The organism is Blastococcus sp. TF02A-30 (assembly GCF_003319185.1).
Lineage (GTDB): Bacteria > Actinomycetota > Actinomycetes > Mycobacteriales > Geodermatophilaceae > Blastococcus.
This window is the reverse complement of record NZ_QOHJ01000001.1, coordinates 341,732-396,643: the sequence shown is the minus strand read 5'-3', so window position 1 is coordinate 396,643 and position 54,912 is coordinate 341,732. Positions and strand designations below refer to the sequence as shown.

The 54,912-nt window shown below is 74.7% G+C and carries 59 protein-coding genes, 2 pseudogenes and 1 riboswitch (2 of these 62 only partly in view); of the genes and pseudogenes, 25 read left to right on the top strand and 36 right to left on the bottom strand.

What is annotated here, in order from left to right:
* Window positions 1–14, top strand: the end of a protein-coding gene (locus tag DQ241_RS01860; protein WP_113828449.1) for an ABC transporter substrate-binding protein. 994 nt of this gene lie to the left of the window's left edge; only the last 14 of its 1,008 coding nucleotides appear in the window; its start codon lies off the left edge, out of view; it ends in the stop codon at window positions 12–14.
* A gap of 21 nt (window positions 15–35) precedes the next feature.
* Here the strand turns inward: DQ241_RS01860 and DQ241_RS01855 are convergent, their stop codons facing one another.
* Window positions 36–995, bottom strand: a complete 960-nt coding sequence (locus DQ241_RS01855; protein ID WP_113828448.1) for a DMT family transporter — start codon at window positions 993–995, stop codon at window positions 36–38.
* A 65-nt stretch (window positions 996–1,060) separates the two neighbouring features.
* Here DQ241_RS01855 and DQ241_RS01850 point away from each other — a divergent pair, with 65 nt between their 5' ends.
* The 8 genes and pseudogenes from DQ241_RS01850 to DQ241_RS01815 all read left to right on the top strand — a co-directional run bounded on the left by DQ241_RS01850 (window position 1,061) and on the right by DQ241_RS01815 (window position 8,834).
* The gene (locus DQ241_RS01850) at window positions 1,061–1,852 is read left to right on the top strand and encodes a thioesterase family protein (RefSeq protein ID WP_113828447.1); all 792 of its coding nucleotides are present in this window, start codon (window positions 1,061–1,063) and stop codon (window positions 1,850–1,852) included.
* 67 nt (window positions 1,853–1,919) lie between these two features.
* Window positions 1,920–2,819, top strand: a complete 900-nt coding sequence (locus tag DQ241_RS01845) for a mechanosensitive ion channel family protein (protein ID WP_113828446.1) — start codon at window positions 1,920–1,922, stop codon at window positions 2,817–2,819.
* Window positions 2,816–3,310 carry a hypothetical protein gene (locus tag DQ241_RS01840; protein ID WP_113828445.1) on the top strand — a complete coding sequence of 165 codons (495 nt, stop codon included), beginning with the start codon at window positions 2,816–2,818 and terminating at the stop codon, window positions 3,308–3,310. Before DQ241_RS01845 ends, DQ241_RS01840 begins: the two co-directional genes overlap by 4 nt.
* Before the next feature lie 121 nt (window positions 3,311–3,431).
* Complete coding sequence (locus tag DQ241_RS01835) at window positions 3,432–4,382, top strand: ABC transporter substrate-binding protein (protein WP_113828444.1); 951 nt, start codon at window positions 3,432–3,434, stop codon at window positions 4,380–4,382.
* 13 nt (window positions 4,383–4,395) lie between these two features.
* Complete coding sequence (locus DQ241_RS01830) at window positions 4,396–5,352, top strand: amino acid ABC transporter permease (protein WP_113828443.1); 957 nt, start codon at window positions 4,396–4,398, stop codon at window positions 5,350–5,352.
* Window positions 5,353–5,375: 23 nt separating this feature from the next.
* Window positions 5,376–6,128, top strand: coding sequence for an amino acid ABC transporter ATP-binding protein (locus tag DQ241_RS01825; protein ID WP_113828905.1), 753 nt, complete (start codon window positions 5,376–5,378; stop codon window positions 6,126–6,128).
* Window positions 6,129–6,247: 119 nt separating this feature from the next.
* Window positions 6,248–6,365, top strand: a riboswitch (SAM riboswitch).
* A gap of 44 nt (window positions 6,366–6,409) precedes the next feature.
* Window positions 6,410–7,701 (top strand): annotated as a pseudogene (locus DQ241_RS01820) (bifunctional o-acetylhomoserine/o-acetylserine sulfhydrylase).
* 2 nt (window positions 7,702–7,703) lie between these two features.
* A complete protein-coding gene (locus DQ241_RS01815; RefSeq protein WP_233492151.1) occupies window positions 7,704–8,834 on the top strand; it encodes a homoserine O-acetyltransferase in 1,131 nt (376 codons plus the stop codon).
* A 67-nt stretch (window positions 8,835–8,901) separates the two neighbouring features.
* On the opposite strand, the gene DQ241_RS01810 is transcribed toward DQ241_RS01815, so the two are convergent.
* Entirely contained in the window at window positions 8,902–9,480 is a 579-nt protein-coding gene (locus DQ241_RS01810; RefSeq protein WP_113828442.1) for a gamma carbonic anhydrase family protein, read from the bottom strand.
* A 25-nt stretch (window positions 9,481–9,505) separates the two neighbouring features.
* On the opposite strand from DQ241_RS01810, the gene DQ241_RS01805 reads away from it, so the two are divergent.
* Window positions 9,506–10,540, top strand: coding sequence for a cobalamin-independent methionine synthase II family protein (locus tag DQ241_RS01805; RefSeq protein WP_113828441.1), 1,035 nt, complete (start codon window positions 9,506–9,508; stop codon window positions 10,538–10,540).
* Here DQ241_RS01805 and gdhA read toward each other — a convergent pair.
* Genes gdhA through DQ241_RS01790 form a run of 3 tightly spaced genes read right to left on the bottom strand, consistent with a single transcriptional unit; the run spans window position 10,440 to window position 13,577 of the window.
* Entirely contained in the window at window positions 10,440–11,891 is a 1,452-nt protein-coding gene (gene gdhA, locus DQ241_RS01800) for an NADP-specific glutamate dehydrogenase (protein WP_113828440.1), read from the bottom strand. The two genes, DQ241_RS01805 and gdhA, sit on opposite strands and share 101 nt — an antisense overlap.
* A gap of 59 nt (window positions 11,892–11,950) precedes the next feature.
* Window positions 11,951–12,856, bottom strand: coding sequence for an NAD(P)H-hydrate dehydratase (locus tag DQ241_RS01795; RefSeq protein WP_113828439.1), 906 nt, complete (start codon window positions 12,854–12,856; stop codon window positions 11,951–11,953).
* Window positions 12,837–13,577: a histidine phosphatase family protein gene (locus DQ241_RS01790; protein WP_113828438.1), complete on the bottom strand. Its 741-nt coding sequence runs from the start codon at window positions 13,575–13,577 to the stop codon at window positions 12,837–12,839. Before DQ241_RS01790 ends, DQ241_RS01795 begins: the two co-directional genes overlap by 20 nt.
* Before the next feature lie 64 nt (window positions 13,578–13,641).
* Here DQ241_RS01790 and DQ241_RS01785 point away from each other — a divergent pair, with 64 nt between their 5' ends.
* Window positions 13,642–14,220, top strand: a complete 579-nt coding sequence (locus DQ241_RS01785) for a YdeI family protein (protein ID WP_113828437.1) — start codon at window positions 13,642–13,644, stop codon at window positions 14,218–14,220.
* A gap of 3 nt (window positions 14,221–14,223) precedes the next feature.
* On the opposite strand, the gene DQ241_RS01780 is transcribed toward DQ241_RS01785, so the two are convergent.
* The 6 genes from DQ241_RS01780 to DQ241_RS01755 form a co-directional block, all read right to left on the bottom strand.
* Window positions 14,224–15,690 (bottom strand): APC family permease, encoded by a 1,467-nt coding sequence (locus tag DQ241_RS01780; RefSeq protein ID WP_113828436.1) that lies wholly within the window; start codon window positions 15,688–15,690, stop codon window positions 14,224–14,226.
* A 70-nt stretch (window positions 15,691–15,760) separates the two neighbouring features.
* A complete protein-coding gene (locus DQ241_RS01775; protein WP_113828435.1) occupies window positions 15,761–16,780 on the bottom strand; it encodes a C40 family peptidase in 1,020 nt (339 codons plus the stop codon).
* Between the two features lie 249 nt (window positions 16,781–17,029).
* Window positions 17,030–17,332 (bottom strand): hypothetical protein, encoded by a 303-nt coding sequence (locus tag DQ241_RS01770; protein WP_113828434.1) that lies wholly within the window; start codon window positions 17,330–17,332, stop codon window positions 17,030–17,032.
* A gap of 235 nt (window positions 17,333–17,567) precedes the next feature.
* Window positions 17,568–18,956 carry a metallopeptidase TldD-related protein gene (locus DQ241_RS01765; RefSeq protein WP_113828433.1) on the bottom strand — a complete coding sequence of 463 codons (1,389 nt, stop codon included), beginning with the start codon at window positions 18,954–18,956 and terminating at the stop codon, window positions 17,568–17,570.
* Window positions 18,953–20,467 (bottom strand): TldD/PmbA family protein, encoded by a 1,515-nt coding sequence (locus DQ241_RS01760; protein WP_113828432.1) that lies wholly within the window; start codon window positions 20,465–20,467, stop codon window positions 18,953–18,955. Before DQ241_RS01760 ends, DQ241_RS01765 begins: the two co-directional genes overlap by 4 nt.
* A 73-nt stretch (window positions 20,468–20,540) precedes the next feature.
* The gene (locus tag DQ241_RS01755; RefSeq protein WP_113828431.1) at window positions 20,541–21,020 is read right to left on the bottom strand and encodes a MarR family winged helix-turn-helix transcriptional regulator; all 480 of its coding nucleotides are present in this window, start codon (window positions 21,018–21,020) and stop codon (window positions 20,541–20,543) included.
* 84 nt (window positions 21,021–21,104) lie between these two features.
* On the opposite strand from DQ241_RS01755, the gene DQ241_RS01750 reads away from it, so the two are divergent.
* Window positions 21,105–21,980 (top strand): alpha/beta fold hydrolase, encoded by an 876-nt coding sequence (locus tag DQ241_RS01750; protein WP_113828430.1) that lies wholly within the window; start codon window positions 21,105–21,107, stop codon window positions 21,978–21,980.
* 75 nt (window positions 21,981–22,055) lie between these two features.
* Window positions 22,056–22,859: an MBL fold metallo-hydrolase gene (locus DQ241_RS01745; protein ID WP_113828429.1), complete on the top strand. Its 804-nt coding sequence runs from the start codon at window positions 22,056–22,058 to the stop codon at window positions 22,857–22,859.
* Window positions 22,860–23,091: 232 nt separating this feature from the next.
* Here DQ241_RS01745 and DQ241_RS01740 read toward each other — a convergent pair whose 3' ends face one another.
* From DQ241_RS01740 to DQ241_RS01725, 4 genes are all read right to left on the bottom strand, one after another.
* A complete protein-coding gene (locus DQ241_RS01740; protein WP_113828428.1) occupies window positions 23,092–23,574 on the bottom strand; it encodes an SRPBCC family protein in 483 nt (160 codons plus the stop codon).
* Between the two features lie 31 nt (window positions 23,575–23,605).
* Window positions 23,606–24,106, bottom strand: a complete 501-nt coding sequence (locus DQ241_RS01735) for an SRPBCC family protein (RefSeq protein WP_113828427.1) — start codon at window positions 24,104–24,106, stop codon at window positions 23,606–23,608.
* Entirely contained in the window at window positions 24,103–24,456 is a 354-nt protein-coding gene (locus DQ241_RS01730; RefSeq protein ID WP_113828426.1) for a helix-turn-helix transcriptional regulator, read from the bottom strand. Before DQ241_RS01730 ends, DQ241_RS01735 begins: the two co-directional genes overlap by 4 nt.
* A gap of 85 nt (window positions 24,457–24,541) precedes the next feature.
* Window positions 24,542–25,840, bottom strand: a complete 1,299-nt coding sequence (locus tag DQ241_RS01725) for an amidohydrolase family protein (protein ID WP_113828425.1) — start codon at window positions 25,838–25,840, stop codon at window positions 24,542–24,544.
* Window positions 25,841–25,912: 72 nt separating this feature from the next.
* Between DQ241_RS01725 and DQ241_RS01720 the strand changes: the two genes are divergently transcribed.
* From DQ241_RS01720 to DQ241_RS01710, 3 genes are read left to right on the top strand one after another with little or no spacing between them, the layout of a single operon-like run.
* Window positions 25,913–26,590: a DedA family protein gene (locus DQ241_RS01720; RefSeq protein WP_113828424.1), complete on the top strand. Its 678-nt coding sequence runs from the start codon at window positions 25,913–25,915 to the stop codon at window positions 26,588–26,590.
* Entirely contained in the window at window positions 26,587–27,255 is a 669-nt protein-coding gene (locus DQ241_RS01715; RefSeq protein WP_113828423.1) for an HAD-IA family hydrolase, read from the top strand. The genes DQ241_RS01720 and DQ241_RS01715 overlap by 4 nt, the downstream gene beginning before the upstream one ends.
* A complete protein-coding gene (locus DQ241_RS01710) occupies window positions 27,252–27,872 on the top strand; it encodes an alpha/beta family hydrolase (protein WP_113828422.1) in 621 nt (206 codons plus the stop codon). The genes DQ241_RS01715 and DQ241_RS01710 overlap by 4 nt, the downstream gene beginning before the upstream one ends.
* Here DQ241_RS01710 and DQ241_RS01705 read toward each other — a convergent pair.
* From DQ241_RS01705 to DQ241_RS01660, 10 genes are all read right to left on the bottom strand, one after another.
* Window positions 27,869–29,398, bottom strand: coding sequence for an HNH endonuclease signature motif containing protein (locus tag DQ241_RS01705; RefSeq protein WP_158545852.1), 1,530 nt, complete (start codon window positions 29,396–29,398; stop codon window positions 27,869–27,871). The two genes, DQ241_RS01710 and DQ241_RS01705, sit on opposite strands and share 4 nt — an antisense overlap.
* Window positions 29,399–29,466: 68 nt before the next feature.
* Complete coding sequence (locus DQ241_RS01700; protein WP_113828420.1) at window positions 29,467–30,519, bottom strand: SRPBCC family protein; 1,053 nt, start codon at window positions 30,517–30,519, stop codon at window positions 29,467–29,469.
* A 93-nt stretch (window positions 30,520–30,612) separates the two neighbouring features.
* Window positions 30,613–31,470: a xanthine dehydrogenase family protein subunit M gene (locus DQ241_RS01695; protein WP_113828419.1), complete on the bottom strand. Its 858-nt coding sequence runs from the start codon at window positions 31,468–31,470 to the stop codon at window positions 30,613–30,615.
* Window positions 31,467–33,944 carry a xanthine dehydrogenase family protein molybdopterin-binding subunit gene (locus DQ241_RS01690; protein WP_113828418.1) on the bottom strand — a complete coding sequence of 826 codons (2,478 nt, stop codon included), beginning with the start codon at window positions 33,942–33,944 and terminating at the stop codon, window positions 31,467–31,469. Before DQ241_RS01690 ends, DQ241_RS01695 begins: the two co-directional genes overlap by 4 nt.
* Window positions 33,941–34,435 (bottom strand): (2Fe-2S)-binding protein, encoded by a 495-nt coding sequence (locus DQ241_RS01685; protein ID WP_113828417.1) that lies wholly within the window; start codon window positions 34,433–34,435, stop codon window positions 33,941–33,943. Before DQ241_RS01685 ends, DQ241_RS01690 begins: the two co-directional genes overlap by 4 nt.
* A 213-nt stretch (window positions 34,436–34,648) precedes the next feature.
* Window positions 34,649–35,890, bottom strand: coding sequence for an MFS transporter (locus tag DQ241_RS01680; protein WP_113828416.1), 1,242 nt, complete (start codon window positions 35,888–35,890; stop codon window positions 34,649–34,651).
* Complete coding sequence (locus DQ241_RS01675) at window positions 35,871–37,088, bottom strand: phytochrome sensor protein (RefSeq protein ID WP_233492150.1); 1,218 nt, start codon at window positions 37,086–37,088, stop codon at window positions 35,871–35,873. The genes DQ241_RS01680 and DQ241_RS01675 overlap by 20 nt, the downstream gene beginning before the upstream one ends.
* Before the next feature lie 192 nt (window positions 37,089–37,280).
* Window positions 37,281–38,552 carry a multidrug effflux MFS transporter gene (locus DQ241_RS01670; protein WP_233492149.1) on the bottom strand — a complete coding sequence of 424 codons (1,272 nt, stop codon included), beginning with the start codon at window positions 38,550–38,552 and terminating at the stop codon, window positions 37,281–37,283.
* A 49-nt stretch (window positions 38,553–38,601) separates the two neighbouring features.
* Entirely contained in the window at window positions 38,602–39,990 is a 1,389-nt protein-coding gene (mftF, locus tag DQ241_RS01665) for a mycofactocin biosynthesis glycosyltransferase MftF (protein ID WP_113828413.1), read from the bottom strand.
* Complete coding sequence (locus DQ241_RS01660) at window positions 39,987–40,535, bottom strand: cysteine hydrolase family protein (protein WP_113828412.1); 549 nt, start codon at window positions 40,533–40,535, stop codon at window positions 39,987–39,989. Before DQ241_RS01660 ends, mftF begins: the two co-directional genes overlap by 4 nt.
* A gap of 110 nt (window positions 40,536–40,645) precedes the next feature.
* Here DQ241_RS01660 and DQ241_RS01655 point away from each other — a divergent pair, with 110 nt between their 5' ends.
* The gene (locus DQ241_RS01655) at window positions 40,646–41,644 is read left to right on the top strand and encodes an iron-siderophore ABC transporter substrate-binding protein (protein ID WP_113828411.1); all 999 of its coding nucleotides are present in this window, start codon (window positions 40,646–40,648) and stop codon (window positions 41,642–41,644) included.
* A gap of 22 nt (window positions 41,645–41,666) precedes the next feature.
* Here DQ241_RS01655 and mftE read toward each other — a convergent pair whose 3' ends face one another.
* Entirely contained in the window at window positions 41,667–42,362 is a 696-nt protein-coding gene (gene mftE, locus DQ241_RS01650) for a mycofactocin biosynthesis peptidyl-dipeptidase MftE (RefSeq protein WP_113828410.1), read from the bottom strand.
* Window positions 42,363–42,395: 33 nt separating this feature from the next.
* Here mftE and DQ241_RS21415 point away from each other — a divergent pair.
* The 3 genes and pseudogenes from DQ241_RS21415 to DQ241_RS01640 form a co-directional block, all read left to right on the top strand.
* Window positions 42,396–42,527: pseudogene (locus tag DQ241_RS21415) on the top strand (SEC-C metal-binding domain-containing protein); the annotation flags it as partial.
* A gap of 116 nt (window positions 42,528–42,643) precedes the next feature.
* The gene (locus tag DQ241_RS21250; RefSeq protein WP_255410955.1) at window positions 42,644–42,772 is read left to right on the top strand and encodes a YchJ family metal-binding protein; all 129 of its coding nucleotides are present in this window, start codon (window positions 42,644–42,646) and stop codon (window positions 42,770–42,772) included.
* A 37-nt stretch (window positions 42,773–42,809) separates the two neighbouring features.
* Window positions 42,810–43,289, top strand: a complete 480-nt coding sequence (locus DQ241_RS01640) for a pyridoxamine 5'-phosphate oxidase family protein (RefSeq protein WP_113828409.1) — start codon at window positions 42,810–42,812, stop codon at window positions 43,287–43,289.
* On the opposite strand, the gene mftC is transcribed toward DQ241_RS01640, so the two are convergent.
* From mftC to mftA, 3 genes are read right to left on the bottom strand one after another with little or no spacing between them, the layout of a single operon-like run.
* On the bottom strand, window positions 43,286–44,500 hold the full coding sequence (gene mftC, locus DQ241_RS01635) for a mycofactocin radical SAM maturase (RefSeq protein ID WP_113828408.1): 1,215 nt from the start codon (window positions 44,498–44,500) through the stop codon (window positions 43,286–43,288). The genes DQ241_RS01640 and mftC overlap by 4 nt on opposite strands.
* Window positions 44,497–44,784 (bottom strand): mycofactocin biosynthesis chaperone MftB, encoded by a 288-nt coding sequence (gene mftB / locus DQ241_RS01630; RefSeq protein ID WP_113828407.1) that lies wholly within the window; start codon window positions 44,782–44,784, stop codon window positions 44,497–44,499. The genes mftC and mftB overlap by 4 nt, the downstream gene beginning before the upstream one ends.
* A 7-nt stretch (window positions 44,785–44,791) precedes the next feature.
* Entirely contained in the window at window positions 44,792–44,911 is a 120-nt protein-coding gene (mftA, locus tag DQ241_RS01625; protein ID WP_113828903.1) for a mycofactocin precursor MftA, read from the bottom strand.
* A 141-nt stretch (window positions 44,912–45,052) separates the two neighbouring features.
* On the opposite strand from mftA, the gene DQ241_RS01620 reads away from it, so the two are divergent.
* Complete coding sequence (locus tag DQ241_RS01620) at window positions 45,053–45,676, top strand: TetR family transcriptional regulator (protein WP_233492148.1); 624 nt, start codon at window positions 45,053–45,055, stop codon at window positions 45,674–45,676.
* On the opposite strand, the gene DQ241_RS01615 is transcribed toward DQ241_RS01620, so the two are convergent.
* The gene (locus DQ241_RS01615; RefSeq protein ID WP_113828406.1) at window positions 45,630–46,451 is read right to left on the bottom strand and encodes a mycofactocin-coupled SDR family oxidoreductase; all 822 of its coding nucleotides are present in this window, start codon (window positions 46,449–46,451) and stop codon (window positions 45,630–45,632) included. The genes DQ241_RS01620 and DQ241_RS01615 overlap by 47 nt on opposite strands.
* Window positions 46,452–46,584: 133 nt before the next feature.
* Between DQ241_RS01615 and mftD the strand changes: the two genes are divergently transcribed.
* The gene (mftD, locus tag DQ241_RS01610) at window positions 46,585–47,790 is read left to right on the top strand and encodes a pre-mycofactocin synthase MftD (protein ID WP_113828405.1); all 1,206 of its coding nucleotides are present in this window, start codon (window positions 46,585–46,587) and stop codon (window positions 47,788–47,790) included.
* A 24-nt stretch (window positions 47,791–47,814) separates the two neighbouring features.
* On the opposite strand, the gene DQ241_RS01605 is transcribed toward mftD, so the two are convergent.
* From DQ241_RS01605 to DQ241_RS01595, 3 genes are read right to left on the bottom strand one after another with little or no spacing between them, the layout of a single operon-like run.
* Window positions 47,815–48,021 carry a hypothetical protein gene (locus DQ241_RS01605; RefSeq protein WP_113828404.1) on the bottom strand — a complete coding sequence of 69 codons (207 nt, stop codon included), beginning with the start codon at window positions 48,019–48,021 and terminating at the stop codon, window positions 47,815–47,817.
* Window positions 48,022–48,051: 30 nt separating this feature from the next.
* Window positions 48,052–48,378, bottom strand: a complete 327-nt coding sequence (locus DQ241_RS01600; protein WP_147252310.1) for a DUF6204 family protein — start codon at window positions 48,376–48,378, stop codon at window positions 48,052–48,054.
* An 11-nt stretch (window positions 48,379–48,389) separates the two neighbouring features.
* Complete coding sequence (locus tag DQ241_RS01595) at window positions 48,390–49,856, bottom strand: bifunctional 3-(3-hydroxy-phenyl)propionate/3-hydroxycinnamic acid hydroxylase (protein ID WP_113828402.1); 1,467 nt, start codon at window positions 49,854–49,856, stop codon at window positions 48,390–48,392.
* Window positions 49,857–50,029: 173 nt separating this feature from the next.
* Between DQ241_RS01595 and DQ241_RS01590 the strand changes: the two genes are divergently transcribed.
* From DQ241_RS01590 to DQ241_RS01580, 3 genes are read left to right on the top strand one after another with little or no spacing between them, the layout of a single operon-like run.
* Entirely contained in the window at window positions 50,030–51,157 is a 1,128-nt protein-coding gene (locus DQ241_RS01590; protein WP_113828401.1) for an NDMA-dependent alcohol dehydrogenase, read from the top strand.
* Window positions 51,158–51,176: 19 nt separating this feature from the next.
* Window positions 51,177–52,061, top strand: a complete 885-nt coding sequence (locus DQ241_RS01585) for a MoxR family ATPase (protein WP_233492147.1) — start codon at window positions 51,177–51,179, stop codon at window positions 52,059–52,061.
* Window positions 52,058–53,065 (top strand): VWA domain-containing protein, encoded by a 1,008-nt coding sequence (locus DQ241_RS01580; RefSeq protein ID WP_233492146.1) that lies wholly within the window; start codon window positions 52,058–52,060, stop codon window positions 53,063–53,065. The genes DQ241_RS01585 and DQ241_RS01580 overlap by 4 nt, the downstream gene beginning before the upstream one ends.
* Window positions 53,066–53,130: 65 nt before the next feature.
* Here DQ241_RS01580 and DQ241_RS01575 read toward each other — a convergent pair whose 3' ends face one another.
* The 3 genes from DQ241_RS01575 to DQ241_RS01565 form a co-directional block, all read right to left on the bottom strand.
* Entirely contained in the window at window positions 53,131–53,802 is a 672-nt protein-coding gene (locus tag DQ241_RS01575; protein ID WP_113828400.1) for a hypothetical protein, read from the bottom strand.
* Between the two features lie 78 nt (window positions 53,803–53,880).
* Window positions 53,881–54,528, bottom strand: coding sequence for a molybdenum cofactor biosysynthesis protein (locus tag DQ241_RS01570; RefSeq protein WP_233492145.1), 648 nt, complete (start codon window positions 54,526–54,528; stop codon window positions 53,881–53,883).
* Window positions 54,462–54,912, bottom strand: the 3' portion of a protein-coding gene (locus DQ241_RS01565; RefSeq protein ID WP_113828399.1) for an XdhC/CoxI family protein. It continues 671 nt past the right edge of the window; only the last 451 of its 1,122 coding nucleotides appear in the window; its start codon lies beyond the right edge, outside the window — the gene reads right to left on this strand; it ends in the stop codon at window positions 54,462–54,464. The genes DQ241_RS01570 and DQ241_RS01565 overlap by 67 nt, the downstream gene beginning before the upstream one ends.

The following is a 54,912-nucleotide window of genomic DNA, read 5'->3' as shown; positions in this document are numbered from 1 at the left end:
GGAAGGTCAGCTGACCGGGGCCCCGGCGGCGCTGGTCACGACGACAGCGCCGCCGGCGTCTCCGGCACCGGCACGGCCGCGGTCCGCGCCGTCTGCGCCAGCGCGATCCCGGTGAGGACGACGGCGCCGCCGGCCACCTGCCAGCCGGTGAGCACCTGCTCGAGCCACAGCCAGGCCACGATCGAGGCGAACACCGGCTCCACCGTGGCCACCAGCCCCGCCGTCGTCGGCGAGAGGTGCGGCAGGGCGGCGATCGACAGCCAGAAGGGCACGATCGCGCCGAGCACCACGATCCACCCCACGAGCAGCCACAGCGGCAGCCGCAGCTCGCCCAGCGAGACGGGCACCCGCTCCCCCAGGACGGCGGCGTCGAACCGCCACCAGGGCGCGGCCACGGCCCAGAACACCGCCGCGGCCACGAAGCTCCAGCAGGCCAGCGTCACCGGGTCGCGCGCGACGGTGCCCCGCTCGCCCATCAGGTAGTAGGTCGCCAGGCACAGCGCCGCCGCCAGCGCCGCCAGCACGCCGGTGAGCTGCAGCGAGCCGCCGCCCTCCCACACCTGCGCGACCAGCACGAGCCCGCCGAGCGACAGCAGCAGCGCCACCCACAGCCGGCTGCGGACCCGCTCGCCGCGGACCAGCCACACGTAGAGGGCGATGAACACCGGCGCCGTCATCTCGAAGACCAGCGCGATGCCGACCGGCATCCGCCCGATCGCCACGTAGTAGAGGAACTGGGTGAGGGCCACCCCGACCACGCCGAACACGGCGAGGAAGGGCACCTCCCGCCAGGTCACCCGCAGCCGCCGCGGCGAGGCGACCGCGAGCACCAGCAGCAGGCCGACCGCCGCCCCGGTGCAGCGCAGCGCCGTCAGGCGGGTGGCCGGGATGCCGGCCTGCAGGGCGAGCGTCGAGACGGTCCCGTTGACCGCGAAGAAGCCGGCGGCGGCGAGCGTGAAGGCGTAGCCGAGCACCGGGCGGGCGAGGCGGGGCACGGGCGCACCGTAGTCCTCCAAACCCCGCGAGCCGCCTACCAGCCGGGTGGGCGAGACTGTCGGTCATGGAGCTGCCCACCGCCCTCTACGTCCCCGACGGCGACGGCTTCACGGCCACGGCGCTCACCATCGGGCCCTGGGACACCGGTCTCCAGCACGCCGGTCCGCCGGCCGCCCTGCTCGCCCGTGCAGCGGAGCGCGCCGGCGGCATCGAGGGCGGGCAGGCGGTGCGGCTGTCCTACGACATCTTCGCCCCGGTGCCGGTCGGGGCGGTGCGGATCACCACCTCCGTCGTCCGGCCGGGCCGGCGGATCGAGCTGGTCGAGGCGGTCCTGGACGCCGGCGACGGACGGCCGCTCATGCGCCTGTCCGCCTGGCGGATGCGGGTGCGCCCCGACGGCCTGGCACCCGCCGAGCCCCCGCCGCACCCGGCTCCGGCCGGCGTCGAGGCCAGCACCCCGGAGCAGGCGGCCTTCTTCACCGCCGACGTCGCCTACCACCGGGCGCTGGACTGGCGGTTCGCGGCCGGCAGCTTCAACTCCCCCGGCCCCGCGGCGGCCTGGACCCGGCCGAACTGCGACCTGGTCGACGGCGAGCCGATGACGCCGCTGGAGCACCTGCTGGTCATGACCGACGCCGCCAGCGGCATCTCCGCGGTCCTGGACTGGACGACGGCGACCTTCGCCAACGTCGACCTGACCGTCGCCCTCCACCGGCCGCCGCGCGGCACCTGGCTGGGCATGGACGCGGCCACCGTGCTCGGCGGCAGCGGCGCGGCCCAGTGCTCCGCCGTCCTCTTCGACGCCGAGGGGGCCGTCGGGCGCTCCACGCAGTCGCTGTTCGTCGAGCCGCGGTGAGCGTGCCGCGCTGGCAGGGCGCACCGGGATCGGCGAGGGTGGGGACGATGACGAGGGGGAGCAACCGGTGAGCGGCGCGTTCGGGGATCTGGTCGACTGGCTGTCCGGCCGCGGCCTCGAGGTGGTGCTGATCGTCCTCGGCTCGGTGCTGCTGGCCCGCTTCGTCAGCTGGGCGGGCGACCGGGTCACCACCCGCATCGACGCGCAGGCCACCGGCGGCGACGCGCTGGTCCGCTCCGAGGCCGCCAAGCACCGCCACTCGCTCACCCAGGTCATCACCTGGACGGCGATCGTGCTGATCTACGCCGTCGCCGTCTTCTTCGTGCTCGACCGGCTCGGCGTCCCGGTGACCGGCCTGGTCGCGCCCGCGACGGTCCTCGGCGTGGGCCTGGGCTTCGGCGCCCAGCGGATCGTCGGCGACGTCCTGGCCGGGTTCTTCATCATCACCGAGCGCCAGTACGGCTTCGGCGACGTCGTGTCCATCCAGGTCGTCGGCGGCGGCGACCCGGCCACCGGCACCGTGGAGGACGTGACCCTGCGGGTGACGCGGGTGCGCTCGCCGAACGGCGAGGTCGTCACCGTGCCCAACGGCCAGATCGTCAAGGTGGTGAACCTGTCCCGCGACTGGGCGCGGGCGGTGGTCGACGTCCCGGTGCCGAGCGACGCCGACGTCAACCGGGTGAACGAGATCCTGCGCGAGGTGGGCCGCGAGGCGTTCCGCGACCCGGCCATGCGGCCGCTGCTGCTCGACCCGCCCACCGTCATGGGCGTGGAGAGCCTCGGTCTGGACGAGGTGAGCGTGCGGATGGTGGCGCGGACGCTGCCCGGCAAGCAGTTCGAGGTCGGCCGCGACCTGCGGGTGCGGGTGGTGCTCGCCTTCCGCGCGCAGGGCCTGCAGGTGGTGCCGCCGCCGGCGGCCGACGACCAGCCGACGGCGCAGTTCGCACGGGACGGGGAGGACGCGTGAGCGAGACGCCGCGGGAGGAGACCCCCGACCAGGTCGCCAGCCCGTCGGTCAGCACCGCGCCGGCCGGGGCCGCCCCGCCGTCGCCGCGGTCGCGCTGGCACTGGTCGTCGGTCCCCGACCACCTCGGCCGGGCGCGCACCTCGACGGTGGTCCTCTGCGTCCTGTTCCTGCTGATCGGGGCGCTGTACCTGTACGTCCGCCCGGAGGAGCGGCAGGAGCGGGCGAGCCGCAGCACCGAGACCGGGCAGGTGACGACGCCGGCGACCACGCCGCCGCCCACGACCACGGCACCGGAGACGACGACCGCCCCCGAGGAGCCGACCGAGGAACCGACGGAGATGGCTCCGTCCACCCCGACCGGGACGACGACGGGGACGCCGGGCACGACGACGCCCGGGACGACGACGCCCACCACGGGGCGGACGACCCCCACCGACGAGGCCCCGACCGAGGGGACGGGGCCCGCCCCGACGGCGCCGACGACGCCCTGACCGGTCGCCGGTGCGCCCGTCCGGGGGACATCGTGACCGAGCCGGGACACGGCCGACTCCCCACCGGAACACGGCGCAGGGCAAGATCGATGCTCCGCACCGTGCTGAAGGAGAGCCTGACGTGTCGTCCCGAACCCTGACCCGCCGCGCGGCCACCGCCGCCGCCGCGCTCACCAGCGCCGTCCTCGTGCTCACCGCCTGCGGCGACGACGACTCCGGCAGCTCCGGCGACGGGGGCGGTGGCGGTGGCGGCGACACCGGCGCGAGCAGCTCGGAGCTGCCCACGGTCGAGGAGGACGCCGAACTGGCGGCGCTGGTCCCCGCCGAGATCGCCGAGGACGGCGTGATCAGCGTGGGCAGCGACACCACCTACGCGCCGAGCGAGTTCCTCGACGAGGACGGCGAGACGATCATCGGCTTCGACGTCGACCTGTTCACGCTGGTGGGCCAGAAGCTCGGCCTCGAGGTCGAGTTCGAGACCGCCCCGTTCGACAACATCATCGCCGGCGTCGGCTCCGGCCGGTACGAGGCTGGCGTCTCCTCGTTCACGATCAACCCCGAGCGCCTGGCCGAGGCGAACATGGTCAGCTACTTCTCGGCCGGCACCCAGTGGTCCACGCGCACGGGCAACCCGGACGACGTGAACCCGGACGAGGCCTGCGGTCTCGCCGTGGCCGTGCAGGTCGGCACCGTGCAGGTCGACGACCTGACCGCCCGCTCGGCGGAGTGCGAGGCGGCCGGCGAGGAGCCGATCGACATCCAGCAGTTCGAGTCGCAGGCCGACGCCACCGCGGCGATCGCCTCCGGCCGGGTCGCCGCCGGGCTCGCCGACTCCCCGGTCATGGCATACGCGGTGACGCAGACCAACGGCCAGCTGGAGCTGCTCGGCGACATCTACGACTCGGCCCCCTACGGCTACGTCGTGCCGCTCGAGCAGACCCAGTTCGCCGAGGCCCTGCAGCGCGCGCTGCAGGCGCTGATCGACGAGGGCGCCTACGAGGAGGTCCTCGCCAACTGGGGCGTGGAGGACGGCGCCATCGACGACCCGACCGTGAACCCGGCCGTCGGCTGACCCTTCGCGCAGCATGACCTCCGAGACACCGGCGCGGCCGGCACCGCCCGAGCAGATCGAGGCGGTGCCGGTCCGCCACCCCGGCCGCTGGATCGCGGCGGCCGTCATCGCCGTCCTCGCGGCGATGTTCGTCCACATGCTGGTCACCAACCCGGTGTTCCAGTGGGACTTCATGGTCGAGAACATGTTCAGCGAGCCCGTGCTCAGGGGCGCGCGCACGACGCTGATCATGACCGTGCTGGCCATGGTCCTCGGCGTGCTGCTCGGCATCGTCGTGGCCGTCATGCGGCTGTCGGCCAACCCGGTCGTCTCCGGCGCGGCCTGGGCCTACATCTGGTTCTTCCGCGCCATCCCGCGGATCGTGCTGCTGTTCTTCGCCGCCAACCTCGGCACGCTGTACGCGCGGTACGAGTTCGGCTTCCCGTTCGACCAGCAGCTGATGGACCTGTTCGGCTTCGAGGGCGACTGGCGGCTGTTCGGCTTCGACGGCAACGAGATCTTCGTCGGCTTCACCGCCGGCCTGCTGGGGCTGTTCCTCTCCGAGGCGGCCTACATGGCCGAGATCGTGCGGGCCGGCATCCAGTCGGTGGACCCGGGCCAGGCCGAGGCCGCCAGCGCCCTGGGCATGAGCCGCGCCAAGGTCATGCGCCGGATCGTGCTGCCGCAGGCGATGCGGGTGATCATCCCGCCGACCGGCAACGAGACGATCGCCATGCTCAAGGACACCGCGCTGCTCATCGCCGTCCCGGTGACCATCGAGCTGAACTTCCAGCTGCGGGCCATCGGCAGCCGCACCTTCCAGGTCATCCCGATGGCCGTGGCCTCGCTGCTCTGGTACCTGGCGCTGTCGAGCGTGCTCATGGTCGGCCAGTACTTCCTCGAGCGGCGGTTCAGCCGCGGGTTCGGCACGCGGGAGACCCGGGCGCAGCGGGCCGCCCGGCGGGCCGCCGAGGTGGGGAGCACCAAGTGAGCAGCGCCGTCAGCACCGCCCCGATGGTCAAGGCCGAGGCGGTGCACAAGTCCTTCGGCCACGTCGAGGTGCTCAAGGGCATCGACCTGGAGGTCGCCCCCCGCGAGGTCATGTGCATCATCGGGCCCTCGGGCTCGGGCAAGAGCACCTTCCTGCGCTGCATCAACCACCTGGAGCAGATCAACGCCGGCCGGCTGTGGGTCGACGGGCACCTGGTCGGCTACCGCGAGAAGGGCGGCAAGCTCTACGAGCTGCGCGACCGCGAGGTGGCCGCCCAGCGCCGCGACATCGGGATGGTCTTCCAGCGGTTCAACCTGTTCCCGCACATGACGGCGCTGGAGAACGTCGCCGAGGCGCCGGTGCAGGTCAAGGGCGTGGGCAAGGCCGCCGCCCGCGAGCGGGCCGCCGAGCTGCTGGAGCGGGTGGGCCTCGGCGACCGGGTGCACAACTACCCGGCGCAGCTCTCCGGCGGCCAGCAGCAGCGGGTGGCGATCGCCCGCGCGCTGGCGATGGAGCCCAAGCTGATGCTCTTCGACGAGCCGACCTCGGCGCTGGACCCCGAGCTGGTCGGCGAGGTCCTCGACGTCATGCGCGGGCTGGCCGCCGACGGCATGACGATGGTCGTGGTGACCCACGAGATGGGCTTCGCCCGCGAGGTCGGCGACACCCTGGTCTTCATGGACGACGGCGTCGTCGTCGAGGCCGGCGACCCGCGCCAGGTGCTGACCGACCCGCGGCACCAGCGCACACAGGCGTTCCTCTCCAAGGTGCTCTGAAGGATCCCGCTCCCCCCACGCCTCGCGCGCTCGGCGTAAGCCCCTGCACCGGGGCCGCATCCCGCGTCGTGGGACCCGTGTTTCACGTGGGACATCGGTACCGCCTACCATCGGCGGTGGCTCACGAGAGGCAGCGACAAGCACCTGGCTGGCTGCCCGGCAACCTCAACTCCGTCTGAGGTGCTCCCAGGGGAAGAGCCGGTCGGGACGGCGTCCGCCGTCCGGCAAGGACGGAGCTCCTGCGCGCCGCGGGATCTCCCGCGAGCGATTGGAGACGGCGCATGACCGACCCGCAGGCCTGGAGCTTCGAGACCCGGCAGATCCACGCAGGGGCCAGCCCCGACCCCACCACCGGGGCGCGCGCCCTGCCCATCTACGCCACCACGAGCTACCAGTTCCGCGACAGCCAGCACGCCGCGGACCTGTTCGCGCTGGCCGAGATGGGCAACATCTACACGCGGATCATGAACCCGACGCAGGACGCGCTGGAGCAGCGCGTCGCATCGCTGGAGGGCGGCGTCGCGGCGCTCGCGGTCTCCTCCGGCCAGGCCGCCGAGACCCTGGCGATCCTCAACCTGGCCGAGGCCGGCGACCACGTCGTCGCCTCCGCCTCGCTCTACGGCGGCACGTACAACCTGCTGCACCACTCGCTGCCCAAGCTCGGCATCACCGTCTCCTTCGTGGAGAACCCGGACGACCCGGAGGCGTGGCAGGCGCTGGTGCAGGACAACACCCGCGCCTTCTACGCCGAGACCATCGGCAACCCGAAGGGCGACATCCTCGACATCGAGGCCGTCTCCGCCGTGGCGCACCGCAACGGCGTCCCGCTGATCGTGGACAACACGATCGCCACGCCGTACCTGATCCGGCCGTTGGAGTTCGGTGCCGACATCGTCGTCCACTCGGCCACCAAGTACCTCGGCGGGCACGGCACCGCCATCGCCGGCCTGATCGTCGACGGCGGCACGTTCGACTGGCGCGGCGGCCGGCACCCGATGTTCACCACGGCCGACCCCACCTACCACGGCGTCGTCTACGCCGACCTCGGTGCGCCGGCCTACGCGCTCAAGGCCCGCGTGCAGCTGCTGCGCGACCTCGGCCCGGCCATCTCGCCGTTCAACGCGTTCCTGGTCGTGCAGGGCATCGAGACGCTGTCGCTGCGCATGGAGCGGCACGTGGCCAACGCCCAGCGGGTGGCGGAGTTCCTCAAGCCCACGACGCGGTCGACCGGGTCAACTACGCCGGCCTGCCCACCAACCAGTGGCACGCCGCGCAGCAGAAGTACGCGCCCAAGGGCGCCGGCGCCGTCCTGACCTTCGAGTTGCACGGCGGCAAGGAGGCCGGGCAGCGGTTCGTCGAGGCGCTGGAGCTGCACAGCCACGTGGCCAACATCGGCGACGTGCGCAGCCTGGTCATCCACCCCGCCTCGACGACTCACTCCCAGCTGACCGCCGAGGAGCAGCTGACCACCGGCGTCACCCCGGGCCTGGTGCGCCTCGCCGTCGGCCTGGAGGGCATCGAGGACATCCTCGCCGACCTCGAGGCCGGGTTCCGCGCCGCCAAGGGCGCCTGACGGTGACCGGGGTCCGGGAGGTGGCGGACCGGGGTCCGTCGTCCCGGACCCCGGCCCGCCCGGGCGGCTGGCGGGAGGGCGACCCGGTGGGCGACCGCCGGTTCCTCGACCTGCCGGGACCGTTCGAGCTGGAGCGCGGCGGGCGGCTGCCCGGGGTGCGGGTCGCCTACGAGACGTGGGGCACCCTGGCCCCGGACGGCGGCAACGCCGTCCTCGTCGAGCACGCCCTGACCGGCGACAGCCACGTCGTCGGCGCGGCCGGTCCGGGGCACGCCACCCCGGGCTGGTGGGCGGGCCTGGTCGGTCCCGGCGCGGCGCTGGACACCGACCGGTTCTTCGTCGTCTGCGCCAACGTCCTCGGCGGATGCCAGGGCACGACCGGCCCGTCGTCCACCGCCCCGGACGGCGCGCCGTGGGGTGCGCGCTTCCCCGAGGTGACCGTCGCCGACCAGGTGCGGGTCGAGGCCGCGCTGGCCGACGCGCTCGGCGTCGACCGCTGGGCCTGCGTGGTGGGCGGCTCGATGGGCGGCATGCGGGCGCTGGAGTGGGCGGTCGCGCTGCCCGGCCGGGTGGACGCGCTCTTCTTCCTCGCCTCGGGCGCCGCGGCGAGCGCCGACCAGATCGGCACCCAGACCACCCAGCAGGCCGCCGTCCGCGCCGATCCGCGCTGGCGGGACGGGGACTACCCGCTCGACGACCCGCCGGTCGACGGCCTGGGCATCGCCCGGCGGATCGCGCACCTCACCTACCGCAGCGCGCTGGAGCTGGACACCCGGTTCGGCTCCCTCGTGCAGGAGGACGGCCGCTTCGCGGTCGCCTCCTACCTGGAGCACCACGCCGGCAAGCTGGCCGGCCGGTTCGACGCCGGCAGCTACGTGCTGCTCACCGAGGTCATGAACACCTGGGACGTCGGTCGCGGTCGCGGCGGGGTGGCCGCCGCGCTGGACCGCGTGACGGCCCGGGCGGTCGTGGCCGGCATCGACAGCGACCGGCTGTACCCGCCGGCGCTGCAGCAGGAGGTGGCCGACGGACTCGGCGTCCCGCTGCGGCTGATCCCCTCCCCCTACGGCCACGACGGCTTCCTCATCGAGACCCAGGCGGTCGGCGCGCTGCTGCGCGAGCTGCTGGGCTGACCCGGTGGACGCCGACCTCCGCGCCCTGCGCGCCCTGCGCTGACCCCTCCCGGCGGACGGGGGCCGCTCAGGCCATGTCGTCGCCGGGCTGGTGCCCGGCCGGCGGCAGCTTGCCGCGCACCACCGGGCGCACCCGACGGGCGGAGTCCAGCCGCTCGGTGTAGCTGAGCGCGTTGCCCCGGATGTGCAGCCGGTCGTCCTCCGTGGCCTCGCGCACGACCTTGGCCGGGACGCCGGCGATCACCGACCCCGGCGGGAACTCCTTGCCCTGGGTGACCACGGCGCCGGCGGCGACGATCGAGCCCGAGGCGATGTGCGCGCCGTTCATGACGATGCTGCCCATGCCGACGAGCACGTCGTCGTCGATGCGGGCGCCGTGCAGCACCACCCGGTGCCCCACCGACACCCGCTCCCCCACGACCAGCGGGAAGCCGGCGTCGGAGTGGAGGGTGCAGCCGTCCTGGATGTTGGAGTCCGCGCCGATCTCGATCGTCTCGGTGTCGGCCCGGGCGACCGCGCCGTACCAGATGCTGGCGCGCGGGCCCAGGGTCACCGCGCCCACGACGACCGCCGTGGGCGCGACGAAGGCGTCGTCGTCGATCTTCGGGGCGCCGAAGGGCAGCTCGGCGATGTAGTTGTCGGCCACGGCCCCACCCCAGCACACTCGCGGCGTGCCCGCGACGCTGCCACCTCTGCCCACCTCGATCGTCGGCAGCCTGCCGCAGCCGGACTGGCTGATCGACCGCGCCCGCCTGGCCCACCAGTTCCCGCCGCGGGTGCGTGCGGCGGAGCTGTGGCGGGTCGCGCCGGAGCTGCTCGAGGAGGCGCAGGACGACGCGACGCTGCTCGCCGTCCGGGCCCAGGAGCTGGCCGGGCTGGACATCCTGACCGACGGGGAGCAGCGCCGGGAGTCCTACTCCAACCACTTCGCCACCGCCCTGGACGGGGTCGACGTCGACACCCCCGGCAGCGTGCTCAACCGGTCGGGGAAGCCGATCCCGGTGCCCCGCGTGGTGGGCGAGGTCGGCCGCCCCCGGCCGATCCAGGTGCGCGACGTCGAGTTCCTGCGAGCCGCCACCGACCGGACGGTGAAGATGACGCTGCCCGGTCCGTTCACCATGGCGCAGCAGGCCCAGGACGAGCACTACCGGGACGACCGGGCGCTGGCGCTGGCCTACGCCGACGTGGTGCGCGCCGAGATCGCCGACCTGTTCGCCGCCGGCGCCGACGTCGTCCAGCTCGACGAGCCGTGGCTGCAGGCCCGCCCGGAGGTGGCCCGCCGGTACGGCGCGGAGGCCGTGACCCGGGCCGTCGAGGGTGCGGTGGGCCCGGTGCACGTGCACGTGTGCTTCGGCTACGCGGCGATGGTGGCCGACCGGCCGGAGGGCTACTCGTTCCTCCCCGAGCTCGCCGACACCCCGGTGCACACCGTGTCGGTCGAGACGGCGCAGTCGCACCTCGACCCGGCGACGCTGCGGCCGCTGCGCGGGAAGGGCATCGCGCTGGGCGTGCTCGACCTGTCCACACCCGAGGTGGAGACGCCGGAGGTGGTCGCCGACCGGGTGCGCCGGGCGCTGGACCACGTCGACGTGGACCGGCTGGTGCTCACCAGCGACTGCGGGCTGAAGTACCTGCCCCGGGAGTCGGCCGCGGGCAAGATGCGCAGCCTGGCGCTGGCCGCGGAGCTGCTCCGCGCCGAGCTCTGACCTTCAGATGCCCGTGCGCGTGCACGGCCTCCGCGACCTCGAGGAAGCCCGCCACGTTCGCCCCGAGCACCAGGTCGCCGGGGGAGCCGTACTCCTCGGCGGTCTGGTGGCAGCGGGCGTGGATGTCGCGCATGATCTCGGCCAGCCGCGCCTCGGAGTGCTCGAAGGTCCAGCGGTCCCGCGAGGCGTTCTGCTGCATCTCCAGCGCCGAGGTTGCCACCCCGCCGGCGTTGGCCGCCTTGCCGGGGGCGAAGGCGACGCCCGCCTCGCGCAGCACCCGCACGGCGTCCGGGGTGGTGGGCATGTTCGCGCCCTCGACGACGTAGCGGCAGCCGTTGCGCACGAGCGCCGTCGCCGCGTCGTCGTCCAGCTCGTTCTGCGTGGCGCTGGGCATGGCGACGTCGCAGGGCACGTCCCAGACGCTGCCGCCCTCGACGAACGACGCCGTGGCCACCCGCTCGGCGTAGTCGCTGACCCGGCCGCGCTCGCCCTCCTTGACCTGCTTGAGGACGTCGAGGTCGATGCCCTTCTCGTCGACGACGTAGCCGCTGGAGTCCGAGCAGGCCACGACGGTGCCGCCGAGCTGGTGCACCTTCTCGATGCCGTACACCGCGACGTTGCCCGAGCCGCTGACGGTGACCCGCTTGCCGTCGAAGGAGTCGCCGCGCACCTCCATCATCGCCTCGGCGAAGAAGGCCGCCCCGTAGCCGGTGGCCTCGGTGCGCACCAGGGCGCCGCCCCAGCCCAGGCCCTTGCCGGTGATGACGCCGGACTCGTAGCGGTTGGTGATCCGCTTGTACTGGCCGAACAGGTAGCCGATCTCGCGGGCGCCCACGCCGATGTCGCCGGCCGGGACGTCGGTGTACTCGCCCAGGTGCCGGTAGAGCTCGGTCATGAACGATTGGCAGAAGCGCATCACCTCGGCGTCCGACCGGCCCTTGGGGTCGAAGTCGGAGCCGCCCTTGCCACCGCCGATCGGCATGCCGGTGAGCGCGTTCTTGAACACCTGCTCGAAGCCCAGGAACTTGACGATGCCCAGGTTGACCGAGGGGTGGAAGCGCAGCCCGCCCTTGTACGGGCCCAGCGCCGAGTTGAACTCGACCCGGAAGCCGCGGTTGATCTGCACCTCGCCGCGGTCGTCCTGCCACGGCACGCGGAAGATGATCTGCCGCTCGGGCTCGCAGATCCGCTCGATGGTCTTCATCTCGGCGTACTCGCTGTGCCGCCCGAGGACGACGGCCAGCGACTCCAGCACCTCGTGGACCGCCTGGTGGAACTCCTGCTCACCGGGGTTGCGGCGCAGCACCTCGGCGTAGATCTCCTGCACCTTCGCCGGAACGTCGACGTGCACGCTGGCCTCCCTGACGGACGATCCTGGTCCGGATCAACGTACGCGGGCCGCCGGGGCGCTCACGGGGCGACCTCCTGCAGCGCCCGGGGCACCTCCGCCGGCAGCTCCCGGGCCAGGAAGCCCAGCCGGCCAACCGACGACGCCAGCCGCTCCCCCGTCCGGCCGTGCAGCCAGGCGGCCCAGACCGCGGCCTGGGCCGGGTCGGCGCCGCGCGCCAGCAGCCCGCCGGTGATCCCGGCCCGGACGTCGCCCGAGCCGGAGACGCCCAGCCCGGCGTTGCCGCTGTCGTCCTGCCACATCCGGCCGTCCGGGGTGGCGATCCACGACGTCGCCCCGCCCAGCCCCACCACCACGCGGGCGCGCTCGGCCAGGTCCGCCGTCGCCCGTGCGGGAGCGGCCTCGACCTCGTCGTCCTCGACGTGCAGGGCGAACGCCATCTCGGTCGGGTTCGGCGTGAGCACCGCCCGGCCCTCGAGGTGGTGCAGGCAGGTGGTGTCGGCGGTGACCGCGGCCAGGCCCAGGGCGTCGAGCGCCACCGGGCCGCGCAGGTGCGGCAGCAGCCGCTCGCCGAGGACGCGGGTCGCCTCCTCGTCGGCCATCCCCGGCCCGATCAGCACCGCACCGGCGTTCTCGGCCAGGTCGCGGACGTCGGCGGCAGCGTCGGGGCTGATCGCGCCGTCGCCGGTCTCGGGCAGCGCGCGGACGAGCGCCTCGGGGAGCGCCGCGGCCGCGACGGCGGCCCGGGAGGCCACGGTGGCGACCTGCAGCTTCCCGGCGCCGGCCCGCATGGCGGCCTCCGCGGCGAGCAGCACCGCCCCCAGGGTCTCGGTGCTCCCGCCGATCACGAGGATCGAGCCGCGGGAGTTCTTGTCCCCGGCGGGCTCGGGCAGCGCCCACCCGCGGAGGAGGTCGGGCGTGACCGGCGTCGGGTCGGGGCGCCGCTGGTCAGGGGCGTGGTGCGGCATCGGGCTCCTCGGTGACGTCCTCGTCGGCGGCGACCAGGTGGTCGACGACGTTGAACTCCGCGAGCCGCAGGTCGCCGGCGTCGTCCATCTCGTACCGGGTGAACGAGGCGTTCGCGACCCGCTCGTCCCGGTCGACGGCCAGGAGCTCCTGCTCGGTCAGCTCCTCCAGGACGTAGCGGAAGACCATGATCACCGCCTGGTGGGCGACCACCACCAGCCGCTCGCAGTCGTGCCGCAGCCCCTCGGTGGCCAGCAGGCTGCGCAGCCGCAGCGCGACGTCGGCCCAGCTCTCGCCGCCGGGCGGCCGGTAGTAGAACTTGCCGAGCAGGTCGCGCCGCCGCGCCTCGTCCGGGAAGTGCTCGCGGATGCCCGTGCCGGTCATCCCGTCGAAGGCGCCGAAGTCGCGCTCGCGCAGCCGCTCGTCGGTGCGCACCCGGACGCCGAGGCCCGCGGTGGCCAGCTGCGCGGTGGTCAGCGCGCGGGCGAACGGGGAGCTGAGCACGGCGGTCGGCCGCTGGTCCTCGGGCAGGGCGGCGAAGTGCCGGCCCAGGGCCTCGGCCTGGGCGCGGCCGGTGTCGGAGAGCGGGACGTCGGGATCGCGGACGTCGAGCTCGAGGCGGCCGGCGCCGATCGCCTGCGCCTGCGCGTCGGCGACGTTGCCCGTGCTCTCGCCGTGGCGGACGAGCCACACCACCGACGGCCCCGGTCCCCGATCGCTCACCCGGACGCGGGTAGCCCCGCGGCTGCCCGGCGAAACCGTCGGCCCCCGCGGGGAGGATGACGCCGTGACCGAGCCCACCGACCTGCCCGTCCTGGCCTTCGCCGACGCCGCGGCGCTCGAGGCGTGGCTGGAGGAGAACCACGGCACCGCCCCGGGCCTCTACGTGAGGATCGCCAAGAAGGGCACCGGCATCCCCTCGGTCGACTGGGCCGGGATGGTCGAGGTGCTGCTGTGCTTCGGCTGGATCGACGGGCGGGCCAACCGGCTCGACGACACTTGGTACGTGCAGCGCATCACCCCGCGCCGGAAGAAGAGCGTCTGGTCGCTGAAGAACGTCGAGACGGTGGAGCGGCTGGTCGCCGAGGGCCGGGTGCGCCCGGCGGGGCTGGCCGCGGTCGAGGCGGCCAAGGCCGACGGCCGCTGGGAGCGGGCCTACGCCGGCCCGGCCACCATCACCGTGCCCGACGACCTCGCGGCCGCCCTGGACGCCGAGCCGGCCGCCCGCGCCGCCTTCGACGGCCTCACCGGGCAGAACCGGTACGCCGTCCTGTGGCGGGTGCAGACCGCGCACACCCCGCAGACGCGGGCGAAGCGGATCGCCGCCGCCGTCGCGATGCTGCGCGAGGGCCGCACCCACCACTGACGGTCAGGGGGCGAGCGAGGCCCGCTCCTGCCAGAAACGCGCGTCGCGCCGCCGCCAGGCCAGCATGAGGACGACGCCGGCCAGCATCACCGCCACCCCGATGACCAGCGGCGGGCCGAGGCCGAACCACGCCTGCCCGGTGTAGGAGTTGGCCGGGTCAGCCAGGTCGCGCACCGAGAGCACGAGCAGCCAGACCAGCATGCCGGCCCCCAGCAGCGGGCCGACCCCGAGCAGCAGGAACTCGCGGACGCTGCGGGTCAGCCGGCGGCGGAACCAGACGGCGCAGGCGATGCCGGTGAGCGCGTAGTACAGCGCGATCAGCAGCGACAGCCCGGTGATCGAGTCGAACAGCGCGTTCTCGCTGATCGCCCCGACGCCCAGGTACCACGCCACCCCCACCCCGGCGACCCACCAGGTGGAGACGTCGGGCGTGCGGTGCGCGGGCGTGATCGAGCCGAACCGGGCGGGCAGCGCGGCGCGGCGGGCCATCGACAGGCCGGTCCGGGACGCCGGGATGATCGTCGTCTGGGTCGAGGCGATGGCCGAGGTGGCGACGGCGAGCAGCACCACCCAGTCCCAGCCGCCCATGGCCTGCCCGGACAGCAGCGCGAACACCGCCTCCTCCTCGTCGGCGTTGCCGGCCAGCCACCCGGTGCCGGCGAAGGAGACCACCGCGGTCGCGACGCCGAGGTAGGTGAGCAGCAGGACGACGGTCGACCACACGCCGGCGCGCCCGGGGGCCCGGAGCGGGTCGCGGGTCTCCTCGGTGAGGTTGACCGCCGACTCCCAGCCCCAGAACGCGAAGACGCCGAGCAGCAGGCCGCCGGTGAGCGCCGCGCCGCCGGAGCCGAACGGGTCCAGCCAGCTCCAGTCGGGGGTGAGCCCGCCGAACGGGCTGTCGCCGGACACCCCGCGGACGACCGCCACGACGGCGAAGACGCTCAGCGCCACGGTCTGCGCCACGATCAGCCCGTTCTGCAGCCGCGCGGACAGCTCCGTGCCGCGCACGCAGATCGCGGCCATGACCACGATGAGCAGCACCGACAGGCCCATCACCGCGGGCGTGGACGCCGCCCAGCCGTCGAGCCCGACGGCCAGCAGGGTGAACCGGACGCCGACCTCGGCCAGCGACCCCAGCACGAGGACGCCGGTCATCGTGATCGCCCAGCCGCCGATCCACCCGGCCCACGGGCCCAGCGCCCGGGTGACCCAGGAGAACGTCGTCCCGCAGTCGGGGTCGGCGCGGTTGAGCGCCGCGAACGCCCCGGCGATGAGCAGCATCGGCAGGAAGGACACGAGCAGCACGCCCGGGGCGTGCACCCCGACCAGGGCGACGATCGGGCCGAGGACGGCAGCCAGCGAGTAGGCCGGCGAGGTGGCCGCGAGGCCGATGACGAGGCTGTCGAGGAAGCCGACGGCGTCGGGGCGGAGGGTGGCGCCGGTCGGGACGGCGGGAGCGGCCGCGGTCACCCGCGGCGTCGCATCAGCGAAGCGGTCACGCGGCGATTGTCCAGATCCCCGTCGCGCGCCGTCGGGCGGGTCAGCCGGGGAGGCGGACGCCCCAGCGGAAGCCGCTCTGGTCGACGCTGGTCACCGACAGCGGGACGCCGTAGGTGCGGGCGTGCACCATCATCCCGTTGCCGATGTAGAGGCCCACGTGGCTGATCGGGTTGTAGAAGAAGACCAGGTCACCGGGCTGCAGCTCGGCGCGGGTCACCTGGGTGCCCAGCGTGGACTGCGCGCGGCTCGAGTGCGGCAGCGAGATGCCGGCGGCGGCGTAGGCGTACATGGTCAGGCCCGAGCAGTCGAAGACGTCGGGGCCCGAGCCGCCGCTCACGTACCGCGCGCCGACCTTCGACAGCGCGGTCTGGATCGCGACACCGGCCGCGCCGGGGGGCATCGGCAGGTCGCGGGGCGCGGCCAGCGAGCGGCCGGCGACGGTGTTGTTCACCGCGGCCTGCTCGGCGGCGGAGAGCCGGGCGAAGTCGGCCTGGTAGGCCGCGGCCTTCTGCTCCAGGTCGGCCTTCTGCGCGGTGAGCTGCTCCAGGCCCGCGCGGGCGGTGGCGGCGGCCTCGTCGGCGGCGGCCTGCGCCTGGTCGGCGGCCGCCTTCACGACGGCGACCTCTGCGATGAGGCCGTTCGTGTGGTTGGCGATGAGGTCGAGCGTGGTCATCTTCGTGACCAGCTCGTCGGCCGAGGCGCTGGTGAGGAAGGCGGCGACGCGCGACTGCGTCTGGCCGGTGTAGCCGTTCTGGGCGATGGCCCGCAGCTGCGGCTCGTAGGTGGCCAGCGCCTGCTGCGCCGCGGCGGCCTGGGCGGCGGACGCGTCGGCCTGCCGCTGCTGCTCGGCGACGAGCAGCTCGGCCTCGTGCACCTGCTCGTCGACGGCGCTCAGCTGCTGGGCGGTCTCCCGCATGAGGGCGCTCGCCTCGGCGGCGGTGCCCGGGACCGCGCCGGCGGTGCCCGGCGCCAGGAGCCCGGTGGCGGCGGCGATCAGCGCGGTGCTCAGGACGAGCGCGGCGCGCGAGCGGCGCCGGGGAGTCGTGCGCGAGACCTGCACGTCGGCCCTCCGTTCGGCTGCGCCGGCGCCCGGGGAAGGGGCGCTGTTCGATGCGCGTCAGCACGGACCGTAGGCAGGCGTTGCCGAGACGTGATGGAGGCCGCGCGAACGGACGGTCGAGAGCCGCCTCGCCCGTCACACCCGCCCCAGCGGTTGCCACCCACCCCAGCTCCCGGTACCGAGAGCAGGAGACGACGACGGCGCCGCACCCCCGTGGAGTGCGGCGCCGTCGCCGTGGTCGGTGCGCGGTCAGCCGGCGAGGGGCTCCTGCGCCTGGAGGCCGGCGATGGCCTGGAAGTCGCGGAGGACGGCGGAGAGCTCGTCGGCGGTCCACGCCTCGCAGCAGTCGCAGCCGTTCTCGGCGTAGGAGACCAGCCCGAGGCGGCCGCCGGCCTGGTCCTCGGCGATCGCGAGCGATCCGGCGGACGGGTGGCGGTGGCAGGCGCAGGCCGAGGCACACAGGCCCAGGCCCCAGCCGGAGATGACCACGGTGTGGCCGTCGTCCCGGACCTTGCCGATCTGGAAGACGGACGGCTTGCGACTCCGGCTCACGGGAGCTCCCCTCGACGGCCCGGGGTCCCGGGCCCGCGTGCGTTGTGCGGAAGAACAGCTACGGAAGAGGTTTCGGCAGAATCCCGGTGCGGGTAAAGCGTTCCGCCCCGTAGTTGTTGGTGCACTCACGGTAAGTCGACATGTCCGCGTCGTCGCCGTCAGTTCTCGCCAGGAAGCACCACGCCGGTTGTCGAACGGGACGCCCGGACCACTTCCGTCACAACGGTCGCAGGGTTCAGCTGGCCGGCGACACCGAGCTCATGTTGAAGTCCGGCACGCGCAGCATCGGCATGGCTGCCCGGGTGAACCAGTCGTTCCACTCGCGGGGCAGCGTGCGCTCGGTGCGGGAGGCCTGCACCGCGCGGCCCAGCAGGTCGACCGGGGACTCGTTGAACCGGTAGTTGTTCACCGCGCCGGTCACCTCGCCGTTCTCCACGAGGAAGACGCCGTCGCGGGTGAGCCCGGTGAGCAGCAGCGTCTGCGGGTCGACCTCGCGGATGTACCAGAGGCAGGTGAGCAGGAGCCCCCGCTCGGTGGCCGCGACCATCTCCGCCGGGGTCTGCGTGGCGGTGGGGTCCTCGAGCACGAGGTTGTCGACGGCGGCGGTGGCCGGCGCGGTGGTCTTCAGCGCCCAGGCCCGCGGCCGCACGAGGTTGGTGAGGACGCCACCCGTCAGCCAGTCGATCGCGGGGGTGGCCATCCCGTTGTCGAAGACGGAGGCCGACCCCGACGATGACCCGGTCACCTGGAACGGTGCCGTCTCCAGGCCGGGCTCGAACGGGTCGCTGCGCAGGGTGAGCGGCAGCGCGGCCAGCCGCTCGCCGATCCGGTTGCCACCGCCGGCCTTGGCGAAGACGTTGCGGCCCTCGTCGGCGTCCCGGGCCTCCATCGTCCAGTAGAGGTAGACCATGAGGTCGCTGACCGCCGACGGCGGCAGCAGCGTCTCGTAGCGGCCGGCCGGCAGGTCGATGCGGCGCCTGGACCAGGCCAGCTTCTGCTCCACCTCGCGGGCCATGCCGGCCACGGAGACGTCGCGGAAGTCGCGGGTGCTGACCCCCGACCACACCGACCGGCTGAAGTCGGGGCTCTTGCCGTTGAGCTCCACCCGGCCCGTGGGTTGGTCGTGCCGCAGCCGCAGCCCCGTGGAGCTGCCCAGGTACGTCGAGGACATCTGGTGCTCGGCGAACCCGAACAGCAGCTCGTCCCGGTCGCGCGCCTCGCCGAACGCCTCGCCGAGCGCGGGGGCGAAGTCGGCGAACACCCCGATCGACGTCTCGGCGGGGTCGGCGTCCCAGTCGCCGGCGCCGGGCGGGGTCTCGGAGATCAGCGGCATCGCGTCCTCGGCCGGCCCGGCGTCGCGGGCGGCCTGCTCGCTGGCGGCCACCAGCTCGGCGATGTCCGGCGTCCCCGAGCGGGTCACGGTGCCGGCGGCCATGCCGGCGCCGCCGTCGACGAAGGAGACGACGACCACGCGCCGCGAGCGCATCGCCCCGTTGGTGGTGAGGCTGTTGCCCGCCCACCGCAGGTTCGCCTCGGAGCCCTCGACGACGAACGCGATCTGACCGTCGGCGGTGGAGGCGGCCAGCGCCTTCTCGACGACGTCCTGCGGGCGCTGGTAGGTCATCGGCCGGCCTCCTGGACGGTGTTCAGGATGGTGACGTTCTCGAACAGCGCGCTGGGGCAGCCGTGGCTCACCGCGGCGGTCTGGCCGGGCTGGGCCTTGCCGCAGTTGAAGGCGCCGCCGAGCACGTAGGTCTGCGGGCCGCCGACGACCCGCATCGAGCCCCAGAAGTCCGTCGTCGTCGCCTGGTAGGCGACGTCCTTGAGCTGACCGGCGAGCTTCCCGCCCTCGATCCGGTAGAACCGCTGGCCGGTGAACTGGAAGTTGTAGCGCTGCATGTCGATCGACCAGCTCTTGTCGCCGACCACGAAGATGCCGCGCTCGACGCCGCCGATGATCTCCTCGGTCGACGGCCCGTCGGGCGCGGGCTGCAGCGACACGTTGGCCATCCGCTGCACCGGCACGTGGCCCGGGGAGTCGGCGAACGAGCAGCCGTTGGAGCGCTCCATCCCGCGCAGCCGGGCCATGTTCCGGTCGACCTGGTAGCCGACGAGCACGCCGTCCTTGACGATGTCCCACTGCTGGGCGGCCACGCCCTCGTCGTCCCAGCCCACCGTGGACAGGCCGTGCAGGGCGGTGCGGTCGCCCGTGACGTTCATCAGCGGCGAGCCGTACTGCAGGGTGCCGAGCTTGTCCACGGTCGCGAACGAGGTGCCGGCGTAGGCCGCCTCGTAGCCCAGGGCGCGGTCCAGCTCGGTGGCGTGGCCGATCGACTCGTGGATGGTCAGCCACATGTTCGACGGGTCGACCACCAGGTCGTAGCGGCCGGCCTGCACCGACGGCGCCTTGGTCTTCTCCCGCAGCAGCTCGGGGATCTCGGCCAGCTCGGCGCGCCAGTCCCAGCCGGTGCCGGTCAGGTACTCCCAGCCGCGGCCGACCGGCGGGGCGAGGGTGCGCATGCTCTCGAACGAGCCGGTGGCGCGGTCGACGGTCAGCGCCGTGAACTCCGGGTGCAGCCGGATGCGCTGCTGGCGGGTGCGGGTGCCGGCGGTGTCGGCGTAGTACTTCTGCTCCTTGACCAGCATGCACGTGGCCTGGACGTGCTCGACCCCGTCGGCGGCCATGAGCTGCTCGGAGAACTCCGTGAGCAGCGCCGTCTTCTCGGCGTCGGGCACGGCGAACGGGTCGACGTCGTAGGCCGAGACGTACTCGACGTCGCGGTACACGGGCTCGGGCGCCAGCTCCACCCGGTCGCTGTTCACCGCCGCCGACACCGTGGCCACCGCGATGGCCTCCTCGGCCAGGCGCACGGCCTCCGCCGCGGTGAGGACGACGCCGGCGGCGAAGCCCCAGGTGCCCTCGTGGACGACCCGCACCGCGAGGCCGAGGTCCTCGGCGTCGGAGAACGCCTCGGGACGGGCGTCGCGCAGGCTGATCACCTGCGTGCGGATGCGCTCCACCCGGATGTCGGCGTGCTCGCAGCCGAGGTCGACCGCCCGGGTCAGGGCGGCGTCGGTGAGCGCGGACAGCGGGAGCGCGAGGAAGGACTCGTCGATCGCGCGGGTCTGTGGCACGCGGCTGTGTCTACCAGCCCGTCCCGCCCGGCACGACGGGATACTTCGCCCCGCTACGGATCGGTCCCGCGCGTCACCGCGCCTCCGCGGGGTCGTCGCCGCGCCAGGCGGGAGCCCCCGGGCGGACGACCGCGTCCCCGACGAGCACGGACAGCCGCTCCTCGAGGGCAGCGAGCTCCGCGGCGCCGATCCGGCGGGCCCACTCCTCGCGCCGCGCCTGCAGCACGGCCTCCCCCTGCCGGAGGACCGACGCCCCCAGCGGGGTCAGCTGCAGGCGCTTGCGCCGCGCGTCGCGGGGATCGGCGTCGCGCGTGACGTAGCCGCGGTCGAGCAGGACGGCGATCACCTTGGCCGCCGCCTGCTTGGAGACCGACAGGCGCCGGCCGAGCTCCGAGGCGTTGTCGGCCCCGGCAGCGATGGCGCGCATCGCGAACTCGTGGACCGGGCGGAAGTCGGCGAACCCCTGCGCGGCCAGCTCGTCGGTGGTGGCGTCGACGAGCGAGCGGTAGCCGCTCAGCAGGAGCAGCGCGAGGTCGGCGCCGGACCGGGACATGGGAGGAGGGTAGGAGCCCCTGGCGTTCGACAACCTGGTTGTCTACTGTGAAGGACAACCAGGTTGTCCAACTGAGGAGCTGTCATGAGCGGTCCCGCTCTACCCGTCGTCACCCATCACACCGCCCCGGTCAACGGAACGACGATCCACTGGGTCGCGGCGGGCTCGACCGGCTCACCGGTCCTGCTGGTCCACGGCTTCCCCGAGACGTGGTGGACCTTCCACCGGCTGGTCCCCTTGCTGGCCGCCCGGCACCGGGTGCTGGCGGTCGACCTCCGGGGGTTCGGCGACTCGGGGCTCGACTGCCCCGGCCACGGGAGCGCCGACTCGGCCGAGGACCTGCACCAGCTCATCGGGCAGCTCGGCCTCGGTCCGGTGCACCTGGCGGCACAGGACATCAGCGGGGCCGCGGTCGTCCGGCTGGCGGCGTGCCACCCGGAGGACGTCCGCAGCCTGACCGCGATCGAGATGGGGCTGCCCGGCTTCGGGCTGGAGGGGCTGGCCGACGTGACGCACGGCGGCTCCTGGCACATCGGCGCCCTCGCCGCACCGGGCGTCCCGGAGCTGCTGCTGGCCGGGCGGGAAGAGGAGTTCCTCGGCCGGATGTGGTTCCCGGCCATGACGGCCGTGCCCGGGGCGGTCACCCGGGCCGACGTCGGCGAGCTCACCCGCACGTACTCCCGCCCGAACGGCTGGCGTGGCGCAGCCGGGCTCTACCGCTCGATGCTGGCCGAGGGCGACGACGTCCGGGAACTCGTCACGGCGCGTCCGCTGACGATGCCCGTGCTGGCCGTCGGGGCCGGCGGCGGGGCGTTCACCGCCTCGACCATGCGGCAGGTGACCACCGGGGAGGTCGCGACCGTGCAGCTCGACGGGGTCGGTCACCACGTCGCCCTGGAGGCCCCCGACCGGCTGGCGACGGCCCTGCTCGACTTCTGGGGACGGATCGATGCCGCCTGAGCGGGACCGCCCGCGAGCCGCGCCGCCTCGTCCTCCCGGGGTTGGGGACCGGTCGCCGGGGGGTAGCCCGCCGCCATGACCGCACCAGCGGACGACGTCACCCTCACCTTCGGCGGCAACGCGACCACGCTGCTCCACCTGGGGCCGTTCACGCTGCTGACCGACCCGAGCTTCCTGCACCGGGGGCAGCGCGCCTACCTGGGCAAGGGGCTCTGGACGAAGCGGCTCACCGACCCCGCGCTGCAGCCGACCCAGCTGCCACCGCTGGACGCGATCCTGCTCAGCCACCTGCACGGCGACCACTGGGACGACATCGCCACGCGGTACCTGGACAAGGCGACGCCGCTGGTGACCACGCAGGAGGCGGCCCGGGCGCTGGAGCGCAAGGGCTTCGCCGCCACGTCGGACCTGAAGCCGTGGCAGCAGCACGTGCTGGCCTCCGGCGACGACGAGCTGCGCATCACCTCGGTGCCGGGCGTGCACGGCCCGGGCCCGCTGGCGAAGGTCCTGCCGCCCGTCATGGGCAGCGTGCTGGAGCTGGTGCGCGGCGACGCGGTCTCCTGGCGCGGCTACATCACCGGCGACACCCTCTACCGCCCGTTCCTGGGCGAGGTGCTGGAGCGGTGCGGACCGCTGGACGTGGTCATCCCGCACCTCGGCGGCACCAAGGCACTGGGCCTCACGGTGACGATGGACGACCGCCAGGGCGCGGACCTCGTGGAGCTGCTCAAGCCGCCGGTGACCGTGCCGATCCACTTCGACGACTACGACCGCTTCAAGTCCCCGCTCGGCGACTTCGTCGCGGAGGTGCGGCGCCGCCGCCTTCCGGGCGAGCTGCGCACGGTGCACCGCGGCGAGACGATCAGCCTGCGCGCGTAGCCGGGTCATCCCCCGGGCGGACGCGATCGCCGCCGAGGATCACCGCCCCGCCCGACGCGGGCGGATCCCCTGCTCGACCAGGCTCGTCGGCATGCCGTTCGACGGCGGCGGCAGCTGGCCCGACCTCGCCGGCGAGCAGGCCCGCCTGTGCCAGGCGTAGAGGTGGCCGTCGTGGTGGACGACCACCTCTACGCCTGGACCGACGACGCCACGCTCGCCGGCGCCTGACCGGTCAGCCGGCCAGCAGCTCGTCGAGCTTCTCGTAGCCCTCGTTCACGCCGACCTCCATGCCGCTGGCGACGAAACCGTCGCGCCCCTCGAACGAGTCGACCAGCGACGTCGAGGTGAGCCGCGTGCGCCCGTTCCCGAGGTCCTCGAGCACGATCTTCTCCAGGGCGACGTCGTCGGGCATTCCCTCGAAGGCGAACGTCTGGACGATGAGCTCGTTCTCCCGCACCTCGTGGAAGGCGCCGTTGAAGGCGTACTCCTCGCCGTCCTGCGACATCACGTACCGGTAGGAGCCGCCGGTGCGGCAGTCGTGCCGGTCGATCCGGATCTCCATGTCCCTCGGGCCGGTCCACCGGGCGAACAGCTCCGGGTCGACGTGCGCCCGGAAGACCTTCTCGGGCCGGGCGTCGAACTCGCGCACGATCCGGACGAGCGGGACGTCGGGGTCGAGGACGATCTGGGTCTCGCGGTGCTGCGTGCTGGTCATGCCACTTCTCCTCCTGGGTGGGTGGGAACTCTCAGCCGCGGGCCAGCAGCTCGTCGAGCTTGGCGTAGCCCTCGTGCACGCCGACGTCCATGCCGGAGAGCATGGCGTCGCGATCGGCGAACGAGTCGCAGAGCGAGGTGGAGGTCAGCCGGCTGCGCCCGCCGCCGATGTCCTCCAGGTGCAGCCTCTCCAGGAAGACCCCGTCGGGGACGCCCTCGTAGGTGAAGGTCTGCACGATCAGCTCGCCGGGCCGGACCTGGTGGAAGCTGCCGAAGAAGGCGAACTCCTGGCCGGAGCCGTACTCCTCGCCGTCGTTGACGGACACGTACCGGAAGTAGCCCCCGGTGCGGCACTCCCACCGGTCGATCCGGGTCCGCGTGCCGTTCGGCCCCAGCCACCGGGCGGCGAGGTCGGGATCGGCGTGCGCCCGGAACACCTTCTCCTTCGGTGCGTCGAACTCGCGGGTGGTCCGGATCAGCGGGACGTCGGGGTCCGCGGTGATCCGGGCCTCGCTGGGCACGGTGTTCGTCATGACGGATCTCCTCCAGGGGCGGGCGGGGCGTCCGGCATCGACCGCAGGACGTCGTCGAGACGGCGGTAGCGCTCCTCGGCCTGGCGGCGGTAGCGCTCGATCCACTTGGTCATGAGGTCGAAGACCTCCGCCTCGAGGTGCACCGGGCGGCGCTGCGCCTCCCGGCTCCGGCTCACCAGGCCGGCGTCCTCGAGCACCTTGAGGTGCTTGGACACGGCCTGGACGGTCACGTCGTAGGGCGCGGCGAGCTCGTTGACCGTGGCGTCGGCGACCGCGAGCCGCGCCACGATGTCCCGCCGGGTGGGGTCGGCCAGCGCCGAGAACACCCGGGAGAGCGGATCCGCCGCCATGCACGTCCTCCTCGTTCAACCTTGCGGTTGAACAACACCGTAGGACCGGACTCCAGCGGTTGTCAACCGCTTGGTTGAAGAAGCGTCAGCCGGTGGCGAGGCGCGCGGCCCGCTCGGCGACGTCGGCGCGCAGGACGTCCACGTCGACGCGGGTGGAGCGGCCGTCCCGGACGACGGGGGCCCCTCCCACCCACACGTCGCGCACGTGCCGTCCGTCGGCCGACCACACCAGGTGGGCCAGCAGGTCCTCGGGATCGCCGACCGGCTCGAAGACCAGGTCCCGGGTGTCGACGTGCACGAGGTCGGCGCGCCGGCCGGCTGCCAGCTGCCCCAGGTCGGGCCGGCCGATGGCGTCGGCCGAGGCCCCGGTCGCCAGCCAGAACGCCTCCGCGGCGGTGAGCGCCGTGGCCGAGCGCCCGGCCAGCCGGGCCATGGCGGCGGCGAGCCGGGTGTCGGCGAGCAGGTCGAGCGAGTCGTTGGACGCCGGCCCGTCGGTGCCCAGCCCCACCCGGATGCCGCGGTCGAGCATGTCCCGCAGCCGGGCGACGCCGCTGGCGAGCTTGGCGTTGCTGGCCGGGCAGTGCGCCACGGCGACGTCGTACTCCTGCCAGAGGTCGAGGTCGCCGTCGTCCATGTGCACGCAGTGCGCGCCGAGCACCCGGCCGCCGAGGACGTCGTAGGACGCCAGCAGCCCCGGGACCGACAGCCCGTGCGCGGCGAGCAGGTCGGCGCCCTCGGTGGCGGTCTCCGCCACGTGCAGGTGCAGCAGCAGGCCGTGCTCGCGGGCGGCCGCGGCGGCGTCGGCGAGCAGGGGCAGCGGCACGGTGTAGGCGGCGTGCGGGCCGAGGCCGTACTCGACGGTGCCGTCGTCGGGCGCCGTGGCGGCCAGCGCGACGGCGGCCCGCAGCTGCTCCTCCATGGGCGGCAGACCCGGCAGCGGCAGCAGCGGGGTGGCGATGACCGCCCGCGCCCCGGTGGCGCCGACGGCGGCGGCGATCCGCTCCGGGTGGAAGTACATCTCCACGCTGGTGGTGATGCCGTTGCCGAGCATCTCCGCCGAGGCCGCGGTCATCGCCACCTCGACGTCCTCGGGGGTGAGCCGGGCCTCCCGCGGCCACATGACCTCGCGCAGCCAGCGCTCCAGCGGCAGCCCCTCGCCCTGCCCGCGGAACAGCACCATCGGCGCGTGCGAGTGGGCGTTGACCAGGCCCGGCGTGAGGACGCCGGGGAGGGCGACCACCTCGGCGTCCCCGGCGTCCGGTGCCTCCGCGGCCGGGCCGACGTAGCCGATCCGGCCGTCGTCGACGTCCACGACGGCATCGGGGACGACGGTGCCGGCGCGGTCCCCGACCACGGCGGCGCGGGCGGTGAAGCGCTGGCGCATGCCTGCCGACGCTAGTGCCGCTCCCCCCGTGCGTCGCGGCAGCGCTCCGGCGGCGCCGATACCGTGGGCCCCATGGACCTCCTCGCCGCTGCCGCCTCCGACGAGGGTGGGATCACCGCTTTCCTGCTGGACCTGGTGCGCGACCTGGGCGCCGTCGGCGTCGGGCTCAGCATCCTGGCCGAGACCGTCATCCCGCCGATCCCCAGCGAGGCGGTGCTCGGGCTCGCCGGTGTGCTGATCAACAGCGGCGACCTGGCGGTCGTGCCCGTGGTGCTGTTCGCCACGCTCGGCTCGATCCTCGGGGCGGTCTTCTTCTACTACGTGGGCCGCGCGCTCGGGCCCCGCCGGTCGCACGCGTTCCTCGACCGGCTGCCGCTGGTGGAGACCGAGGACGTGGACAAGACCTTCGCCTGGTTCGAGCGGCACGGGCGCTCGGCGGTGTTCTTCGGCCGCATGGTGCCGATCGTGCGCAGCTTCATCTCGGTGCCCGCGGGCGTCGTGCGCATGCCCTTCTGGCAGTTCCTGGTGTTCACCGCGGCCGGAAGCCTGATCTGGAACAGCCTGCTCATCGGCCTTGGCGTGGCCGCGGGCGACTTCGTCGAGCGGAACCTGCACTACCTGGACTACGTGGTCGCGGCGGTCGTCATCGCCGCCGTCGGCTGGTTCGTCTGGAAGAAGGCCACCGGGCGGCTGCGCCGCCCGCCGACGGCCGGGGCGAACCTGCCGGCCGACGAGCGCGACGAGGCATGACCCGGGCCCGGCCCGACGTCGTCGCCTTCGACGTCAACGAGACCCTCCTCGACCTCGCGCCGGTGCGGGCCCGCCTGGTGGAGGCAGGTCAGCCGGCCGACCTGCTCCGCACGGTCTTCGCCCGGACGCTGCTCACCGGGTTCGCCGCGACGGTGACCGGCACCTGGTGCTCGTTCCGCGACGCCTTCGACGCGGCGCTGGCCCAGGAGAGCGACCTCTCCCCCGCCGCCCGGGCCGACGTCGTCGCCGCGTTCGGGGAGCTGGCACCGCACCCGGACGTCGAGCCCGCGCTGCGCCGGCTGGTCGAGGCGGGCGTGCGCGTGGTGACGCTGTCCCACGGCTCCCCCGGCGTGGCCGAGGCAGCGCTCGAGCGGGGCGGCATCACGCCGCTGGTGTCGGCGACGCTGTCCAGCGAGGCGATCCGCGCGTGGAAGCCGGCCCGCGAGGTCTACCTGTGGGCGGCCGGCTCCTGCGGGGTGGCGCCCGACCGCCTCGCGCTGGTGGCGGCGCACGGCTGGGACGTCCTCGGCGCGCAGCGGGCCGGGCTGACCGGGGCGTGGTTCCCGCGCGGCGAGCGCAGCTACCCGACCGTCTACGAGGCCCCGCACGTGCAGGCCGGCGACTTGGCGGGTGCGATCGACGCCCTGCTCGCCCTGCCGGCGTGAGCGACCTCGTCGACACCCCGCACGGCCCGGCGCGGGTGCTGTCCGCCGGCTCCGGCGCGGCCGGGACCCTGGTGCTCGGGCACGGCGCCGGCGGTGGGTCGGAATCGGCGGACCTGGCCGCGCTGGCCGGCGAGGCCGCGGACGCCGGCTGGCTGGTGCACCGGGTGGACCAGCCGTGGCGGGTCGCCGGGAAGAAGATCGCGCCCGCCCCACCGCGGCTGGACGAGGCGTGGGGCGCGGTCCTGGACCGGCTCCGGCTGACCGACCGGCTCCCCGGGCGACTGGTGCTGGCCGGCCGCAGCGCCGGGGCGCGGGTCGCCTGCCGGACGGCGGCGGCCGAGGGCGCGGCCGGGGTGCTCGCGCTCGCCTTCCCGCTGCACCCGCCGGGCAGGCCGGAGAAGAGCCGGGCCCCGGAGCTGACCGGCGTGCGGGTGCCGCTGGTCGTGGTCCAGGGGGAGACCGACGCCTTCGGCCGGCCGGAGGACGTCGCCGCCGCGCTGGCCGGCGTCGGGCACGCCTCGGTCTACGCCGTGCCGGGCGACCACTCGCTCAGGAAGAACCCCGGCCTGGTGGCCGCCGCGGCGATGTCCTGGCTCACCGAGGTGCTCCCGGCCTAGAACGGCGGCGGGTCGTCGTCCCCGGTGTCGGGTGCGCGGAGACCTGGCGGTCGCGTGACCCGGGTGACGCCGCTGGAGGTGGTCACGGTGAGCACGCCGTCGTGGTCCATGGCGAAGACCCAGCCGGGGGCGAAGGTCTTGAGCCGGTGATGGCGGCGGCACAGGCAGCAGAGGTTCTCGCACGCCGTCTCCCCGCCCTCGGCGTGCGCGACGACGTGGTCGAGGTCGGCCCAGCCGGCGCGGTTGCGGCACCCGGGATGCCGGCAGGTGCGGTCCCGGGCTTCGAGGAAACGGCGCTGGGCAGCGCTGGGCCGGTAGCGGTCGACCGGACCGGGTCGGGCCAGGACCGGGCAGGCGCAGTCACCGTCGGGGTGGTCGGGGCACCCACGGCGGACCAGCCGTTCCAGCTCGGCCCGGCTCACCGTGGCACGCAGCGCGCCGGTGCGCGGATCGACGAGGGCCAGGTGGAGGGTGCCGCCGACGGGGGCCTGCAGGCCGCCCGGGCAGAGCGCGTCGAGCTGCTCGAGCAGGTCGCGCAGCTGGGCGGTGGTGATCGGTTCACCGTTCACCTCGGCCGGTTCCCCGTCGCCGCAGCACTGGCCGCGCACCGTGCCCAGCGGTGCGATGACCTGCAGGTGCGCCGTGACCGGCGGGCGGCTGCTGTCCCACGGGCGCAGCACCAGGTCGGCGAGGACACCGGTCCGCAACTGGCCGATGGTTCCCGGCTCCCCTGCGGACTCGGCCAGCCGCGCGTAACCGTCGATGGTCTCCCGCAGGGCCGCGGCCATCGGCTGCGGCAGGAACGCCCGGAACTCCGCCATCCCGTCGCGCATCGGCCGGACGGTGACGTCAGCAGCCTTCTCCGCCTGCCGCCGACGCCGTTCGGCGGCCGCAGCATCGCGCTGGATCAGCTCCTTGCGGGCCAGCGCCCGCAGACCCGGGATGGACAGCCCGGATGCCCGCGGCAGGACCGCAGCCTCGACCGCGGCGAGCACGGCGGGCTCGACTTCCCTCGCGGGCTCGGACAGCTCGGCCGCGAGGGCACGGGCACGCGGCCAGTCGAGCTGCCCGTCGGCCAGCGCCGCCCACGTCGTCGGCAGCTCGTGGACGAGCACGGCGGACGCATCCGCCAGCCGGGTTGCCGACGACCGGGAGCAGTTCAGCACCAGCGCCAGCTCGTCGGCGAAGAACTCGCTGACCCCCTCGGCCGGCGCGTTGCCGGGGCCCGGTGCCCAGTCCGGGGACGCAGCACCCGCTGCGCCCTGGGGCAGGTCGCGCTCGGCCGGTCGGCGGGAGGCGAGCGCGGCGACGAGCTCGAGCTTGTAGGCGGCCAGCGCGGATTCGCCCCGCTCGACGCGCTGCAGCTCGGCCGCCAGCTCCGCATCGGACCGCGCGCGCACGGGGACGACCTCGCCGAGGCGGGTCGGCCGGGACACGACGCCGTCGGGGAGCTGCTCCACCGGCCTCGACGGCGCAGCGAGCTGAGCCACCGTCACGGCGACCCCGAACCCACCTCCGTCGAACACGTGAGCGAACCTACGGCGGGGGTCCGACAGTTCTCGCTGGTCAGGTGCCCGTCAGCCGAGACCGCCCGTCAGCCGAGACGGCGGGACTTCCTGCGCCGCCGCCGGACCAGCAGGACGACGAGCACGACCGCGGCGGTCACCCCGATCGCGGGGGCGAACCGGCTGACCGCTGCACCACCGGCCACCTCGAGCAGGTCGATCGGCTCGGGCTCGGCCGACTGGATCTGCCGCGGTCCGGCCGAGGGCACGCTCCGCACCGGCGCCCCGGTGGCCGGCCGCGCCGGCGGGGCCGACGGGCCGCTCGGCGGACCGCTGGGCCGCGGCACCGACGCCGTCACGGGGGCCGGCGGGGCGGCCGGCTCCGCGGCACCGTTCCCCGCAGCGGCGGCCGCCGCCTTCTTCGCGGGCGCGGTCTTCTTCGCCGCGGGCGCCTGCTTCTTGGCCGGGGCTGCCTTCTTCGCCGGCTTCTCCGCGGCCGGCTCCGACACGGCCTCGGTCGCGCTCGCGGCGGCCTTCTTGGTCGCGGCGGCCGCCTTCTTCGCCGCGGAGCCCTCGGCGGCGGCCCCCTCGGCGGACGCGGCGATCTCCTCGACCGCCCCGGTCGCGGTGGCCGCGGCCTTCGCCACGGGACCCGGCTCGGCCGCGGCCGCGGCGCGCTCCGCGTCGCCCTGGGCTTCGCCCTGGCCGAGCTGGGCGGCGAGCTTGTCGGCGAACTGGCCGAGCAGCTTGTTGCCGACGTCGGTCATGACGCCGCGGCCGAACTGGGCCGGGCGGCCGGTGATGTTCAGGTCGGTGAGCACGTCGACCCGCGTGATCGCACCCTCGGCGGCCAGCGTCGCGGTCACGATCGCCGCCGCCGTGCCGTTGCCGCGCTGGTCCTTGCCGCGGGCGTCGATGACGGCGCGGTGCGCGGCCTCGTCCTTCTCGACGAAGGACGCCTTGCCCTGGTAGGTCAGGTTGATCGGGCCGAGCTTCACCTTCACCCGGCCGGTGAAGTCGTCGCCGTCGACGGAGTCCAGCGCGGCTCCGGGCATGCACGGCGCGATCCGCTCGATGTCCAGGAGCACCCGCCACGCCTCGTCGACGGGAACGGGCACGGTGAACGAGTTCTCCAGCTGCACGTCTGGACCCTTCTGACCACTGCGCCCCGGTCCGGCCCACCACCACGTGGGCCGGACCGAGACGGACGAGTACGGACCGGCGGAAAGGCCAAGCTACAGCCCTGCGGCGGCGATCACCGCCCGGCGCGTCAGCACCTGCGCCAGGTGGTGCCGGTAGTCCGCCTGCGCATTCAGGTCGCTGCTGGGGCTGGTGTTCTCCGCCGCGTGCGCCGCCGCCTCCGCGACGGCCTCCCGCGTGGCCGGCACCCCGGCCAGCGCCGCCTCCGCCGCGGAGGCCCGCAGCGGGGTGGGGCCCATGTTGGTGAGCCCGATCCGCGCCTCGGCGATCCGGTCCCCCTCGCGGCGCACCAGCGCCGCGACCGCGACGATCGACCACGCCTGCGCGACCCGGTTGAACTTCTCGTAGTGCATGCCCCAGGTGCCGGCCAGCTTCGGCAGCCGGATCTCGACGAGCAGCTCACCCTCCTCCAGCGCCGTCGTCAGGTAGTCGACGAAGAACTCCACGGCCGGCACCGTGCGCCGGCCGGAGAGCCCGGCGATCACGAACTCCGCCTCCAGGGCCAGCGCGACCGCCGGCAGGTCGCCGGCCGGGTCCGCGTGCGCCAGCGCCCCGCCGAACGTGCCGCGGTGGCGCACCTGCCGGTCGGCGACGGTCTCGGTCGCCTGCGCCACGATCGGCGCCCACTGCTGCACGAGCGGGTCGGCGATGACGTCGGAGTGGGTGGTCATCGCGCCGACCACGATGGCGTCGTCCTCCTCGCGGACGCCGCGAAGCCCGGCGACCCGGCCGAGGTCGACCACGGTCTCCGGCGCGGCCAGCCGCAGCCGCATGACCGGGATGAGCGACTGCCCTCCGGCGAGGATCTTCACGTCCTCGCCGCCGTCGGCGATGGCCTGCAGCGCCTCGTCGACCGAGGTGGGCCGGGCGTAGGCGAACGGTGCGGGAATCACAGGTCCCCTCCCTGCGCGATCGAAGCGGCCTGGGCCGAGTCCACGGCCTGGGCGTTGGTGCGGTCCGGTGCCCGGTCCCCGCCGTCCCCACCGAGGTGGACGGCGCGCCACACCCGTTCCGGCGTCAGCGGCATGCGGATGTCGCTGACGCCCAGGTGCCGGACGGCGTCGAGGGCGGCGTTGACGACGGCGGGCGTCGAGGCGATGCACCCCGCCTCGCCGACGCCCTTGGCGCCGATCGGGTTGCCGGGTGCCGCGTGCACCGTGTTGCCGGTGTCGAAGTGCGGCAGGTCGGCGGCCGAGGGCACCAGGTAGTCGACGAACGTGCCGGTGGTGAGGTTGCCGTCGTCGTCGTAGACGGCCTCCTCGTACAGCGCCTGGGCGATGCCCTGCGCCAGTCCGCCGTGCACCTGCCCCTCGACGATCAGCGGGTTCACGATCGTGCCGACGTCGTCCACGCAGGCGTACTTGCGGATCTTCACGAACCCGGTCTCGGTGTCGACCTCCATCGCGCAGATGTGCGTGCCGTGCGGGAAGGAGAAGTTGACCGGGTCGAACGTGGCGTCGGCGTCGATCGAGGGCTCCACGCCCTCGGGGAAGTTGTGCGCCGCGAAGGTGGCCAGCGCGATCTCCTGGATGCTGACCCCGGTACCGGGTGTGCCGCGCACGGAGAACGAGCCGCCGGTGAAGTCGAGGTCGTCCTCGCTGGCCTCCAGCAGGTGCGCGGCGACCTTGCGGGCCTTGGCGATCACCTTCTGCGCGGCGTTGACCACCGCGGCCCCGCCCACCACCAGCGAGCGGGAGCCGTAGGTGTCCAGGCCGCGCGGGGAGACCGACGTGTCGCCGTGCAGCACCTCGACGTCCTCGAACGGCACGCCGAGCTCGTCGGCGACCAGCTGGCTCCACGCCGTCTCGTGGCCCTGCCCGTGCGGCGTCGAGCCGGTGACGACCTCGACCTTGCCGGTGGGCAGCATCCGGATCGAGGCGTGCTCCCACCCGCCGGCGCCGTAGGACAGCGAGCCGAGCACCCGCGACGGCGCCAGCCCGCACATCTCGGTGAAGGTGGAGAACCCGATGCCCAGCTGGACCGGGTCCCCGGACTCCCGGCGGCGGCGCTGCTCCTCGCGGAGCTCGTCGTAGCCGAGCAGCTGCAGCGCCTGCTGGGTGGCGGTGTCGTAGTCGCCGCTGTCGTACTCGAGGCCGGCGGCCGTGGTGAACGGGAACTCCTCGGCCTTGATCCAGTTCTTCCGCCGCAGCTCCAGCGGGTCCATGCCGAGCTCGACGGCGAGCTCGTCCATGATCCGCTCGATCGCGAAGGTGGCCTCCGGCCGGCCGGCGCCGCGGTAGGCGTCGGTGGGCGTCTTGTTGGTGAAGACGCCCTGGCAGTCGAAGCGGTAGGCCGGGAACTTGTAGATGCCGACGTACATGAACGCGCCCAGCACCGGCACGCCCGGGCTGACCAGGCGCAGGTAGGCGCCCATGTCCGACAGGATCCGGCAGCGCAGCCCCTTGACGTTGCCCTCGCGGTCGGCGGCGATGTCGATGTACTGGATCTGGTCGCGGCCGTGGTGGGCGCTCATCAGCGACTCGCTGCGGGTCTCCACCCACTTCACCGGCTTGCCCAGCCGGCGGGCGACCAGCAGCGAGAGCACCTCCTCCGGCGTGACCTGCAGCTTCCCGCCGAACCCGCCGCCCACGTCGGGCGCGACCACGCGCAGCTTGTGCTCCGGGATGCCGGTGATCATCGCCAGCATCAGCCGCAGGATGTGCGGCACCTGGGTCGAGGACCACATCGTGTAGTTGTCGCCCTGCGGCTGGACGACGACGGCGCGCGGCTCCATGAACGCCGGGATCAGCCGCTGCTGCACGAACCGGCGGCTGACCACGACGTCGGCCTCGGCGAACGCCTGCTCGGTGTCCTGCCCGGTGCCCGCCTCGCCGGCGTCGAAGACGAACCGGAACGACTGGTTGGACTGCAGGTGGTCGTGGCAGAGGTCGGGCTGCTCGGCCAGCGCCTGCTCCATGTCGAGCACCACGGGCAGCGGCTCGTAGTCGACGTCGACCAGCTCCAGCGCGTCGACGGCGGCGGTCCGGCTGCGGCCGACGACGATCGCGACGGCCTCGCCCACGTGGTTGACCTCGTCGACGGCGACCGACGGGTGCCCGGGGTTGACCATGTCCGGCGTCACCGGCCAGGCGCAGGGGATCGAACCCTGCTCGTCGGCGAGGTCGCGGCCGGTGAGGACGGCGACGACGCCGGGCGCCTCGCGCGCCGCCGAGACGTCGACGTTCGTGATCTTGGCGTGCGCGACGGGGCTGCGGACGACGGCGAGGTGCAGCATCCCGGGCAGCACCATGTTGTCGGTCCACGTGGTGCGGCCGGTGATGAGCCGCGCGTCCTCCTTGCGGCGGCGCGCCTTGCCGACCTCGCGCTCCGGGGCGGTGGTGGCCGGCGCGTCCTCGACGGCGGTCATGCCTGGGCCCCCGTGCCCATCTCGGCCGTACCCATCTCCGCGGCGGCGGCCTGCACCGCGCGGACGATGTTCTGGTAGCCGGTGCAGCGGCAGAGGTTGCCCTCGATGCCCTCGCGCACCTCGTCCTCGCTGGGGTCCGCGTTGTCGGCCAGCAGGTCGATGGAGGCCATGATCATCCCCGGGGTGCAGAACCCGCACTGCAGGCCGTGCATCTCGTGGAAGGCCTTCTGCACCGGGTGCAGGGCGCCGTCGCGGCCGACGCCCTCGATGGTGGTCACCTCGGCACCGTCGGCCTGGACGGCCAGCACGGTGCAGCTCTTCACCGCCTCGCCGTCGAGGTGGACGGTGCACGCCCCGCAGTTGCTGGTGTCGCACCCGACGACGGTGCCGACCTTGCCCAGCTGCTCCCGCAGGTAGTGGACCAGGAGGGTCCGCGGTTCGACCTCGTCGACGTAGTCCACCCCGTCGACCCGCACGCTGATCTGGCTCACACGTCCTCCGCTCCGTTGCAGGGGTCCCACCGGCCCCGGGGGCCTCGAGCGGAGTCTGGCAACAGAGACGTGACTGAGGCCACACTTACCTGCGCGGTGCCTTCGCGACCTGCGATTTCGGGCGCCCACGACGTTGCGACGGAGTTGCAGACCGAGCGGCTGCGCGCCCAGCGTGGTCGTCCCGCCGTCGGGACCACGCTCAGCGCGCAACGGTCAGGCGGTGGCCAGCTGCTCCCGCGCGAGGCGCGCACCCGCCGCCGCACGCAGCTCGCGGCGGCGCAGCAGCCCGGACGCGGTGAGCGCGACGAGGCCGAGCACCGCCAGGCCGGCGCCGACCAGCCCGGGCGCCGTGTAGCCGAGGCCGGCCGCGATGACCACGCCGCCGAGCCACGCGCCGAGGGCGTTGGCGGCGTTGAGCGCCGAGTGGTTGAGCGCGGCGCCGAGCATCTGCGCCTCGCCGGCGACCTCCATGAGCCGCATCTGCAGGCAGACCACCAGGGTGGAGGCGCTGGCCGCGAAGAGGAACACCAGTGCGACGATCGTGACTGGGGTGCGGGCGGCCAGCTGGACCAGCGCCAGCAGGACGCCGGTGACCACGTTGGCGCCCACCAGCGAGCGGAACAGCGCGACGTCGGCCAGCCGGCCGCCGAGCGCCGTCCCCAGGACGCCGCCGAGGCCGAACGCGAGCAGCACCAGGGGCACGGAGCCGCGGGACATGCCGGTGACGTCGGTGACCAGCGGCGCGATGTAGCTGTAGACGGCGAACATGCCGCCGAACCCGACGACGCCCACGACCAGCGTCAGCAGCACCTGCGGGCGGCGCAGCGCCCCCAGCTCGGTGCGCACCGTCGCCTCCCGGTTCCCCGGGCTGGACGGGACGACGGCGGCCACCGCGAGGCTCGTCAGCGCGCCGACCACCACCACGGCCCAGTAGGCGCTGCGCCAGCCCAGCTGCTGCCCGAGCCACGTCGCGGCGGGGACGCCGGCCACGTTGGACACCGCCAGCCCGAGCATCACCGAGCTCACCGCCCGCCCGCGCAGGTGCGGCGCCACGAGCGAGGCGGCCACCAGCGAGGCGACGCCGAAGTAGGCGCCGTGCGGCAGCCCGGCGAGGAAGCGGGCGGCCAGCAGCGGGCCGTAGCCGGAGGCCAGCGCGGTGAGGGAGTTGCCCACGACGAAGGCGACCATCAGCCAGATCAGCACGGCCCGGCGCGGCAGCCGGGTGCTCAGCGCGGCGATGACCGGCGCCCCGACGACCACGCCCACCGCGTAGGCGGAGATCACGTGCCCCGCGGTCGGGATGGAGATGTCCACGCCCTCGGCGACGTCCGGCAGCAGCCCCATGGTCACGAACTCGGTCGTGCCGATCGCGAAGCCGCCCAGGGCGAGCGCGACGATCGCGGCGACGAGACGGGCGGGGGACGGCGCGGGCGCGTCAGCGGGGGCGGAGCTCACTCCCCGTGCGAAGCGCCGGGTGCCGCCCGTTGTTCCCGCGCAGCCGCAGCAGATTCGCCGCGGCGGTCGCCCGCCCCGGCGTGCCCGCGGGCAGTAGCTCGACGCAGGCCTGCCAGACGCCGGCGTCGTCGCGGGCCTCGGGCAGCCGCGCGTACCGCAGCAGCAGCTCGGGACGGCGGCTGCGCAGGACCGCCCCGCGCAGCAGCGCGCCGAGCCGATCGCGGACGGCGACCACCCCGGGCGCGGTCGACGTCGGCAGCACCGGGCCGGCGTAGCGCTCCAGCGCCGGGCCGACCGCTCCCTGCGCCAGCAGGCGGCGCACCGCGTCGGCGTCGGACTCCACCCGGCGCAGCAGCCGGTAGGGCCGCGAGCCCACCAGGTCGGCGCCGACGAGCCGGCGCAGCCGGGACAGCTCGGCGCGCACCGTCACCGCCGCCGTGTCGCCGGGGTGCACCTCGGCGGCGAGCCGGGCCGAGCTGCGGCCCTCCCCGGCGGCGTCGGCGAGCAGCAGGAGCAGCTCGGAGTGCCGCGGTGAGAGCTCGACCGGGCCGGAGGGCAGCACCAGGCGGGCCCGCTCCCGGCCGAGCACCTGCAGCCGGGGCGCGGCAGCCGGGCGCGGCACGGGCCGGGAGGGCGCCTGCTCCCGCCGCAGCCAGCGCAGCTCGGCCTCCACCGCGGCCACGGTCGCCCGCACCAGGGTGAGCACGTGCGGCCCGGCCACCGCGTCGCCGCCGGTCACGTCGATGGCGCCGAGCAGCGCGCCGGTGTGCGGGTCGTGCACCGGGGCGGCCGAGCAGCTCCAGGGCTGGACCGGGCGGCGGTAGTGCTCGCTGCCGTAGATCTGGACGGCGTGGTCGAGGGCCAGCGCGGTGCCCGGCGCGTTGGTGCCGGCGACGTCCTCGGCCCATCGGGCGCCCTCGACGAAGTTCATCCCCTCCGCGCGCGAGCGCAGCCGGGCGTCGCCCTCCACCCACAGCATCCGGCCGGCTGCGTCGGTGACGGCGACGATCACCTGGTCGGCCTCGGCGTCCTGGACCAGGAGCCGGCGGACGACCGGCATGACCGGGGCCAGCGGGTGCGCCTCCCGGTAGGCGATCAGGTCGGCGTCGAGCAGCTCGACCGGGGGCGCCCCGCCGTCGGGGTCCACGCCGTGCCCGAGGCTGCGCCGCCACGAGTCCCGCACGACCGTGCGCAGCACGTCGTCGGACGGTTCGCCCGCGCCGGTGAGGAGCTGCTCGTGGGCGGCACGGAGCCGCCGGGTCAGGGCTGGACCCGGCTGGCGCCCGGCGAGGGCCAGCCAGGGGGAGGCCGCGGTCAGCGGGCACCCGCGCAGGAGCTCATGTCCCCGACATCGTGACCCCCACCACCGGTTTTGACCAGGGGGGAGGGCTCAGTGCGCGACGGCGGGCAGCGCGTCGTCGTCCGGCACGGGCAGCTCCCACGGCCGGACGACGACCGCGAGGACCACGAGCGCCAGCACCAGGGCGGTGACGACGACGGTGCCGATGGCGACCGCGTCGTTCTCGAGCAGCCCGACGACGGGCGACACGACCGCACCCACGCCGAACTGGATCGCCCCGAGCAGCGCGGCCGCGGTGCCGGCGGTGTCGCCGTGCCGGGAGAGCGCGAGCGCCGGCGCGTTGGGCAGGGCGAGGCCGCAGGCGGCGAGCACGCCCCACAGCGATCCGGCGACGGCGGGCAGCCCGCCGGTCCCGGTCCCGGCCAGCACCACGAGCGCGGCACCGGCCGCCGCCCCGGCGACGGTGCCCGCGACGAGCAGCTGCTGGGGCGACCAGACGCGCAGCAGCACCGGGTTGAGCTGGGTGGCGGCGATCAGCCAGAAGGCGCCGGCGCCGAAGAGCAGGCCGAACTGCTGCTCGTCGAGGCCGAACTGGCCCTGGTAGACGAAGGCGGAGCCGGACACGTAGCTGAACAGCCCGGCCATCGTGAGCCCGGCGACCAGCACCAGGCCGACGTAGGCGCGGTCGCGGAACAGCGCGCGGTAGCCGCGCAGCGTGCCCCGCACCCCGCTGCTCTGCCGCCGCTCGGCGGGCAGCGTCTCGGGGAGGGCGCGGGCCCCGACCAGGATCATCAGCACCCCGTAGACGGCGAGGAAGGCGAAGATCCCGCGCCAGGACGTGAAGCGCAGCAGCTCCCCGCCGATCGTGGGCGCCAGCACCGGCGCCGCCCCGAGGACGAGGAACAGCCGCGACAGCATGGTCGCCGCGGCCCGGCCGTCGTAGAGGTCGCGCACGATCGCGATGGCGATGACCGCGCCGGCCGCCGTCCCGACGCCCTGGAGCACGCGCAGCGCGCCGAGCACCGCGAGGTTCGGCGCCACGAGGACCAGCAGCGACGCGAGCACGTGCAGCGCGGTGCCGGCGAGCAGCGGGCGCTTGCGCCCCAGGGCGTCGGACACGGGGCCGAGGACCAGCTGGCCCAGCGCGAGGCCGATCAGCGTGCCGGTCAGCGTCAGCTGCACCGCGGCCGACGTCGTCTCGAGCTCGCGCTCGATGGTCGGCAGCGCCGGCAGGTACATGTCGATGGTGAGCGGCCCGATGGCGACGAAGCCGCCGAGGAGCAGCGCCAGCCGGGCGATCCCCGGCGCCCGCGCGGCCGTCACTGGGGCGTCGACGCGGGGCTGGTCCTCGGTGCAGGTCACGAGGGACGGCAAGTCCTGCGCCGCGCGGCGCATTCCGCCCGTCGGCGCGTCACCGCGGCGGGCGCGCCGGCAGCAGCGCCCGCGGGTCGCGGGCCCGCACCGCCCCGGCCCACAGCCCCGCCCCGTAGGCGAGGTCCTCCAGCCGCCGGGCGACGGTGAAACGGACCGGTCCCACCCGCCCGCGGTGCGGCCGCCACGCCAGCAGCCCGTCGGCGACCGCCACCGCGACGACGACCCGCCGGCCCCGCCGCGAGACCAGCGCTGCGACGACGGCGAGCGGCCAGTGGTGCCGGGTGACCGAGCGCGCCAGCGCGGCGCCCGCGGCCCCCGCGCCCCGGACGACCAGCCCCGCGGTGAGCCCGACCGGCGGCGGCTCGTCCGGGCCGGCCAGCCGGGCGGCGAGGCGGACCGACGTCCGGGCCAGCCAGGCGGCCGCCGCGAGCCGGCCCCATCTCCCGCCGGCGAGCGCCAGCGCCCAGGTCGCCGCCGTCTCCGGCGCGATCACCAGCGGGGAGACGGCGCTGCCGTGGCGGGCGGCGAGCAGCGCGGCGCCGGTGCCGTAGAAGGCGCGGCGGCGCAGCCACCCCGCCGTCGTCCCGGGGTGCTCGTGCGCGACCTCCGCCGCCGGGTCGTAGCGCACCCGCTGCCCGGCAGCGGTCAGCCGCCAGACCAGGTCGACGTCCTCGGCCACCCGCATCGACTCGTCGAAACCGTCGCCGAGCGCCGCGCGCCGGACCAGGAGCGCGGCGCTGGGCACGTACGCGACCGCGGACAGCGGCCGCACCGGCGCCGGGCGCGGGCCCATGTCGAGCGCGCTCACCGCCGCCTCGTACGGCGCCGCCCAGCCGCGGCCGGGCAGCGCGGTGATCCGCGGGGCGACGGCCGCCAGCCGAGGGTCGGCCAGGTGCGCCAGCAGGCGGCCCAGCCACCCCGGCCGGGGGACGCAGTCGCTGTCGAGGAAGGCGACGAAGGGGGTGGTCGCCGCGCGCAGCCCGGCGTTGCGGGCGGCGGCCGGGCCCCGGTTCGCGGCCAGCCGCAGGACCGTGGCGCCGTCGGCGGTCACCGGCACCGCCGAGCCGTCGTCGACCACGACGACGGGCAGCTCCGCCGTCGCCGGGTCCGCGCGCAGGGCGGCCAGCAGCCGGGCCAGCTCCGCCTGGCGGTCCTTGACCGGGACGACGACGGTGACGCCGTCGACCGGGACCGGCGCCAGGTCGGGGTGCGCCAGCCCCCCGTCGAGCAGCCGGGCGGCCAGCGCGGCGGTGACGTCGTCCCGGACAACCAGCCGGTCCCCGGCCAGCAGCGCTCGGGCGCGGGGCGACAGCCGGAGCTGCCGCAGGGGGGAGCCGCCGAGCAGCACCGCACCGCCGTCCCGCCGGCGGACCGCCGGGTCGAGCCGGACGGCGAACCCGTCGGGCAGCCGGCCCGACGGGCTCATCGGCCGGCCAGCACCTCGTCGGTGGAGGTGATCTCCACCAGCGGGGCGTACAGGCCCATGATCCGCAGCGCGCGTTCGTGGTCCTCGTCGCAGGACCCGGCGCACGCGTCGCCGACCACGCGCACCGGCACCCCGGCGTCGGCGGCCGGCAGCACGGTGGACAGCACGCAGCAGTCGGTGGCCACGCCGACGACGGTGAGCGGCCCCTGGCCCACGACGTCGATCAGCTCCGGCACCCACTTGCCGAACGTCGTGGCGTCGACGACCGGCGCGTCGCCCGGGTCCTCGACCAGCTGGTAGAGCGGGGAGTCCGGCGGCTGGAGCGCGAAGTCGTACTGCTCGTAGTACTCCTTCCAGGCCCCGACCGGCTCGGCCGGCGCGACGAAGCGGGTCCAGACGACGCGGTCGCCGTAGGCCGCCACGAGCCGCCGGACCCGGGCGCGGGCCTCCTCGAAGCGCGGCGCGGTCCACGGCGAGCCCTCGTCGCCGAACACGTTCTGGAGGTCGACGACGACGAGCCAGCCCTCGAGATCCGCTGCGGTCACACCGCGATCATCTCCCGGGCGCCGGGAGGCCGCGGGACCGGCGGTGACCTCCCCGTGATCGACGTGTGCTTAGGTTCGCCTTACCTGAGTCGTTCCCGGAGGAGAACCGCATGCCCGCCCGTATCGCCGTCCGCGGTGCCGCCGTCCTGGCCGCCACCGCCCTCCTCGTGTCGGGCTGCGGCTCCGACGACGAGCCGGAGTCGCAGGGTGGGGGCGGGTCGGCGTCGTCGTCCGACGCCTTCCCGGTGACCGTCTCGACCCAGTTCGGCGACGTGACCATCGAGGAGGAGCCGACCCGCGTGGTGGCGCTCGGCTGGGGCGACGCCGAGACCGCGCTGGCCCTCGGCGTGCAGCCGGTCGGGGCCAGCGACTGGCTGGCCTTCGGCGGCGAAGGCGTCGGGCCGTGGTCGGAGGGCCGCTACGACGAGGCGCCGGAGATCATCGAGACGATGGAGCCGAGCTTCGAGGCGATCGCCGCCCTGGAGCCCGACCTGATCCTCGACACCAAGTCCGACGGCACGCAGGAGCGCTACGACCTGCTCAGCGAGATCGCCCCCACCGTCGGCATGCCCGAGGGCGTCGACCCGTACCAGACGACCTGGGACCAGCAGCTCGAGCTGGTCGGCCAGGCGCTGGGCCGCACCGACGAGGCCGAGGACGTCGCCGCCGACGTGCAGCAGGCGTTCGAGGACGCCGCCGCGGAGCACCCCGAGTTCGCGGGGAAGGAGGTCGTCGTCGCGGCCTTCACCTCCGACGGCTTCGGCGCCTACGTCCGGGGCGACGCCCGGGTCGACTTCATGGAGCAGCTCGGCTTCACGAACAAGCCGGCCATCCAGGACCAGGCCACGGAGAGCTTCTTCGTGCCGATCAGCCAGGAGAACGTCAACCTGCTCGACGCCGACCTGACCGTCGCCTTCCCGATCTTCGTCGAGGCCTCGGAGTTCACCGGCAACCCGCTGTGGCAGGCGCTGCCGTCCGTGGCCGAGGGCCGCGCCGTCGTGCTGGAGGACACCACCCTGGCCAACGCCTTCTCGATCGGCACGGCGCCGGGCATCCGCTACGCCCTGGAGAACACCGTCCCGCTGTTCGCCGACGCCCTCGGCGGCTGATCCACCGGACCCCGCCGGGCGCTCAGCCGACGAGCCGCCCGGCGGGGTCCACCCGCCACTCCCGCACCGCTCCGGCCAGCCGGCCGGCCAGCTCGGCCACCAGCCGCGCACCCTCCGCGGCCGAGGCGCCGGCCGGATCGCCGAGCACGCCGTTCGGGCTGACCGCCCGCACGCCCTCGGCCCGCATCCGCGGCAGGATCTCGCGGAGCGGCGCCGTCTCCCCCGCCTCCGCCCGGTCCTCGTGCACCCCAGCCGGTTCCACGTGCAACATCAGCGACGTCTCGGTGCGCCCCGCGTGCGCATCCGCTCCCGGCACGGCGAGCGGGAACCAGGCGACGTCCCGCCCCTCCTGCCGCAGCTGGGGCACCGCCGCGCGCAGGGCGTCGTAGTTGCCCCCGTGCCCGTTGACCACCAGCAGCCGCCCCGCCCACCGGCAGGCCGAGCGCCCGTACTCGACGAGCACCGCCGTCAGCGCCGCGGTGCCGAGCGACACCGTCCCGGAGAACCCCTCGTGCTCGCCGCTCGCCCCGTAGGCCAGCGCCGGGGCGAGCAACGCCCGGCCCAGGTCGGGCAGCGCGGCGCGGGCCACCGCCTCGGCCTGCGCGGTGTCGGTCGCCAGCGGCAGGTGCGGCCCGTGCTGCTCGACCGCGCCGAGCGGGACGACGAGCAGCGGCCGCTCGGGGATCTCCGGCCAGGTGGTGCTCCCGAGGGACGTCACCGGCGCAGCCTCGCACGACGGCAGACTGGCCCCATGGCACCCCGTCCCTGCCCGTGCGGCACCGGCCCGACCTACGCCGACTGCTGCGGCCGGCTGCACGAGGGCACCGCGGCCGCGGCGACGGCCGAGCAGCTGATGCGCTCGCGGTACAGCGCCTTCGCCGTCGGCGACGCGGCGTACCTGCTGGCCACCTGCACTCCAGGACCCGGCCGTCCTCCCTCGCGCTGGACCCGGACCTGCGCTGGACCGGGCTGGAGGTCCTGGCCACGACCGGCGGCGGCATGCTCACCACCGAGGGCACCGTGGAGTTCCGCGCGCACTGGGCCGCCGGCGGCCGCTCGGGCGACCAGCACGAGCTCAGCCGGTTCCTGCGCGAGGACGGCGCCTGGCGCTACCTCGACGCGGTGTGAGGGTGTCGCGGCCACCCGGCGTGGGCACGTGCGTCGCATGAGCGCAGAGGACACCCGCAAGGTCGCCGAGCTGATCAAGGGGGAGCGCTTCGGCTTCCTCACCACCGTCATGCCCGGGGGGAAGCTGACCAGCCGCCCGATGACGCTGCAGGAGGTCGAGTTCGACGGCGACCTGTGGTTCTTCGCCGAGCGCAGCTCCTCCCCGGTGGCGCACATCACCGCGTCGCCGCAGGTCAACGTGGGCATCGGGTCCGGCGGCACCTGGGTCTCGCTGACCGGTCACGCCCGCGTCGTCGAAGACCTCGCGAAGAAGAAGGAGCTGTGGAACGGCGCGGTCGAGGCCTGGTTCCCGAACGGCCCCGAGGACCCGGAGGTCGTGCTGCTGAAGGTCGAGGGCGATTCCGCGGAGTACTGGGACAGCCCCGGCGGGCGGCTCGCGACGGCGTTCAGCTTCGTGAAGGCCAAGGCCACCGGTGAGCGCATCGACGCCGGGAAGAACGAGAAGGTCGACCTCTAGCCCAGGCCGGTTCCCGCCAGCGGTGACTCGTTGCACGGCTTGGCGGGGATCGCCGGCATACCGAGCAGCGTGGGCTGGCCGCGCACCGGCCCGGTGTGCGAGTGGTCGACGGAGCTGCGCGGCGTCGCCAGGTCGAGGTCGCGGGCGGCCAGCGCGGCCTCGCCGTAGCCCTGCACGCACTCGGGATCGGGCCCGTCGAGGGGCAGGCCGGTGAAGAACTTCGCCGCCATGCAGCCGCCCCGGCAGGCGTCGAAGTGCGCGCACTTCGTGCAGGCGCCCCCGGTCTGCGGGCTGCGCAGGTCGGCGAACAGCTCGCTCTGCTGCCACACCCGCTGGAAGCCGCCCTCGTCCCGGACGTTGCCGGCGAGGAAGTTCTCGTGGATGGCGAACGGGCAGGCGTAGACGTCGCCGACCGGGTCGATCAGGCAGACCACCCGCCCGGCGCCGCACAGGTTGAGGCCGGGCAGCGCCTCGCCGAACGCGGAGAGGTGGAAGAACGAGTCGCCGGTGAGGACGCCGTCGCCGTTGGCCAGCAGCCACGAGTACAGCTCGCGCTGCTGCTGCGCCGTCGGGTGCAGCTGGTCCCAGACGTCGGCCCCGCGGCCGGAGGGGCGAAGCCGGGTGATCCGCAGCTGGGCGCCGAAGGAGTCGGTGAGCGCCTTGAACTCGTCGAGCTGCCCCGCGTTCTCGCGGGTGACGACGACGGAGACCTTGAAGTCCTTCATCCCGGCCTCGGCCAGGTTCTCCAGGGCGCGGATCGCCGTGGCGTAGGAGCCGGTGCCGCGGACGCGGTCGTTGACCTCGGCGGTGGCGCCGTCCAGGGAGATCTGCACGTCGACGTAGTCGGTCGCCGCCAGCTGCGCGGCCCGCGCCTTGTCCAGCTTCACGCCGTTGGTGGAGAACTTGACGCCGACGTCGTGCCCGATGGCGTAGTCGAGCAGGTGCCAGAAGTCCGGCCGGACCGTGGGCTCGCCGCCACCGACGTTGACGTAGAAGACCTGCATCCGCTGCAGCTCGTCGATGACCGCCTCGGCCTCGGCGGTGGACAGCTCGCGCGGGTCGCGCCGTCCGGAGGAGGACAGGCAGTGCGCGCACGCCAGGTTGCAGGCGTACGTGAGCTCCCAGGTCAGGCAGATCGGGGCGTCCAGGCCGTACTCGAACTGGTCGACCAGCCGCCCGCCCACGGGACGCTGGGGGACGACGGCGGTCATGCGCGCACCTCGATCATCTCGGAACGGGCGAGGTCGGCCAGCGCCTTCACGTAGGCACCCCGCTGGGCGTCGGTCACGCCGCACGCGGTCAGCGCGGCGTCGGCGGACGGGTGCTCGGCCAGCGCCTCGACGACGGCGACGAGCGTCCTCGACTTGAGGAAGGACAGCTTCCGGTTGCGGAAGGAGTAGACCAGCGCGCCGAAGGGCTCCGGCCGGAGCGCGACCGAGCGGGCGCGCTGCCAGGGGAGACCGGGGTCGAAGGCCACCTCGACCGGGACGGTCATCGTCGGCTCAGTAGACGCCGCACATGCCGTCGATGGAGACCTCCTCGACCAGCGACTCCTCCACCAGCTCCTCGGCGGCGGGGGCGGTCGTCTCGGCGGGCCGGGTGTCCTGCTGCGTCTCGGGCATCTGCACTCCCTGGAGATCGAGCGGGTGAGCGGCGTCACCCTCGGGCGGCCCACGCTAGTGGCACCCAGTGCCACCGGCAAGGAGGGTTCCCGGGCCGGGACCAGCATCCACCCGGGGCGGTCGACCGGCATGATCAGCGGCGTGACGGAGACGGGGCCGGCGGCCGCGGAGACCCGCGCCCGGGTGGACCGCGCGGCCCTGGCGCTGTTCGCCCGCCGCGGGTTCGACGCCGTGACCGCCGACGAGGTGGCCGAGGCCGCCGGCATCAGCCGCCGCACCTTCTTCCGCCACTACGCGACCAAGGCCGACGCCGTGTGGGGCGACTTCACCGGTCACGTCGCCCGGCTGGACGGGCTGCTGCGGGCCGCCGACCCGGCACAGGCCCCGGTCCGCACCATCTGCGACGCCTACGTCGAGGCCAACGACTACGGCGCCGACGACCTGCCGGTGCTGCGCGAGCGGATGCGGCTGATCCTCTCCGAGCCGGCCCTGCAGGCCCACTCGCAGCTGCGCTACGCCGAGGTCGACCGGGTGGTGGCCGAGTTCGTCGCCCGGTGCACCGGGGACGACGCCGGCGGGCTGCTCCCCCGCCTCGTCGCCGGGACCAGCCGGGCGGCCGCTACGGCGGCCTTCGAGGCGTGGCTCGCCGACGAGCCGTCGTCCCTGCGGGTGCACCTGCACCGCGCCTTCGACGAGCTCGCCGGCGGCTTCCCCGCGCTCAGAAGTACTGCGACCCACCGTCGATCGACAGGTGCTCGGCGGTGATGAACGACGCCTCGTCGGAGGCCAGGAACGCGACCGCGTCGGCGATCTGGTCCGCCTCGGCGTAGCCCGGGTCGATGAAGGGCGTGCCCATGGCGGCCAGCTTCGGGTTGCTGGCGTTGGTGCGCTCGATCGCGGTGATCATGTCGCCGCCGCCCATGGGGGTGGCCACGCCGCCGGGGTGGATGGAGTTGACCCGGATGCGGTGCCTGCCGAGCTCGGCGGCGAACGCGCGGGTCATGCCGGTGACCGCGTGCTTGCTGGTCGTGTAGTGGATCATGAACGGCTGCATCTTCTTGCCGGCGTAGGAGCTGGTCAGCACGATCGAGCCGCCGTTGCCGGCCTCGACCATGTGCGGCGCCGCGGCCATCACCGTGTTCCAGACGCCGGTGACGTTGATGTCCAGCGTGTCCTGGAAGACCTGCGGCGTCGTCTCGTCCCAGGTCATCGGGATGCAGATGCCGGCGTTGGCGACGACGACGTCCAGCCGCCCGAAGGCCGCCACGCCCTCGGCGACGAAGGCCTGGAGCCCCTCGAGGTCGCGGACGTCGCCCTCGCGGGTCAGCACCCGCCGGCCGGTTCCCTCCACCAGCCGGGCGGTCTCGGCGAGGTCCTCCGGCGTCGCCGGGTCGTAGGGGACGCCCGCGGGCAGCGGCCCGGCGATGTCCAGGGCGAGGACGTCGGCGCCCTCCCGGGCCAGTCGCACCGCGTGCGCCCGCCCCTGGCCGCGCGCGGCCCCGGTGATGAAGGCGACCTTGCCGTCCAGCCGTCCGCTCATGCGTTCGTCCTCCTCCGTCCACGCGGGCGGGGCGCCCGCGAACTGTGGCGTGGGTCTCGCCGTGCGGTAGCTTGGCACTCAGTGCCACCCGGCGTCGAGGGCCGGCGCGGCGGGCGACGACGGAGGTCGGCAAGTGGCGAACGCGTGGTTCGAGACCGTGGCCGAGGCGCAGCGCCGGGCGAAGAAGCGGCTGCCCAAGGGCGTGTACGGCGCGCTCGTGGCCGGCTCCGAGCGCGGCCTCACCGTCGACGACAACATCGCGGCCTTCGCCGAGCTCGGCTTCGCCCCGCACACGGCCGGGCTGGCCAACGACAAGCAGATGGCGACCACGGTGATGGGCCAGGAGATCTCCCTCCCGGTGCTGATCAGCCCCACCGGCGTGCAGGCCGTCAACCCCGACGGCGAGGTGGCCGTCGCGCGGGCCGCGGCCTCCCGGGGCACCGCGATGGGGCTGTCGTCGATGGCCAGCAAGCCGATGGAGGAGGTCATCGCGGCCAACCCGAAGACCTTCTTCCAGCTCTACTGGGTCGGGGACCGCGACGTCATGGCCGCGAAGGTGGAGCGGGCCCGCAGCGCCGGCGCGGCCGGCATCATCGCCACCCTGGACTGGTCGTTCTCCTACGGCCGCGACTGGGGCAGCCCGTTCATCCCCGAGCGGATCGACTTCGAGGCCGTCCGCCGCTACGCCCCGCAGGTGGCGCTGAGGCCGCGCTGGCTGTGGGAGTTCGCGAAGACCCGAAAGCTGCCCGACCTGACGGTGCCCAACATGGTGCCGACGCCCGGCGCCCCGGCCCCCACGTTCTTCGAGGCCTACGGCCAGTGGATGCAGTCCCCGATGCCCACCTGGGACGACGTCGCGTGGCTGCGCCAGCAGTGGCCCGAGGCACCGTTCATGCTCAAGGGCGTCATGCGGGTCGACGACGCCAAGCGGGCCGTCGACGCGGGCGTCACCGCGATCTCGGTGTCCAACCACGGTGGCAACAACCTCGACGGCACCCCCGCCGCGATCCGGGCGCTGCCGGTGATCGCCGACGCCGTGGGCGACGACGTCGAGGTGCTGATGGACGGCGGCATCCGGCGCGGCGGCGACGTCGCCAAGGCGCTGGCCCTGGGGGCCAGGGCGGTCATGATCGGCCGCGCCTACCTGTGGGGCCTGGCCGCCAACGGCGAGGCCGGCGTCGGCAACGTCCTGGACCTGCTCCGGGACGGCCTGGGCTCGGCCATGATCGGCCTCGGCCACACCTCGATCGACCAGTTCTCCCCGGACGACCTGGTAGTCCCCCCGGCCTTCGAACGGCGCCTCGGCGCGGTCCCCGGAGCCGACTCCCCGGAGGGCTGACCCGGCGCGCCTGCCCGACGGGGGTCAGTCCTTGCCGAGCAGGCCGCCCAGACCCCCGCCGCCGCCGAGCTTCTTCACCAGGTCCATCGGGTCGATGCCGAACTTCGAGAGCAGGCCGGCGTCGCGGTCGGTGTCCACCTGGCCGGGGAGCTCCTGGTCGGCCTGCTGGGCCTTGTCGTGGTCGCCCTGCGAGCGCAGCAGCTGCAGGATCTGGTCCTTGTCGATGTTCATGCCGCCTGCGGTACCCCGATCGACCGCGGTCTAGCGGCGGATGCGGATGTCGTCCGCGCAGACGGCCGACACGCGCAGCTCGCGGTAGCCGACGCCCAGCGCGCCGAGCCGGTCGATCGCCGAGAGCTCGCCGGCGGTGAGGGCCTCGGCCTCCTCGTCGGGGCCGGCCGGCACCCGGACGACGACGCGGTGGCTGAAGGCGCGCAGCGCGGCGTCGTAGGCGAGCGCGCCCTGCTCGCTGAACCCGGAGGTGATCAGGTCGTGCTCGGCCGACCGCGCGCGGAGGGCGGCCCGCTGGTCGTCGTCGAGGCCGTCGAACACGCCGCGGACGGTCACTCGGTAGGTGCGCGTGGACACGGCGGGCGAGGCTAGCCGCGTGCGCGCCCCGCACGCGACCGGGTTTCGGCGGCCCGCACGATGCGGTCCGGGCGGATCCGCACCGACGTCGCGCCGGCCAGCCAGCGCCGCAGGGCGCCGCTGGGGTCCTCGACCCGCACCGCCGTCCCGTCGTCGCGACGCACCTCGAGGTCGGCGGTGAGCTCCGCGGCGCCGTCGCCGAGGACGTCGTCCAGCCGGCACGGGCGGCCGTCGACCAGCACCTCCGGCTGCGGCACCAGCGTCCCCGCCAGCCGCCGTCCCGCCCGCCCGCGGCGGTCGACGAGCGGCCCGCCGCGCAGGGGCGGTGTGCGGCTGTCGGTGGCCAGCCGGGCGACCGCCGGGAGCCGGCGCACGCCGGCCAGCACCCCCCGGCGGGCGACGTCGCCACCCCGCCCACCGCCGGTCATCAGCCGGCCCAGCAGCTGCGCGACCCGGATCAGCGCGCGGGCGTGCGGCTCCCGCTCGAGCTGGTGGGTGTCCAGCAGCTCCTCGCCGACGTCCCCGCGCAGGACGGCGGCGAGCTTCCAGGCCAGCTGGTGCACGTCGCGCAGTCCGAGGCCCATGCCCTGGCCGATGAACGGCGGCGAGAGGTGCGCCGCGTCGCCGGCGAGCAGCACTCGGCCGGCCCGCCAGCGGTCGGCGACCTGGGCGCGGAACGTGTACTCGACCGCGCGCACGACCTCCACCAGGCCCGGGTCCACCGGCGCGAGCAGCTCGGCCAGCCGCCGGGGCGTGGTGGCGTCGTCGACCGTCTCCCCCGGCGCCAGCCGGCTCTCCCAGCGGTACCGGTCGCCGGTGACCGGCATGAACGTGGCCGGGCGGTGCGAGTCGCACACCTGGTGCGCGCCGGGCCACACCGGCAGCTCCACCGGGGAGCGCACGTCGAGCACCAGCCAGCGGTCGGCCGGGCCGAGGTCGCGCATCCGCGCACCGATCAGGTCCCGCACCGTGCTGTTGGCGCCGTCGCAGCCCAGCACCGCCGATGCGCGGACGGACCGGTCCGCACCACCGTCCCGCCCGGTCGCCGTCACGGTCACGCCGTCGTCGTCCTGCCCCAGGCCGGTGACCTCCACGCCGCGGCGCAGCTCGACGGCCGGCTCCGCTGCGACGGCCGCGGCGAGCACCTCCTCCAGGTCGGGCTGGTGCACCAGCGAGCCCTGCGGCCAGCCGTGCAGCCCGGCGTCGGGACGGCGGGCGAACTCGGCCAGCACCCGGTGCCGGCCGTCCAGCAGCCGCAGCCCGGCCATCGGGCGGCTGCGGGCGACGACCGCGTCGGCCACCCCCGCGGCCTGCAGCGCCCGGAACACCTCGTCGTCCAAGTGGACGGCGCGGGGCAGCGGGTAGGGCGCGCGGTGCCGCTCCAGGACGACGACCCGCAGCCCGCGCCGCGCGAGCAGCAGCGCGGCGGTCAGCCCGACCGGCCCGGCACCCACGACGACGACGGGCTCCGCGGGCACCGCGCCAGTCTCCCCGAGCGGTGCTGCACGTTGCACGGCGCGCGCTCGCCCCGCCGGGAAGGTTGCAGGGCCCTTCCCCGCGGTGTGACCTGGGCCATAACGTGCGAACCGGTCATGCGCGACCCGCGCATGCGCGGACGGCCCTCGACGACGAGGGCGACGAGGAGGTCCCTGTGCCCGTCAACACCCGTGGCGCGATCATGCGTTCGGCCCCCGGCTCGTGGGAGGTCGTCGACCTCGTCGTCGATGACCCGCAGGAGGGCGAGCTGCAGGTCAAGCTGGCCGCCTCCGGGCTGTGCCACTCCGACGACCACATCGCCACGGGGGACATGCCCGTCGGCAAGTACCCGTTCCTGGGCGGGCACGAGGGTGCCGGCGTCGTCACCAAGGTCGGCCCCGGTGTGAAGGGCTACGAGGAGGGCGACCACGTCGTCTTCTCGTTCCTGCCCGGGTGCGGCCGCTGCCGGTACTGCGCGAACGGCCAGCAGTACATCTGCGACTCCGGCGCCAACCTGCTGGTGGGCTCCCGGTGGGACGACGCGACGAGCTTCCGCGTGACGACCGCCGACGGCGAGGAGGTCGGCCAGATGTGCGGGCTCGGCACGTTCGCCGAGATCACGACGGTCGACATCCGCTCGACGGTGAAGATCGACAAGAGCATCCCGCTCGAGGTGGCCTGCCTCGTGGGGTGCGGGGTGGGCACCGGCTGGGGGACCGCCGTGCAGGCCGGCGAGGTGCGCGCGGGCGACACGGTGATCGTGATGGGCGTCGGGGGCATCGGCATCAACGCCGTCCAGGGCGCGGCGCACGCCGGGGCCAGCCACGTCATCGCCGTCGACCCGGTGGCCTTCAAGCGGGAGAAGGCGATGGAGCTCGGCGCGACCGAGACCTTCGCGAGCATCGAGGAGGCCGCCGACTTCGCCCGCAGCGTCACCAACGGGCAGGGTGCCGACAAGGCGCTGGTCACCGTCGGGGTGCTGAAGGGCGAGCACGTCGCCCAGGCGTTCGACGCCATCGGCAAGGGCGGCCGCGTCGTCATCACCGGCCTGGGCGACCTCACCGACGTCGGCATCCCGATCAACCCGAGCATGCTGGCGCTGTTCACCAAGGAGATCCGCGGCGCGCTGTTCGGCGACCAGAACCCCAGCTCCGACATGCAGAAGATGCTCCGGCTCTACCAGGAGGGGAAGATCAAGCTCGACGAGCTGATCACCACCCGCTACACGCTCGACGACATCAACCAGGGCTACGCCGACCTGCACGACGGCAAGAACCTGCGCGGCGTCATCGTCTACGACTGATCCGGGGTTCCCCGTTTCCGTGAGCACCGCCGCCCGGCTCGACGTCGGCGGCATGGTGCGGGTCGCCCGGGACAGGGTCGTCGCGCGCCTCCGCGAGGCGGAGGTCGTGGCGGCGGCCCTGTCCGCCGGGCGCAACGTCATCCTGGAGGGGCCGCCCGGCACCGGGAAGACGACGCTGCTGCGGTCGCTGGCCGACGGCGCCGGAGTCCCGCTGGTGCTGGTGGAGGGCAACGCCGAGCTCACCCCCACCCGCCTGGTCGGCCACCACGACGCCTCCCGGGTGCTGGCCGAGGACTACCGGCCCGAGAACTTCGTGCCCGGCCCGCTCACCCGCGCCATGACCGAGGGGGCGCTGCTCTACGTCGAGGAGTTCAACCGCGTCCCCGAGGAGACGATGAACGTCCTGCTCGGCGTGCTGTCCGAGCGGGAGATGCACGTGCCCCGCTACGGCCCGGTGGCCGCCCGGGCGACGTTCCGGCTGGTCGCGGCCATGAACCCGTTCGACGCCGTCGGCACCGCGCGGGTCACCCCGGCGCTGTACGACCGCTCCTGCCGCGTGGCGATGGGCTACCAGGACGAGGAGGCCGAGCGGCGCGTGGTCTCGGCCGCCACCGGGGCGCCGGACGCGCTCGTCGCCCGGGCGGTGCGGGCGGTGCGGATCACCCGCGACCACCCGGAGCTGCGCCTCGGCGCCTCCGTGCGCGGCGCGATCGACGCCGTGCTGATCGCCGCGGAGCTCGCCACCGTGCGCGGGACGGCGGCGCACGAGGACGGCACCGGGCTCGACGCCGCCCTGGCCGCGATGACCGGCAAGGTCACCCTGGCCGACGGCGTCGCCCGGCCGGTGGAGGACGTCGTCGCCGACATCTGGCGCCGGGCGGGTGAGGAGCCGGGAAAAGCGTGACGCCCGGGGCCTCCGGGTCGGTGCCGTCGTCCGGCGGTCTGCCGCCCGGCGGGCGGGCGCCCCGGGTGGTGGAGGACCCGGAGGCGGTCGCCGACCTCCTCCGCTCCTCGGCCGCGCGCCGCAGCAGCCGCGACCAGCTCTCCCGCGGCACCCCCGGCTTCGACGCCGTCTCGCCGCGGGCCGGCGAGCTCGACGCCGCCGCGGTGGCCGACCTGGCGGCCCGCGACCCCGATGCGGCAGCCCGGGTGCTGGCCGCCGCCGCGCGGGCGTTCGACCCCGGCCTGCGGGCCGCCGCCCGGGCGCTGGCCGCCCGCCTGCCGCTCGGCACGCCGCGCCGCGGCACCGCCGACCGCCCGGGCACCAGCCGGGTCGTGACGCGGCAGGAGCCGACCGGCTCCGACGTCGACCTCGACGCCACCCTGGCCGCCCGCGGGGCGGAACCGCACTGGCGGGCCGAGCACCTGCACACCCGCGGGTGGCGGTCCACCGGCCGGGCGACGGTGCTGCTGGTCGACGCGTCGGGGTCCGTGGCCGGGGACGAGCTGGCCGCCGCCGTGCTCACCGCCGCCGCGCTGGTGCAGCGGATGCGCCCGGGGGACGAGCTCGGGGTGGTCGCGTTCTGGTCCACCGCGGTGGTGCTGCGCCCGCTGTCGGCCGATCCCCGGGTCGACGTCGTCGTCGACCGGCTGTGCGACCTGCGCGGCGGCGGCACGACCGACCTCGAGCTGGGCCTGCGCACGGCCGCGGCGCAGATCGCCCGCTCGCGGGCGGCCGACCGGCAGGTGCTCCTCCTGTCCGACGGCGTCCCCACCGAGAGCCCCGATCCGCTGGCCGCCGCCGCGGCGCTGGCCCGCATCCCGGCACGGCTCCAGGTGCTGGCGCTGTCGCCCGAGGAGGAGGCGATGACCTCCTGCGCGGCGCTGGCCGCCGCCGGGGGCGGCCGGGTCGCCGCCCTGCACCGGCCCACCCAGGCCCCGTCGGCCGTGCGGGAGCTCCTGGGCTGAGGAACGGGGACGGCCGGCCGGAACCGTGCGGTCCCGGCCGGCCGTCGCCGTGCGGTGGGCGGAGCTCAGCCGGCCATCATCTCGGTGAGGTCGATGGCGTCGGCGGGCGCGGAGATGTCCTGCTCCTCGCCGAAGTCGCTGAAGGTGAGCTCGCTGCCCTCCTCCTCGTTCGACATGGCCAGCGGGTAGGCCGGGTCGTCGTCGGCGACGGTGAGGGTGCTGCCGTCCTCCTGCTCGACGATGCGCACCGGGTCGCCGTCCAGCTCGTCGCTGCGGGTCTCCTCCTTGACGTCGCCGTCGGGGTCGCGCAGCTCGTCGGCGATCCCGGCGAGCGAGAAGTCGGCGAAGTCGGCAGCCGCGTCCGAGGGGACGATCACCCAGGCGTCGTCGAACTCGGCGGCGGCCTCCTCGGGCATGCCGAAGCCCGCCCAGAAGTCGGCCGGGGCCTGCATGAACACCTCGCCGTCGGCGACGATGAGCCCGATCTCGACGCCGCCCAGGGAGATCGAGCCGGAGACGTCGTCACCCTGCAGCTGGAGGTCGATCTCGCCCTCCTCGCCGTCCTGCTCCATCGTGCCGGTGACGTGCACGGCGCCGGCCTCCTCGAGGGCGTCGGCGGCCATGGCCGCGACCTCCTCGCCGCTCTTGCCCTCGAGGGGGCTGTCGCTCCCGCAGGCGGTGAGCAGCAGGGCGGCGGCTGCCACGCCGGCCGTGGCGGTGAGCTGGCGGATGCGCATGGATCTCCTTCGTCGGGTCGGAACCCGGCGGTCCGGGCCGGGCGTCATCGTGCAGTGTGCAGGTGACCTGCAGGGAACTCAGGGGTGGCGTGTCGGGCGGCGCGGGATCCCTGCGCGTCGAGGGTCCAGTGGGACGGCGCTGCGCAGCACCGCAGGTCCGAGCCGCAGGGCACCGTCGGACAGGGCCGCGCAGCGGATCCCGGCCCGGCCGCGCATCCCGCGGTGCGCCCCGGGGGCCAGGGCGGTGTCCAGCCAGGCGCAGGGGTTGGCCGGGCGGCCGCCACGCAGCCGCACCTCGCCCTCCCCGCAGTCGAGGGAGAACTCGGCGCCGCGCAGCGCCTCGACCTCCGCCCCTCGCAGGACGACGGTGCGCCGGGCCAGGAGCGGATCGAGCGGGCCGGTGCCGAGCTCGGCGGCCAGCGCCTCCACCGCCTCGGCGGCGAGCACGGTCAGCTGCGCGTCGCGGTGCGCGCCCTTGCCGGCGTAGCGGTCGCCGACGACGCCGACCCCGCCGCGGACCTCGATGCGGTCGCGGCGGTCCGCGGCCTGCTCGGGCACCGCCGTGCCCGGGCGCCCGGCGTAGCGGTGCTCCGCCGAGACGACCAGCCCGACGACCTCGACGTCGTACGCGTGCGCCCACCCGGGGAAGGGGCCCTCGCTCAGCGGTCGGCCGTCCGGTGGATGGGGCCCTCGGTGCCGGCCAGCCGCTCCCCCGAGCCGCCCCACCGGCCGGCGATGATCTCGGCCGCGATCGACACCGCGGTCTCCTCCGGCGTGCGGGCGCCCAGGTCCAGGCCGATCGGCGAGGACAGCCTGCCCAGCTCCTCCTCGGTGAGCCCCGCCTCGCGCAACCGCGCCATCCGCTCGTCGTGGGTGCGCCGCGAGCCCATCGCGCCGACGTAGGCGACCGGCAGCCGCAGCGCCACCTCCAGCAGCGGGACGTCGAACTTGGGGTCGTGGGTGAGCACGCACAGCACCGTGCGCTCGTCCAGCCGCCCGGCGTCGACCTCGGCCTGGAGATACCGGTGCGGCCACTCGACGACGACCTCGTGCGCCTCGGGGAAGCGCTTCGGCGTCGCGAACACCGGCCGGGCGTCGCACACGGTCACC

What these genes read in the sequence shown, in the direction of transcription:
- mftF (WP_113828413.1), bottom strand. Translation starts at nt 39,990, where the DNA reads ATGAGCCCGTCGGGCCGGCTGCCCGACGGGTTCGCCGTCCGGCTCGAC.
- DQ241_RS01575 (WP_113828400.1), bottom strand. Translation starts at nt 53,802, where the DNA reads ATGCGCATCCGCCAGCTCACCGCCACGGCCGGCGTGGCAGCCGCCGCC.
- DQ241_RS01655 (WP_113828411.1), top strand. Translation starts at nt 40,646, where the DNA reads ATGCCCGCCCGTATCGCCGTCCGCGGTGCCGCCGTCCTGGCCGCCACC.
- DQ241_RS01690 (WP_113828418.1), bottom strand. Translation starts at nt 33,944, where the DNA reads ATGACCGCCGTCGAGGACGCGCCGGCCACCACCGCCCCGGAGCGCGAG.
- mftB (WP_113828407.1), bottom strand. Translation starts at nt 44,784, where the DNA reads ATGACCGTCCCGGTCGAGGTGGCCTTCGACCCCGGTCTCCCCTGGCAG.
- DQ241_RS01615 (WP_113828406.1), bottom strand. Translation starts at nt 46,451, where the DNA reads ATGAGCGGACGGCTGGACGGCAAGGTCGCCTTCATCACCGGGGCCGCG.
- DQ241_RS21250 (WP_255410955.1), top strand. Translation starts at nt 42,644, where the DNA reads ATGCTCACCACCGAGGGCACCGTGGAGTTCCGCGCGCACTGGGCCGCC.
- DQ241_RS01745 (WP_113828429.1), top strand. Translation starts at nt 22,056, where the DNA reads ATGACCGCACCAGCGGACGACGTCACCCTCACCTTCGGCGGCAACGCG.
- DQ241_RS01640 (WP_113828409.1), top strand. Translation starts at nt 42,810, where the DNA reads ATGAGCGCAGAGGACACCCGCAAGGTCGCCGAGCTGATCAAGGGGGAG.
- mftA (WP_113828903.1), bottom strand. Translation starts at nt 44,911, where the DNA reads ATGCCCGAGACGCAGCAGGACACCCGGCCCGCCGAGACGACCGCCCCC.
- DQ241_RS01750 (WP_113828430.1), top strand. Translation starts at nt 21,105, where the DNA reads ATGAGCGGTCCCGCTCTACCCGTCGTCACCCATCACACCGCCCCGGTC.
- DQ241_RS01830 (WP_113828443.1), top strand. Translation starts at nt 4,396, where the DNA reads ATGACCTCCGAGACACCGGCGCGGCCGGCACCGCCCGAGCAGATCGAG.
- DQ241_RS01795 (WP_113828439.1), bottom strand. Translation starts at nt 12,856, where the DNA reads ATGCCGCACCACGCCCCTGACCAGCGGCGCCCCGACCCGACGCCGGTC.
- DQ241_RS01720 (WP_113828424.1), top strand. Translation starts at nt 25,913, where the DNA reads ATGGACCTCCTCGCCGCTGCCGCCTCCGACGAGGGTGGGATCACCGCT.
- DQ241_RS01765 (WP_113828433.1), bottom strand. Translation starts at nt 18,956, where the DNA reads ATGACCTACCAGCGCCCGCAGGACGTCGTCGAGAAGGCGCTGGCCGCC.
- DQ241_RS01715 (WP_113828423.1), top strand. Translation starts at nt 26,587, where the DNA reads ATGACCCGGGCCCGGCCCGACGTCGTCGCCTTCGACGTCAACGAGACC.
- DQ241_RS01735 (WP_113828427.1), bottom strand. Translation starts at nt 24,106, where the DNA reads ATGACGAACACCGTGCCCAGCGAGGCCCGGATCACCGCGGACCCCGAC.
- DQ241_RS01850 (WP_113828447.1), top strand. Translation starts at nt 1,061, where the DNA reads ATGGAGCTGCCCACCGCCCTCTACGTCCCCGACGGCGACGGCTTCACG.
- DQ241_RS01825 (WP_113828905.1), top strand. Translation starts at nt 5,376, where the DNA reads ATGGTCAAGGCCGAGGCGGTGCACAAGTCCTTCGGCCACGTCGAGGTG.
- DQ241_RS01755 (WP_113828431.1), bottom strand. Translation starts at nt 21,020, where the DNA reads ATGTCCCGGTCCGGCGCCGACCTCGCGCTGCTCCTGCTGAGCGGCTAC.
- DQ241_RS01605 (WP_113828404.1), bottom strand. Translation starts at nt 48,021, where the DNA reads ATGAACATCGACAAGGACCAGATCCTGCAGCTGCTGCGCTCGCAGGGC.
- mftC (WP_113828408.1), bottom strand. Translation starts at nt 44,500, where the DNA reads ATGACCGCCGTCGTCCCCCAGCGTCCCGTGGGCGGGCGGCTGGTCGAC.
- DQ241_RS01725 (WP_113828425.1), bottom strand. Translation starts at nt 25,840, where the DNA reads ATGCGCCAGCGCTTCACCGCCCGCGCCGCCGTGGTCGGGGACCGCGCC.
- DQ241_RS01730 (WP_113828426.1), bottom strand. Translation starts at nt 24,456, where the DNA reads ATGGCGGCGGATCCGCTCTCCCGGGTGTTCTCGGCGCTGGCCGACCCC.
- DQ241_RS01740 (WP_113828428.1), bottom strand. Translation starts at nt 23,574, where the DNA reads ATGACCAGCACGCAGCACCGCGAGACCCAGATCGTCCTCGACCCCGAC.